The 57,671-nt window shown below is 51.4% G+C and carries 50 protein-coding genes and 1 riboswitch (2 of these 51 cut by a window edge); of the genes, 37 read left to right on the top strand and 13 right to left on the bottom strand.

Translation table 11 applies throughout. From position 1 onward, the window contains the following. Nucleotides 1-2,019, top strand: the 3' portion of a protein-coding gene (locus tag PLA01S_RS21160) for a beta-galactosidase (RefSeq protein ID WP_127593911.1). Its footprint begins 15 nt before the window's first position; only the last 2,019 of its 2,034 coding nucleotides appear in the window; its start codon lies beyond the left edge, outside the window; the stop codon is at nt 2,017-2,019. Nucleotides 2,020-2,174: 155 nt separating this feature from the next. Here PLA01S_RS21160 and PLA01S_RS21165 read toward each other — a convergent pair whose 3' ends face one another. Both PLA01S_RS21165 and PLA01S_RS21170 read right to left on the bottom strand, forming a co-directional pair. After that, nucleotides 2,175-3,830, bottom strand: a complete 1,656-nt coding sequence (locus PLA01S_RS21165) for a response regulator transcription factor (RefSeq protein WP_246059729.1) — start codon at nt 3,828-3,830, stop codon at nt 2,175-2,177. After that, nucleotides 3,790-5,634, bottom strand: a complete 1,845-nt coding sequence (locus PLA01S_RS21170; RefSeq protein WP_246059730.1) for a cache domain-containing sensor histidine kinase — start codon at nt 5,632-5,634, stop codon at nt 3,790-3,792. The genes PLA01S_RS21165 and PLA01S_RS21170 overlap by 41 nt, the downstream gene beginning before the upstream one ends. 124 nt (nt 5,635-5,758) lie before the next feature. Between PLA01S_RS21170 and PLA01S_RS21175 the strand changes: the two genes are divergently transcribed. The 5 genes from PLA01S_RS21175 to PLA01S_RS21195 all read left to right on the top strand — a co-directional run bounded on the left by PLA01S_RS21175 (nt 5,759) and on the right by PLA01S_RS21195 (nt 13,266). Then, nucleotides 5,759-6,640: a carbohydrate ABC transporter permease gene (locus PLA01S_RS21175; RefSeq protein ID WP_071219666.1), complete on the top strand. Its 882-nt coding sequence runs from the start codon at nt 5,759-5,761 to the stop codon at nt 6,638-6,640. Beyond that, complete coding sequence (locus PLA01S_RS21180) at nt 6,641-7,480, top strand: carbohydrate ABC transporter permease (RefSeq protein WP_100541451.1); 840 nt, start codon at nt 6,641-6,643, stop codon at nt 7,478-7,480. Nucleotides 7,481-7,549: 69 nt separating this feature from the next. After that, a complete protein-coding gene (locus PLA01S_RS21185; protein WP_127593914.1) occupies nt 7,550-8,836 on the top strand; it encodes an ABC transporter substrate-binding protein in 1,287 nt (428 codons plus the stop codon). A gap of 149 nt (nt 8,837-8,985) precedes the next feature. After that, nucleotides 8,986-11,028, top strand: coding sequence for a beta-galactosidase (locus tag PLA01S_RS21190; RefSeq protein WP_127593915.1), 2,043 nt, complete (start codon nt 8,986-8,988; stop codon nt 11,026-11,028). Between the two features lie 48 nt (nt 11,029-11,076). Continuing rightward, complete coding sequence (locus PLA01S_RS21195; protein WP_127593916.1) at nt 11,077-13,266, top strand: alpha-galactosidase; 2,190 nt, start codon at nt 11,077-11,079, stop codon at nt 13,264-13,266. Nucleotides 13,267-13,410: 144 nt separating this feature from the next. On the opposite strand, the gene ymzB is transcribed toward PLA01S_RS21195, so the two are convergent. Beyond that, the gene (ymzB, locus tag PLA01S_RS21200) at nt 13,411-13,749 is read right to left on the bottom strand and encodes a protein YmzB (RefSeq protein ID WP_246059732.1); all 339 of its coding nucleotides are present in this window, start codon (nt 13,747-13,749) and stop codon (nt 13,411-13,413) included. 193 nt (nt 13,750-13,942) lie between these two features. Here ymzB and PLA01S_RS21205 point away from each other — a divergent pair, with 193 nt between their 5' ends. Together PLA01S_RS21205 and PLA01S_RS21210 are read left to right on the top strand one after the other, a co-directional pair. Continuing rightward, nucleotides 13,943-14,851 carry a hypothetical protein gene (locus PLA01S_RS21205; protein WP_127593917.1) on the top strand — a complete coding sequence of 303 codons (909 nt, stop codon included), beginning with the start codon at nt 13,943-13,945 and terminating at the stop codon, nt 14,849-14,851. Beyond that, nucleotides 14,848-15,408, top strand: a complete 561-nt coding sequence (locus tag PLA01S_RS21210; protein WP_127593918.1) for a hypothetical protein — start codon at nt 14,848-14,850, stop codon at nt 15,406-15,408. The genes PLA01S_RS21205 and PLA01S_RS21210 overlap by 4 nt, the downstream gene beginning before the upstream one ends. Nucleotides 15,409-15,454: 46 nt before the next feature. Here the strand turns inward: PLA01S_RS21210 and PLA01S_RS21215 are convergent, their stop codons facing one another. Further along, nucleotides 15,455-15,634 carry a hypothetical protein gene (locus PLA01S_RS21215; protein ID WP_071219655.1) on the bottom strand — a complete coding sequence of 60 codons (180 nt, stop codon included), beginning with the start codon at nt 15,632-15,634 and terminating at the stop codon, nt 15,455-15,457. Between the two features lie 122 nt (nt 15,635-15,756). On the opposite strand from PLA01S_RS21215, the gene PLA01S_RS21220 reads away from it, so the two are divergent. The 7 genes from PLA01S_RS21220 (at nt 15,757) to PLA01S_RS21250 (ending at nt 23,329) form a co-directional block, all read left to right on the top strand. Further along, nucleotides 15,757-16,551: a sulfite exporter TauE/SafE family protein gene (locus PLA01S_RS21220; RefSeq protein WP_100541457.1), complete on the top strand. Its 795-nt coding sequence runs from the start codon at nt 15,757-15,759 to the stop codon at nt 16,549-16,551. Between the two features lie 49 nt (nt 16,552-16,600). Then, nucleotides 16,601-17,506, top strand: a complete 906-nt coding sequence (locus PLA01S_RS21225; RefSeq protein WP_127593919.1) for an aldo/keto reductase — start codon at nt 16,601-16,603, stop codon at nt 17,504-17,506. A 307-nt stretch (nt 17,507-17,813) separates the two neighbouring features. After that, the gene (locus PLA01S_RS21230) at nt 17,814-18,683 is read left to right on the top strand and encodes an ABC transporter ATP-binding protein (protein WP_127593920.1); all 870 of its coding nucleotides are present in this window, start codon (nt 17,814-17,816) and stop codon (nt 18,681-18,683) included. After that, entirely contained in the window at nt 18,676-20,877 is a 2,202-nt protein-coding gene (locus PLA01S_RS21235) for an ABC transporter permease (protein ID WP_127593921.1), read from the top strand. Before PLA01S_RS21230 ends, PLA01S_RS21235 begins: the two co-directional genes overlap by 8 nt. 89 nt (nt 20,878-20,966) lie before the next feature. Next, nucleotides 20,967-21,659, top strand: a complete 693-nt coding sequence (locus tag PLA01S_RS21240; RefSeq protein ID WP_100541461.1) for an RNA polymerase sigma factor — start codon at nt 20,967-20,969, stop codon at nt 21,657-21,659. Further along, on the top strand, nt 21,637-22,479 hold the full coding sequence (locus PLA01S_RS21245; RefSeq protein WP_127593922.1) for a hypothetical protein: 843 nt from the start codon (nt 21,637-21,639) through the stop codon (nt 22,477-22,479). The genes PLA01S_RS21240 and PLA01S_RS21245 overlap by 23 nt, the downstream gene beginning before the upstream one ends. After that, nucleotides 22,472-23,329 (top strand): ATP-binding cassette domain-containing protein, encoded by an 858-nt coding sequence (locus tag PLA01S_RS21250; RefSeq protein WP_127593923.1) that lies wholly within the window; start codon nt 22,472-22,474, stop codon nt 23,327-23,329. The genes PLA01S_RS21245 and PLA01S_RS21250 overlap by 8 nt, the downstream gene beginning before the upstream one ends. Before the next feature lie 75 nt (nt 23,330-23,404). On the opposite strand, the gene PLA01S_RS21255 is transcribed toward PLA01S_RS21250, so the two are convergent. Then, nucleotides 23,405-23,662 (bottom strand): DUF3949 domain-containing protein, encoded by a 258-nt coding sequence (locus PLA01S_RS21255; protein WP_127593924.1) that lies wholly within the window; start codon nt 23,660-23,662, stop codon nt 23,405-23,407. Nucleotides 23,663-23,898: 236 nt separating this feature from the next. Here PLA01S_RS21255 and PLA01S_RS21260 point away from each other — a divergent pair, with 236 nt between their 5' ends. Both PLA01S_RS21260 and PLA01S_RS21265 read left to right on the top strand, forming a co-directional pair. After that, nucleotides 23,899-24,726, top strand: a complete 828-nt coding sequence (locus tag PLA01S_RS21260; protein WP_127593925.1) for an SDR family NAD(P)-dependent oxidoreductase — start codon at nt 23,899-23,901, stop codon at nt 24,724-24,726. A gap of 149 nt (nt 24,727-24,875) precedes the next feature. Further along, a complete protein-coding gene (locus tag PLA01S_RS21265; RefSeq protein WP_127593926.1) occupies nt 24,876-26,168 on the top strand; it encodes a homocysteine synthase in 1,293 nt (430 codons plus the stop codon). Nucleotides 26,169-26,240: 72 nt separating this feature from the next. On the opposite strand, the gene PLA01S_RS21270 is transcribed toward PLA01S_RS21265, so the two are convergent. Beyond that, the gene (locus PLA01S_RS21270; protein ID WP_127593927.1) at nt 26,241-26,858 is read right to left on the bottom strand and encodes a nucleotidyltransferase domain-containing protein; all 618 of its coding nucleotides are present in this window, start codon (nt 26,856-26,858) and stop codon (nt 26,241-26,243) included. Nucleotides 26,859-27,124: 266 nt separating this feature from the next. Between PLA01S_RS21270 and PLA01S_RS21275 the strand changes: the two genes are divergently transcribed. The 4 genes from PLA01S_RS21275 (at nt 27,125) to PLA01S_RS21290 (ending at nt 32,312) form a co-directional block, all read left to right on the top strand. Continuing rightward, entirely contained in the window at nt 27,125-28,234 is a 1,110-nt protein-coding gene (locus tag PLA01S_RS21275; RefSeq protein WP_127593928.1) for a PEP-utilizing enzyme, TIM barrel domain protein, read from the top strand. A 336-nt stretch (nt 28,235-28,570) separates the two neighbouring features. After that, a complete protein-coding gene (locus tag PLA01S_RS21280) occupies nt 28,571-30,592 on the top strand; it encodes a heavy metal translocating P-type ATPase (RefSeq protein WP_127593929.1) in 2,022 nt (673 codons plus the stop codon). Between the two features lie 473 nt (nt 30,593-31,065). Further along, a complete protein-coding gene (trxB, locus tag PLA01S_RS21285) occupies nt 31,066-32,007 on the top strand; it encodes a thioredoxin-disulfide reductase (RefSeq protein ID WP_127593930.1) in 942 nt (313 codons plus the stop codon). A 68-nt stretch (nt 32,008-32,075) separates the two neighbouring features. Next, nucleotides 32,076-32,312, top strand: coding sequence for a glutaredoxin family protein (locus PLA01S_RS21290; protein WP_006212730.1), 237 nt, complete (start codon nt 32,076-32,078; stop codon nt 32,310-32,312). A 120-nt stretch (nt 32,313-32,432) separates the two neighbouring features. Here PLA01S_RS21290 and PLA01S_RS21295 read toward each other — a convergent pair whose 3' ends face one another. Both PLA01S_RS21295 and PLA01S_RS21300 read right to left on the bottom strand, forming a co-directional pair. Beyond that, nucleotides 32,433-32,636 carry a hypothetical protein gene (locus PLA01S_RS21295; RefSeq protein WP_127593931.1) on the bottom strand — a complete coding sequence of 68 codons (204 nt, stop codon included), beginning with the start codon at nt 32,634-32,636 and terminating at the stop codon, nt 32,433-32,435. A gap of 152 nt (nt 32,637-32,788) precedes the next feature. Next, a complete protein-coding gene (locus PLA01S_RS21300; RefSeq protein WP_127593932.1) occupies nt 32,789-33,961 on the bottom strand; it encodes an ROK family protein in 1,173 nt (390 codons plus the stop codon). 366 nt (nt 33,962-34,327) lie between these two features. On the opposite strand from PLA01S_RS21300, the gene xylA reads away from it, so the two are divergent. From xylA to PLA01S_RS21325, 5 genes are all read left to right on the top strand, one after another. Next, nucleotides 34,328-35,644, top strand: coding sequence for a xylose isomerase (xylA, locus tag PLA01S_RS21305; protein WP_015737501.1), 1,317 nt, complete (start codon nt 34,328-34,330; stop codon nt 35,642-35,644). Nucleotides 35,645-35,854: 210 nt separating this feature from the next. Beyond that, the gene (gene xylB / locus PLA01S_RS21310; RefSeq protein ID WP_127593933.1) at nt 35,855-37,351 is read left to right on the top strand and encodes a xylulokinase; all 1,497 of its coding nucleotides are present in this window, start codon (nt 35,855-35,857) and stop codon (nt 37,349-37,351) included. A 267-nt stretch (nt 37,352-37,618) separates the two neighbouring features. Beyond that, complete coding sequence (locus PLA01S_RS21315; RefSeq protein WP_127593934.1) at nt 37,619-38,248, top strand: bifunctional 4-hydroxy-2-oxoglutarate aldolase/2-dehydro-3-deoxy-phosphogluconate aldolase; 630 nt, start codon at nt 37,619-37,621, stop codon at nt 38,246-38,248. 242 nt (nt 38,249-38,490) lie between these two features. Next, nucleotides 38,491-40,842, top strand: coding sequence for a YcdB/YcdC domain-containing protein (locus PLA01S_RS21320; protein ID WP_127593935.1), 2,352 nt, complete (start codon nt 38,491-38,493; stop codon nt 40,840-40,842). 98 nt (nt 40,843-40,940) lie between these two features. Then, complete coding sequence (locus PLA01S_RS21325) at nt 40,941-42,083, top strand: transglutaminase domain-containing protein (RefSeq protein WP_127593936.1); 1,143 nt, start codon at nt 40,941-40,943, stop codon at nt 42,081-42,083. Between the two features lie 76 nt (nt 42,084-42,159). Here the strand turns inward: PLA01S_RS21325 and PLA01S_RS21330 are convergent, their stop codons facing one another. Together PLA01S_RS21330 and PLA01S_RS21335 are read right to left on the bottom strand one after the other, a co-directional pair. Continuing rightward, entirely contained in the window at nt 42,160-43,551 is a 1,392-nt protein-coding gene (locus PLA01S_RS21330) for an amino acid permease (RefSeq protein ID WP_246059737.1), read from the bottom strand. A gap of 169 nt (nt 43,552-43,720) precedes the next feature. Next, nucleotides 43,721-43,899, bottom strand: a riboswitch (Lysine riboswitch). Nucleotides 43,900-44,016: 117 nt separating this feature from the next. After that, the gene (locus PLA01S_RS21335; RefSeq protein ID WP_100541479.1) at nt 44,017-45,147 is read right to left on the bottom strand and encodes a virulence factor; all 1,131 of its coding nucleotides are present in this window, start codon (nt 45,145-45,147) and stop codon (nt 44,017-44,019) included. 359 nt (nt 45,148-45,506) lie between these two features. On the opposite strand from PLA01S_RS21335, the gene PLA01S_RS21340 reads away from it, so the two are divergent. The 5 genes from PLA01S_RS21340 (at nt 45,507) to PLA01S_RS21355 (ending at nt 51,093) form a co-directional block, all read left to right on the top strand. Further along, nucleotides 45,507-46,859 carry a cytochrome ubiquinol oxidase subunit I gene (locus PLA01S_RS21340; protein ID WP_127593938.1) on the top strand — a complete coding sequence of 451 codons (1,353 nt, stop codon included), beginning with the start codon at nt 45,507-45,509 and terminating at the stop codon, nt 46,857-46,859. Next, nucleotides 46,856-47,887 (top strand): cytochrome d ubiquinol oxidase subunit II, encoded by a 1,032-nt coding sequence (locus PLA01S_RS21345; protein WP_100541481.1) that lies wholly within the window; start codon nt 46,856-46,858, stop codon nt 47,885-47,887. The genes PLA01S_RS21340 and PLA01S_RS21345 overlap by 4 nt, the downstream gene beginning before the upstream one ends. A 5-nt stretch (nt 47,888-47,892) precedes the next feature. Next, on the top strand, nt 47,893-47,994 hold the full coding sequence (gene cydS, locus PLA01S_RS33195; RefSeq protein ID WP_015737491.1) for a cytochrome bd oxidase small subunit CydS family protein: 102 nt from the start codon (nt 47,893-47,895) through the stop codon (nt 47,992-47,994). Nucleotides 47,995-48,120: 126 nt separating this feature from the next. Further along, nucleotides 48,121-49,152: an MBL fold metallo-hydrolase gene (locus PLA01S_RS21350; RefSeq protein ID WP_127593939.1), complete on the top strand. Its 1,032-nt coding sequence runs from the start codon at nt 48,121-48,123 to the stop codon at nt 49,150-49,152. Between the two features lie 315 nt (nt 49,153-49,467). Continuing rightward, a complete protein-coding gene (locus tag PLA01S_RS21355; protein ID WP_127593940.1) occupies nt 49,468-51,093 on the top strand; it encodes an ABC-F family ATP-binding cassette domain-containing protein in 1,626 nt (541 codons plus the stop codon). A gap of 125 nt (nt 51,094-51,218) precedes the next feature. On the opposite strand, the gene PLA01S_RS21360 is transcribed toward PLA01S_RS21355, so the two are convergent. After that, complete coding sequence (locus PLA01S_RS21360; RefSeq protein WP_076325415.1) at nt 51,219-51,410, bottom strand: hypothetical protein; 192 nt, start codon at nt 51,408-51,410, stop codon at nt 51,219-51,221. A gap of 224 nt (nt 51,411-51,634) precedes the next feature. Between PLA01S_RS21360 and PLA01S_RS21365 the strand changes: the two genes are divergently transcribed. Then, a complete protein-coding gene (locus PLA01S_RS21365) occupies nt 51,635-52,507 on the top strand; it encodes a cation diffusion facilitator family transporter (protein ID WP_127593941.1) in 873 nt (290 codons plus the stop codon). Between the two features lie 106 nt (nt 52,508-52,613). Here the strand turns inward: PLA01S_RS21365 and PLA01S_RS21370 are convergent, their stop codons facing one another. Continuing rightward, entirely contained in the window at nt 52,614-52,979 is a 366-nt protein-coding gene (locus PLA01S_RS21370) for a hypothetical protein (RefSeq protein ID WP_127593942.1), read from the bottom strand. 187 nt (nt 52,980-53,166) lie between these two features. On the opposite strand from PLA01S_RS21370, the gene PLA01S_RS21375 reads away from it, so the two are divergent. The 3 genes from PLA01S_RS21375 (at nt 53,167) to PLA01S_RS21385 (ending at nt 56,010) form a co-directional block, all read left to right on the top strand. Next, on the top strand, nt 53,167-53,745 hold the full coding sequence (locus tag PLA01S_RS21375) for a hypothetical protein (RefSeq protein WP_127593943.1): 579 nt from the start codon (nt 53,167-53,169) through the stop codon (nt 53,743-53,745). Nucleotides 53,746-54,002: 257 nt separating this feature from the next. Beyond that, on the top strand, nt 54,003-54,452 hold the full coding sequence (locus PLA01S_RS21380) for a MarR family transcriptional regulator (RefSeq protein ID WP_100541488.1): 450 nt from the start codon (nt 54,003-54,005) through the stop codon (nt 54,450-54,452). A 52-nt stretch (nt 54,453-54,504) separates the two neighbouring features. Then, entirely contained in the window at nt 54,505-56,010 is a 1,506-nt protein-coding gene (locus PLA01S_RS21385) for a DHA2 family efflux MFS transporter permease subunit (protein WP_127593944.1), read from the top strand. A 120-nt stretch (nt 56,011-56,130) separates the two neighbouring features. Here the strand turns inward: PLA01S_RS21385 and PLA01S_RS21390 are convergent, their stop codons facing one another. Then, the gene (locus PLA01S_RS21390) at nt 56,131-56,295 is read right to left on the bottom strand and encodes a DUF1328 domain-containing protein (protein WP_082341766.1); all 165 of its coding nucleotides are present in this window, start codon (nt 56,293-56,295) and stop codon (nt 56,131-56,133) included. Nucleotides 56,296-56,573: 278 nt separating this feature from the next. On the opposite strand from PLA01S_RS21390, the gene PLA01S_RS21395 reads away from it, so the two are divergent. Continuing rightward, nucleotides 56,574-57,095, top strand: coding sequence for a DUF948 domain-containing protein (locus PLA01S_RS21395; protein WP_127593945.1), 522 nt, complete (start codon nt 56,574-56,576; stop codon nt 57,093-57,095). A 57-nt stretch (nt 57,096-57,152) separates the two neighbouring features. After that, nucleotides 57,153-57,671: the 5' portion of a hypothetical protein gene (locus PLA01S_RS21400; protein WP_127593946.1), read on the top strand. 15 nt of this gene lie beyond the right edge of the window; the window shows 519 of its 534 coding nt (coding positions 1-519); it begins with the start codon at nt 57,153-57,155; the stop codon falls past the right edge of the window.

Below are 57,671 nucleotides of genomic sequence, written 5' to 3' on the forward strand. Positions count from 1 at the left end.
TTACCCAAAATGTGGTATGGCGGCGACTATAATCCCGAGCAATGGGATGCGGAAGCGTGGAAGGAAGATGACCGCATGTTTAAACTGGCGGGTATCGATGTTGCCACCATTAATGTATTCTCTTGGGCTTTGAGCCAGCCGAACGAGGACACGTACGATTTTGCATGGCTGGACGAGACGATCGATCGGCTGTACCGGAACGGGGTATATATCTGTCTGGCAACCAGCACAGGGGCACATCCGGCTTGGATGGCGCGTAAATACCCGGATGTGCTGCGCGTCGACTACGAGGGCCGCAAACGCAAATTCGGCGGCCGCCATAACTCCTGCCCGAACAGTCCCACCTACCGTAAATACGCCACAATGATGGCCGGCAAGCTGGCGGAACGCTACAAGGATCATCCGGCCGTCCTGATCTGGCACGTATCGAACGAATATGGCGGGTACTGTTACTGCGATCATTGCGCCGCGGCATTCCGGACTTGGCTGAAGCAGCGCTACGGCACACTGGATGCCGTGAACAAGGCATGGAATACCCGCTTCTGGGGCCATACCTTCTATGACTGGGAGGACATTGTTGTACCTAACGCTTTAAGCGAAGAATGGTCCGGCAACCGGACCAATTTTCAAGGCATATCCCTGGATTACCGCCGTTTCCAATCGGACAGCCTGCTGGACTGCTACAAGCTGGAGCGGGATGAATTGAAGCGGATCACGCCGGATATTCCGGTGACCACGAATCTGATGGGCTTCTATCCCGAGCTGGATTACTTCAAATGGGCCAAAGAGATGGATGTCGTGTCCTGGGACAACTATCCGTCACTGGATACACCGTACAGCTATACGGCCATGGCGCATGCCTTGATGCGGGGACTTAAGGGAGGACAGCCTTTTATGCTCATGGAGCAGACGCCGAGCGTTCAGAACTGGCAGCCGTACAACTCGGCCAAGCGTCCGGGGGTTATGCGATTGTGGAGCTACCAAGCGGTCGCCCACGGCGCGGATACGGTGATGTTCTTCCAGCTGCGCCGTTCGATCGGAGCCTGCGAGAAATATCATGGTGCGGTCATCGAACATGTGGGACATGAACATACTCGCGTATTCCGCGAGTGCGCCGAGCTGGGCAAGGAGCTGCAGCAGCTGGGGGACCGAATCCTGGATGCCCGTTCCGACGCCAAAGTCGCAATCATCTACGACTGGGAGAACCGGTGGGGCATTGACCTGTCGAGCGGTCCGACCGTTGCCCTCAATTACGTGAATGAGGTCCATAAATATTACGATGCCCTGCATCAGCTGCATATTCAGACCGATATGGTCAGCGTGGAAGAGGACTTCCGGAAGTATGACGTTGTCATCGCGCCGGTGATGTATATGGTAAAGCCGGGATTCGCGGAGCGCGTGGAGGCCTTTGTATCGCAAGGCGGCACCTTTGTGACGACCTTCTTCAGCGGTATCGTCAATGAGCATGATCTTGTGACGCTGGGTGGTTATCCGGGCGAGCTGCGCAAGGTCATGGGAATTTGGGCCGAGGAGATTGATGCGCTGCTTCCGGGTCAGCAGAATCAGGTGGTGATGCGAGGCCGGAAGGGACAACTGGAGGGCACCTACGACTGCGGAATTCTGTGCGACGTGATCCATGCAGAAGGCGCGGAAGTCGTTGCCGAATATGGCTCCGATTACTATCAGGGCACGCCATCGTTAACCGTGAATTCCTTCGGGCAAGGGAAGGCATGGTACGTGGCCACAAGTCCGGAACCTAAATTCCTGAAGGACCTGATGCAAACCATATGCAACGACCATGGCATTGAGCCCGTCCTGAAGGCTCCGGAAGGCGTTGAGGTGACAAGGCGCGTGAAGGAGGGCGCGGAGTTCACCTTTGTACTTAATCACATGCCGGAGAGCAAACCCGTGCCATTGGAAGGGGAAACCTATGTTGACCTGCTGACGGGTGAGGAGTATCGAGATTCCTGCGAAGTGCCGGCCCGCGGAGTCATGATATTGGAGAAACGGCAGAAATAGAGGATCGCGTGAGGGTTTTTGCGAAGGCATCCATCACGTAAAGGGTTTGCATAAAAAAGCAGAGACAGCAGGGGATACCCATGCTCTCTCTGCTTTATTTTATATGCCCAAACCCAACACAGGCTGCATGCCTAAAAGCGGCTAATCGCCCCAGTCTACACTTCCTTCTCATGCAGCTTACGGAATTCCTTGGGCGAAATGCCCTCTTGCTTCTTAAAGACAAGACTGAAATATTTCTCGTTCTTGAAGCCGACCATTTCGGAAATCGCTGCCATTTTCAGGCCCGGATTTTGCAGCAGGATTTTGGCCTTGGAGATGCGGATCCGGTTCAGATGTTCCGGGATGTTAATGCCGTGCTTTTGCTTGAATTTACGGGAAATGTACTCACGGCTTACATGAAATCGGTTTGCAATATCATACAGCGACACGTCGTTCTGATAATTTTGCTCGATAAACGCCGTAATGTCATGGATCAGGTCCTGTCCCGTTTGCTTCTGGGACTGCAGCGCCGAGGCCAGCAGGCTCATTAAATCCATCCAATACTGCTGCCATTCTGCCAGGGAGCATACGTATTTGTCCGGCCTTGGCCGCTCGATGGCGGCGCTTTCCTCTTTGTACAATTTCAACAAAGCTTCAGACGACGGGTTAGCGGTTTCATGAATGACGTGATTGGCAAATCTTTCGATATCGCGGTCCCAACGCTCGAGAAGCTCCGGCGTGAGAACGCCGCTTCTTCGAATAGCCGCAATGAAGGATTCAACAGCTTCGGTTATGGGAGCGGGTTGGCCGCTAAGTATGGCGAGCTTCCAGGTATCCTCAAACCCGCTGAACTGTACGCCTTTATGATGGTCAACGCCCGATCGGCGCTGTTCCTCCGTATCATGGATAAAGTGATTTAGGACCGTTAAATCGCGCTGATGCAGGGCGGACGAGCTTCGGGCATACAATTCCGGTATGTCTGCCGGGTATTGACCGTCAGGACTAACGCCAAAATGCATGTGGCGCGACAAGGTGCGATGCATCCCGTTATTGATCTCTTGAAGCAGCGTTGCAAGCGTTGCAAGCTGATCCCACAGCAATATAACCAGTTGGTGAGGTGAACCGAAGTGACGGAAGGCAATCCCGATCCGGTCCTTTTGCAGAAATTCATTGCAAATATTAAGCAGGGCAAACATGAGCAAATCCTGATGATGGCCGAAGCGGCTATAAAGCGCGTGATCTGACTTGTCCATCTGCATGACGGCCAGGCGTATCGTCTGCGTTTGCTCCGGTACGATGCCTTCATCCTTGAGGCGATTGACCACCTGGAAATGGGCGCTTTTGTCATCAATAAGACTGGATAACAGCTTCTCCGAGTAGACCGGCCGGTACTCGTTCACCTGAACATGCTGCTGCCGCGCCGCAAGGCGCTCCCGTTCCTCGGCTTTCCAGGCGGCAGTCGCCTTGGCGACTGCTTGGTTGATGACGTCTTCCTCGATGGGCTTCAGGATATAATCCGTGCCGCTGTACCAGATGGTGTTGCGAACGAATTCGAAGTCGTCATGCCCGCTGATGACAATGAATTTGATATCCGGGTAATTTTTGTGAATCCATTCCATGAGATCTACGCCGTTTTTGAGCGGCATCAGCATGTCCATCAGCACGAGGTTGGGCCGGAATTCCGGAATCAACTTCATCGCCTCAAGACCATTGGCGGCTTCCTCAATATCGGTAATCCCGTGCGTCTCCCACTGGACGAGCAGTCGGATGGCTTTACGCACGCGAGACTCGTCATCCACGATCAATGCCTTCATCCGTTTCACCTTCCACATTTATAGTTAGTACAACACGAAAGCCATGCGGCTGGTTGTTTTCGATGCTGAACTTGGATTTTCCGCGATAATACAGTCTCAGCCTTGTCATGATGTTGATGAGTCCGATCCCGCTGCTGTCTTCCGTTTCCATTTCGGAAAGAACCTGAAGCTGTTCGAGATCCATCTCTTCCATCCGAAGCAAGTGCTCCTGAAGGGTTTGGAACGGCTCATCCTGCATTCCGTTACCGTTATCCTTGACCGTGATCTGCACGATGGAGGCCGACAGGCGCTTACTTTTTAACGCGATGTAATTGTTTTCCGCCAAGGGGTTCATGCCATGCTTGAAAAAGTTCTCGATCAGCGGCTGAACCAGCATTTTCGGGATCAACACCTGCAAAGTCGACTCATCCACATCGTAACGGAAGTCGAACTGATTCTCAAATCGTTCCTTCTGCAGCTCCACGTAATCCTTGATATGATCGATCTCTGTAGCCAGCGTGACCGGTTTATCGGTGTTGTACATGCTGTATCTCATCATTCGGGCAAGGGCGGAGATCAGGGAGTAGATTCTCTTCATTCCATGCTCCAGCGCAAGGGTGCCGATCGTTTGCAGCGCATTGTTCATAAAATGCGGGTTCACCTGCGCCTGCAGCGCTCGGAGCTGGTTGGTCCGGTTCGCCAGCTTCAGCTTGTATTCCTGCAAGATGAGGTTGTTGATCGTATCCATCATGCTGCCGAACCTGCGGTGTAGGGTTCCGATTTCGTCTTTGCGGTTGGAGGAGATATCCACGGTCATTCGTCCGCTTTTGACTTGGCTCATGAGGCCTACCAATTCCCGGATCGGCGCCGTAATATAGACTGAAATCCAGATCGTGGCGGCGATGATGAGAATAAGGGACACGCCGATCAGCAAAATATTGACGAAGGCTGCTTTGTCCGCGCTGCTTAGAATATAGGAGGAAGGAATCTCCTTGATCATCGTCCAGTCGCTGATCGACGTCTTGATATTGTTATATAAATAGATTTTGTTGTTATACTCGAAATGGCCTTCCTTCTTGCCGGACTGCTTGATGCTGTTGTACCATTCCGTTTGAATCTGCTGTCCAAGCATCTCGCCATGGCCGGCATACATGATATACCCGGCTTCATTCGTAATATAGAGCTGCTCATGTTCGGGCTGGAACAGCTGATTGCTGATCCGGCTCAGGAAATTCATGTCCATATCGATGGCTAGAATGCCTAATCGCTCGGTAGAAGGGACGCGTTCAATGACCCGGTACATCGTGAATACTTGTTTATTGGCCTCATAGGGATAGGCTAACTGAAAGCCATACGTGTGAAGGGGATGGGGCGGCTGTAAGACCACCGTATCGTTACCGAGATCGGGAATATCGGGATAGAGGTTGACATCACTCGTTTTTCTGGCGATATCCTGGGCGAATAACGTTGCCTCTCTTTTGCCGTCGACATAGAGATAGACCTGTCTGGAGCCGCTAATAGCTTTTTGAATGGACTGCAGCGTGGCGGACTGCCTGCCGCTGGCATTGATGTTCTCATGACTATAATAAAGGCTGCGGAAAAAATCCGGATCCGAATAAACCGTAAGGGAATTCCGGTTCATGTCTTCCAAATAGCTCTCCAAATTCAACCGTCCCTGATAGAGAAGGTTCATATTCTCAACAACGGCCCGTTCCTTGAGCGAGTTGGTTGTCATAACATAGCTGATGATCATGGAGATGGTGGTCGGAATGATGGTAGCCATGATCATAAAGGTAATCAATTTGGTGCGAATGCTGTTCCAATTCCAGTTCAATAAATTCACCGCCGATCAATTTTCTATACCATTTAGTTCACATCCTGTGGTAGTCCCAAGGTCTTCATCTTAGCATAATTAAATCATAGAGAAATGGATAGAGAAACGATAGGACAAGCGGAGGGGGATTTACATGAACAGCAAGAGAACGGCTGCCTTGACGCAGCAGTTGGTTTATATCGGACCCGCGCTGCTGTTTTTCGGTATTACGATCATTATCCCATTTGTGATGGGGATGTATTACTCGTTTACCAATTGGAATGGTGTATCGGGGAATGTCGAATGGGTAGGACTGGACAATTTCAAACAGATTTTCACAAATGACAGCGCATTCGCACAGTCCTTTTGGTTCACCACCAAGTTTACGATCGTGGGCGTGCTTCTAACGAATCTGGTCGGTTTTTTCCTGGCCTACTTCTTAACGAAAAATATTAGGGCGCGCAACTGGCTGCGGACGATCTTCTTCATGCCGAACGTGATCGGCGGATTGCTGCTCGGTTTCATCTGGCAGTTCATCTTCATAAAGGGCTTTGCCACCGTTGGTGAAGCTACGGGAATTCCGTTCTTTAATCTTCCGTGGCTGGGAGATGAAGTGACCGGCTTCTGGGGCATTGTCATGGTCTTTGTATGGCAATCGTCAGGCTATCTGATGGTTATCTACATCGCGTCCATAACGAATGTGTCCAAGGAAGTCATGGAAGCTGCCGAGATTGATGGTGCGAACCGGTTTCAAGTGCTCAAGAGCATCATCGTTCCGCTTATCATGCCGGCGGTCACCGTATGTTTATTCCTGGCGATATCCTGGTCCTTCAAAATGTTCGACCTGAACCTGTCGCTCACGAAGGGCGGACCCTACCGCTCCACGGAGTCGCTGGCCATGAACGTGTACAATGAGGCATTCCTGAACAACAGGTATGGACTCGGGACGGCCAAGTCCCTGATCTTCTTCCTGGTCGTTGCCGTCATCACGCTCATTCAAGTCCGATTAACGAAGCAGAAGGAGGTCGAAGCTTAAATGAGATCGAAGAAACCTCCTATGTCGGCTTCCACGATCGTACTGCAGATTGTGATGGTCATTATTGCGCTGATCTTCCTGGCGCCCTTTTACTTCCTGCTGGTGAACTCGGTCAAATCGCTGGGCGATATTATGGTCGACGCGGCCAACTGGCCAACCGCCTTTCACTTTGACAACTACAGCAAGGCTTGGGAAATGACCCGCTTCCCGGAAGCATTCGTCAATTCCGTCATCATTACGGTCATCAGTAATCTAATCATCGCCCTGCTGAGCGCGATGGCGGCTTACCGGATGGTTCGGTCCAATACGAGATTCAATCAAATCGTGTTCATGCTGTTCGTATCGGCCATGGTCATTCCGTTCCAATCCATTATGATTCCATTGCTGCAGGTCATTAACTTCCTGGGCGTTAATAACAGTATCGTAGGATTGATTCTCAGTTATCTGGGACTCGGCATCCCGTTGTCGGTCTTCCTGTTCCACGGGTTCGTGAAAGGCATTCCGCTTGAAATCGAAGAGGCTGCCACGGTCGACGGTGCTTCTCCGTTCCGAGTATTTGCCCGTATCGTTATGCCGATGCTAAAACCTATGATGGTTACGGTTATCATCCTGAACTGTCTGTGGGTCTGGAACGACTACCTGCTGCCGTCCCTGATCCTGCAAAGTCCGGAACTGCGGACGATTCCGCTCGCGACCTTTGCTTTCTTCGGGCAGTATTCGAAGCAGTGGGATATGGCGCTGCCGGCTCTCGTGCTGGGCATTACGCCGATTATTATCTTCTTCCTGTCATTACAGAAGTACATTGTTGAAGGCGTCGCTGCCGGCTCCGTTAAGGGGTAAAGGCAGCCTGGCTTCTCCCAAATCGGTTTTTCCATCTTTATATATAAACAATACTAGGGGGTAGTAAAGATGAACAAAATGAAATTATCACTCGTGATGCTGCTGGCTTTCTCGCTGCTGCTTGCGGCTTGCGGCGGCAAGCCGGAGGAAGGCCAGGGCGGAAGCTCGAACGGAGCTTCCGGCGAAGTTAAGACGGTTAAGATTTTCCAATTCAAAACCGAGATCGTGGACGGCCTGAATGAACTCAAGGTTGAATTCGAGAAGGAATATCCAAACATCAAGCTTGATATTCAAACCGTGGGCGGCGGTGCTGACTACGGTGCTGCACTGAAAACGAAATTTGCATCCAACGATGCGCCTGATATTTTCTCCAATGGCGGCGACGCCGAGATGGAGATGTGGATTGACCGCCTGGAGGATCTGTCCGATCAGCCTTGGGTAAACGATCTGGTGGACATGGCGAAAGAGCCGATGACTAAAGACGGTAAAGTATACGGTATGCCGATGAACCTTGAAGGATGGGGTTACATCTACAATAAAGATTTGTTTGAGCAAGCAGGCATTACCGAGCTTCCTAAAACCTATGCCCAACTGGAAGATGCTGCGAAGAAGCTGGAAGCGGCAGACATAACTCCTTTTGCGAACGCTTACCAGGAATGGTGGCTGATCGGTAACCAAGGCATTAACCCGGCGTTTGCCCAGCAGGATGATCCGAATGCCTTTATCCAAGGCTTGAACGACGGCACGCAAACATTCGCAGGCAATGCGAAGTTCGAAGAGTGGGCCAAGCTGATGCAGCTGACATTGGATCACGGGAACAAAAACCCGCTGACCACTGATTACAATACGGCCATTTCCCTCCTGGCTACGGGCAAAACAGCCATGATGCAAAACGGCAACTGGGCCCAAACCGAGATTGATGCCATTAATCCGGACCTGAATCTTGGCTACCTGCCGATGCCGCTTGGCGACAATGCGGAGCTAAATGACAAGCTGAACGTAGGCGTACCTGCGAACCTGGTCATTAACAAGGATTCCGCGTCGAAGGAAGAAGCGAAGATCTTCCTGAACTGGTTTGTCACATCCGATATCGGTAAAGAGTACATCGTCAAAAAATTCAAATTCATTCCGGCCTTAAAGACAATTGAAGCAACGCCTGAGGATATGGGCGACCTGGGTTCGTCTGTGTGGGAGTATGTACAAGCTGGAAAAGTACTGCCAAGACAATCCGCGAAGTTCCCTGACGGTGTAGCACAGGAATTCTCCGGTGCGATGCAGGCCTTCTTCGCAGGTAAATCCGATGCGAACAAGATGCTTGAGGATATGCAGACATCCTGGGATAGTCTGAAAAAGTAAGGAGCAACGCTCTAATCCAAGTTAGCTAATCGTTCATAAGAGGTATGATCCCTGTCCGATAAGACATGGGATGGTGCCTCTTTTCTTTAAGATTGAAAGTGCGCCGATAGACGGTTTTTTAGCTAAGGAACGATGAAGGAGGCAATTCGATGATTAATGAACATTTTCCTAAGATATGGTATGGCGGGGACTACAACCCCGAGCAATGGGATAAGGCAACGATGGAAGAGGACCTGCGGATGTTTGAGCTGGCCGGCGTGGACGTGGCGACCCTCAATGTATTCTCCTGGGCCAAAACGCAGCGCGATGAGGATAGCTATGATTTCACGTGGCTTGATGAAATTATGGATCGATTGGCAGAGGAGCAGGTCCATGTCTGCTTGGCAACAAGCACGGGGGCGCATCCGGCCTGGATGGCCAAGAAATACCCGGACATCCTGCGCGTTGATTACGATGGACGCAAACGCAAATTCGGCGGTCGTCATAATTCCTGTCCGAACAGCCCGACGTATCGCAAATATTCGGTGCTGATGGCGCGCAAGCTGGCTGAACGGTACAAGGATCATCCGGCACTGGTCATCTGGCACGTCTCCAATGAGTACGGGGGGTATTGCTATTGCGACAATTGCGAGTTGCAGTTCCGCGTCTGGCTGAAAGAGCGTTACGGGACGCTCGATAAGCTGAATGCCGCATGGAATACCGGATTCTGGGGCCATACCTTTTACGAGTGGGACGAGATTGTGGTACCGAACGCGCTCAGCGAAGAGTTCAACGGGAACCGGACGTTCTTCCAAGGGATATCGCTGGACTATCGCCGATTCCAATCCGACAGCCTGCTGGCATGTTACCGATTGGAGAAGGAAGAACTGAAGAAGGTTACGCCGCACATTCCGGTCACCACCAATCTGATGGGATTTTATCCGGAGCTCGATTACTTCGAGTGGGCGAAGCACATGGATGTGGTATCCTGGGACAACTATCCCGCGATTGATACGCCGGTAAGCTTTACGGCGATGTCGCATAACCTGATGCGCGGGCTGAAAAGCGGACAGCCGTTCATGCTGATGGAGCAGACCCCGAGCGTTCAAAACTGGTCGCCATACAATTCCGCTAAGCGTCCCGGCGTGATGAGATTGTGGAGTTATCAGGCCGTAGCCCATGGGGCCGATACGATCATGTTCTTCCAGCTCCGCCGTTCCGTGGGGGCATGCGAGAAGTTCCACGGCGCATTGATTGAGCATGTGGGACATGAGCACACCCGGGTCTTCCGGGAATGCGCGGAGCTGGGGCAAGAGCTGCAGCAGCTCGGAGACAAGCTGCTCGACTCCCGTTCGCACGCCAAGGTAGCGATTATGTATGATTGGGAGAATCGTTGGGCGCTGGAGCTGTCAAGCGGACCTTCCAAAGCGCTGAACTACGTGGATGAGGTTCATAAGTATTATGATGCGCTGTACCAGCTGAATATCCAGACGGATATCATCAGCGTTGAGGAGGACCTGAGCAAGTACGATGTGGTGATTGCCCCGGTGATGTATATGGTTAAGCCTGGCGTTGCCCAGCGCGTGGAGCAGTTTGTGTCCAGGGGCGGAACCTTTGTGACGACCTTCTTCAGCGGCATCGTCAACGAGAACGATCTGGTGACCCTGGGAGGTCATCCCGGCGAGCTGCGCAAGGTAACTGGCATCTGGGCCGAGGAGATCGATGCCCTTCTTCCCGGGCAGCAAAATCAGATCAACATGAAGCAGGATTGGGGATCACTGCGTGGAAGTTATCCATGTGGAATTTTGTGCGACGTCATCCATGCGGAGACGGCGGAGGTTCTGGCTGAGTACGGATCCGACTTCTATAAAGGCACGCCTGTTCTGACGAAGAATGCGTTTGGCGAAGGTCACGCTTATTATGTGGCGAGCAGTCCGGATTCGCAGTTCCTGCAGGGATTTCTTGCTAATCTGTGCGAAGAACAGGGTGTGAAGCCGCTGCTGGATACTCCAGCCGGGGTAGAGGTGGTGGAACGGGTGAAGGATGGGAACTCCTATTTGTTCATCATGAACCACAATGCCGAAGAGATGACGTTTGATGCAGGTTCTGCCAATCAATTCGATCTCCTGGGCAGCCGACAGATTTCGGGTCATGTTACGATTCCGGGAAGGGACGTCATGATTCTGGAGCGGACGGCCGCCGTAAGGTCTTAAAGAGGACCATGGAGATTTAACTCGGACCTTGGTTAGGGGGCAAAAGCAGTGAGTATACATTTTCATGAAGATCTGGGGGTATTCCATCTCCAAAGCGATCGATCAAGTTATGTGATTGAGCTTGTGCGGGGCGTTTATCCGGCGCATGCCTATTGGGGGCGCCGGATTCGCGATGACCGCGTCTTAGGATTGCTGGAACGCAGGGGAAGAGCATCCTTTTCGCCGTCGCCGTTTCGCGAGGATGCTTCCTTTTCCCTAGACAGTTTGCCTCAGGAATACCCGGGCTACGGCAGTGGCGATTTCCGGCAGCCTGCGTACCAGGTACAGCTGGCTAACGGGACCACCGTCACCGAAGCGGAATATGTCCGTCACCGGATATACAGCGGCAAACCGAAGCTGGAAGGCTTGCCTGCCGTATACGCGGAACAGGATGACGAGGCGGATACGCTGGAGCTGGAACTGCTTGATCGGGTAAGCGGATTGACGATTTATTTGTCTTATACGGTCATGAATGCGTTTGATGCTATTTCCCGTTCCGTATCCTTCCGCAATGACAGCAAAGAGAACATGACGCTGCTGCGGGCCATGAGCGCCAGCGTGGATATGAATCATAGCCGTTATGACCTTCTGCATCTTCATGGGGCATGGGCGAGAGAGCGCCATGTGCAGCGCAGAAGATTATCCCCAGGCATGCAGGGGATTGAGAGCCGCAGGGGTTCAAGCAGCCATAACCATAATCCGTTTCTTGCGCTGCTGTCCGAAGGCGCCGGCGAAGAGCACGGTGAGGTGTATGGCTTCAGCCTTGTATACAGCGGCAGCTTCTCTGCACAGATTGAGGTGGATCAATACGAAACAGCCCGGGTTACGATGGGATTGAATCCATTCGATTTTTCCTGGCTGCTGGAGCCGGGACAATCGTTCCAGACGCCGGAAGCGGTAATGGTTTTCTCTGCGGAAGGCTTGGGCGGCATGTCCAGACGCTATCATAAGATGTACCGTACAAGGCTGAGCCGGGGGCAATTCCGGGATGCCACGCGCCCAGTATTGGTTAACAACTGGGAAGCGACCTACTTTAACTTTAATGCGGATAAAATCGAGCAAATCGCCAGCGCCGGACGGGATCTCGGCATCGAGTTGTTTGTGCTGGATGACGGCTGGTTCGGCAAGCGAAATGATGATACGACTTCCCTCGGGGATTGGGTCGTTGACAAGAACAAGCTGCCGGAAGGCCTTGAGGATCTCGTGAAGCGGGTTCGCGATCTGGATATGCAGTTCGGTTTGTGGTTTGAGCCGGAGATGATTTCGCCGGACAGCGATCTGTACCGTCAGCATCCGGACTGGTGCCTGCATGTAGAAGGACGCAGGCGAACGGAAGGGAGACAGCAGCTGATCCTGGACTTCTCCCGCCAGGAAGTAGGCGATGCGGTGGCCGATATGGTTCGTAGCATCCTGAGAAGCGCGCCGATCACCTATGTGAAATGGGACATGAACCGAAATATGACGGAGATCGGGTCGGCCGCGCTGCCGCTTGAACGCCAGCGGGAAACGGCCCACCGTTATATGCTCGGGTTGTATCGGGTGATGGAGCAGCTGACGACCGAGTTCCCGCATATTTTGTTTGAGAGCTGCTCCGGCGGTGGAGGACGCTATGATCCGGGGATGCTGTATTACATGCCGCAGACGTGGACAAGCGATAACTCCGATGCCGTCAGCCGATTGAAGATTCAATACGGAACGAGCCTTGTGTATCCTCTTAGCTCCATGGGAGCCCATGTATCCGCCGTTCCGAATCATCAGGTGCACCGGAATACTTCACTGCGTACGAGAGGCCATGCGGCGATGTCGGGCAATTTCGGATATGAGCTGGATCTGACGGTCTTCAGTGAACAGGAAAAGGATGAGGTCCGCGAGCAGGTGAAACTGTATAAAGAGATACGGCATCTGGTGCAGTTCGGGGATTTCTACCGCCTTCGGAATCCGTTCGAAGGGAACGAAGCAGCCTGGACCATCGTCTCCGAGGACCGATCGGAAGCGGTGCTGTATTACTTCCGCATCTTAAGCGAGGCGAATGAGCCGATTGTGTGGCTGCGTACGGCGGGGCTGGATCCGGATGGAGATTATCGGTGCATTGAAGATGGGAACATCTACGGCGGAGACCGACTGATGAACGCCGGATTGGCCGTTCCCGCGATGCATGGCGATTTCCAGAGCTTTATGTGGAGGTTCAAACGAGTGTAAGTTGCCATACTCAAGCTTTACCATCTGCGTCCGAGCGCAGCGTTATTTATAACATCGATCCAACCTATAGCTGAATAATGCCAAAAAAGAACCGTCAGAGATGCAACAACTCTGGCGGTTCTTGCTGTTTCATCCCGGCTGCCCTCAGGTTGCCGTGATGGAATAGGTGCCCCGGTCCGTTGTGAGCACCACTTGACGGTCTTGGATGTCCGCAGCCGTTAACCCGTCCAGTCCAATGACAAAGGCATTGCTCGGCAGCGGCGCTTCATGGCCGGCTGTGATGACAACGCCGGGGCCGTGCAGCAGGAGCGCATGGCGGTCTCCGTAACCGTCGATGGACTGCTCTTGATGCTGCTGGTGTTCAAATCGTTCCAGCTGTATTTCAATCTGGTCCTGATCCTTCTCTTCTTGCTTGGATATGTGCAGAGTGTGATTGCTTTTGGATTGAAGCCAATGGGTGACCTCTTCGATCGATGGATTCATCATGAACACCTTCCTTGATTTTAGGGTGGCTTCACATAGTCTGTCCATGAAACCGCAACCTTATTTCAATTTCAAGGGGTTCCTTCGTCAGAAAGCATATGAAAAATTAACGCGGATCAAACCCTCTTCATCTATTTACGTGTTAAGATAGTTTCATAATATGGAACAATCGCATGATACATAAGGAGGGGCCATGAGCAAGAAATGGTATTATGTTCTCGCCATCCTGTTCGTAGCCTGCAGCTGGGTCGGGAATGTCTGGTATTATGAATCCAACCAACTGGGAAGAACCGTATTCCTTGAGCATCATGTGGAAACAAGGGAAGGGGGAGGCCATGTATTTGACTTGTATTATGTAGAGGACAAACGAGCAGACAAGACGCTAAGCTCCATCCGGATCGAAGGTTATCCCGGACAGATGATAACGCCATACCCCCAATATGCAGAGTATCAGAGGCAGGACCTGGGAAAAATAATGGTGAACTTAAATACACCTTCCGCCGAGGAAGAAGGGACAGGAGAGCAGCTGAAGGAGCCGGTTCTCGTTCGAGAGATTACTGCCCTATACTCCGATGGAACCTCGGAACGAGTGGATATCGGGGAGATTTACATATGGCCTGGCGTATATGATCAGGAAGATCGAGATCCGATATCGTGGACGTCCGGCGGATCCTCTTCCGATAACTTGGGCTACGAATCTGCCGTCGTGAAGCGGTCCCTTCAGTTAACGGCGTTCTCCTCGAAATGGATGGATATCGCAGAGGAAGGAGATCTCCGAATCCATGTCGACATTTCCAGACAAATACCGGGTACTAGTTACCGGTCTCAGCCTTCGGAAGCACACATCGAGTTAAGAGGTAAACCTATCGACGAGATTCAGCTTCCACTCCAGATTAATAAAGGGGATTCCATAAGAATCAGCCACCAATTTGATATGCCATCGCTTGAGAAGAGCATGAAGGTATATCAGCTGATATTGAGAACCTCCTTTATGGAGGAAGGCCGTCGCTATCGGTATGGAGATACGATGATTCCTTATCATCCAAGGCCGACGGATCAAGAAATGACGGAATTTGTTCGGGAAAGCAGGAGGAAACCATGAGAAGCGCATATTATCGCATCGTGTGGGGCCTGCTCTTTGTACTGGTCGATCTGAAGATCGAAGTTGTGGATGTATTGCCGGACATGCTGGGATACCTGCTGATGGCTTCGGGATTATGGCGGCTTCAGGCGTTGAACGGATATTTTAGGGCAGGGCATCTGTCAGCCTGGCTGCTGCTGATCTGGTCGGTTCTTTCATTATTCTGGTTTCCTGAGGTGGGGACAGGCGGCGTGCCTATGCAATCTGTGAAGGAGCTGATGGTTCAACTGCCTTCCATCTGCTTGCATATGGGATTGATGTTCGGAATCTGCCGAGGCATTCAAGCCAATTCCGCAGGTGCCGAATCCGGACTGGATCATAAGGCCCGCTTCCGGGGGCACTTGTTTATGGCCGCGCAGCTGCTATGGCTTATTGCCTACCCGTTCATACTAAATTTGGATTCGGGCGATATGATCCCTGTCATTTTTATATGCTCGCTCGCTGTGATGGCTGCCGAGATCGCGGTTCTGCTTCTCGTCAGGCTTGCCGGACGGGAATGGACAGAGGAAACGGAATAAAGTGCAAGACCTCAGTCCGTAATGGCTAACGGAGTTTAAACAAAGTTTAACTGTTATCTTTGCTGGGATGATAGACAATCGTAACGCCCAGCTGGTTATATATTTCTTCGGTGTAGTGGTGATCCGGGCAATGCTTGATCGTAGCCATGTCTTCCTGCCTGGAAATCAGCTTCTGCTCGCAATCAGGGCAACGGTCCTGGAAAAGGAATTTCAGCTTATTCAACATGCTCACCACACACCTCCTTAATTTCCGATACAAATACTTGGGTTTATTATAAATCAATAACGGGGTACATTCAATAGCAATGTGCGTGGTCACGATATTAAATTGAACGGAGATCGATCACCTTGATAGTGCAGCTTGTAGTCATGATCTTTATAGGTATCATCGGTTCTTTTTTCTCAGGATTGCTGGGAATTGGGGGGGCGATCATTAACTTTCCTTTGCTGCTATACGTTCCTTCCTGGTTTGGATTGGAGGCCTTTACCTCCAAGGAGGTGGCGTCTATCAGCATGCTGCAGGTATTTTTCGCCTCATTGTCAGGCATGATCACCAACCGGATGAGTTCGCGCGGCGGTGAGTCGTACTTTCACAAGCCATTGGTCATTCAGATGGGTATCAGCACCCTGGTTGGCAGTCTGATCGGGAGTTTGTCCTCCATGCTGATGACGAGCGGTACAATTAACGTAATTTACGGTTTTCTGGCGGTTATCGCCGTGTTATTGATGATTGTGCCGACCCGGGCAACCATGGAAAACAGGTCGGTTACCGAGGTGACTTATCATTCAGGGATTGCAATGGGAGCCGCTTTTATTGTCGGCGGCATAGCCGGGATTGTAGGCGCTGGCGGCGCATTTATCCTGATCCCCATCATGCTGACGATTCTTAAGATACCGACTCGGATAACCATCGCATCCTCACTCGCGATCGTCTTTCTGTCCGCGGTCGGGGGCGTCATCGGCAAAATCGCCTCGGGCGACATTCCGATCTGGCCGTCTTTGTTCGCAGTTGCCGGAAGCTTGATGGGTGCCCCCATCGGCGCCATCATCAGTCGCAAGCTGAACGTCCGACTGCTGCGGTATGCCTTGGCGATTCTCATTGCCGTTACGGCCGTGAAGATCTGGATCGATATTTTAGGGTAAGTAAAGAAGTAGAACCTTATTCATCATAGGGAAGAGGAGGAGATCAAGCATGAGAACCAATCCGCTAGGATCTTCGGAATTATATGTAAGCGAAATCGGGCTGGGCTGTATGTCACTGGGGACGGATGAGGGACAAGCCGTGAAGCTTATCCATGAAGCGCTGGACCGGGGCGTGAATTTTCTGGACACGGCGGATCTGTACGACGAAGGCCGTAACGAGGAACTGGTAGGCAAAGCGGTTCAAGGTCGGCGCAAGGATGTGATCATTGCCACCAAAGTCGGCAACCGTCGCGTACCCGGGCAGGATGGCTGGGTATGGGATCCTTCCAAGGACTACATCAAATCCGCCGTCAAGGATAGTCTTCGCAGACTGGGTACGGATTATATAGATCTCTATCAGCTTCATGGGGGGACGCTAGATGATCCGATTGACGAGACGATTGAAGCTTTTGAAGAGCTGAAGCGGGAAGGGTGGATTCGATACTACGGCATCTCGTCCATCCGGCCGAACGTCATCCGCGAGTATGTCGCGAAGTCCAATATCGTCAGCGTCATGAGCCAGTACAGCATCCTGGACCGGAGACCGGAGGAAGCAGTGCTCGATCAGCTTGCTGAGAACGGAATATCCGCCATTGCACGGGGTCCCGTTGCCCGCGGCATATTGTCGAAACGCGGACAAGCCAAAGCCGAGAAGGGCTATCTGGATTACAGCAAAAATGAGCTGCTTGATGTTCTCAAGGGGCTTGAAGAGGTTGGCCGTGGCGCAGATCTGTCCCATCTGGCCATTCGTTATGCTTTGGCCCATGCCGCTGTTGCCTGCACAATCCCTGGAGCAAGCTCGCTCGAACAGCTGCTGCATAACTTGGCGGCGGGAAATAAGGAAGAGTTATCGCCGCAGGACATCCAATCGATCCAGGCGATCAGTCGCGCCAACCAATATGAGGCTCACCGGTAATGATGGGTGCGATAAGCATGTGAATGATCCATCCCGTTAATCTTTTGGGACATGAAATGTTTATGTCCTGAAGGTTTAAGGATGAACCGCATCTCCGCATGTTATAATAACTGAATAAGAGCCTGACGTCAGGTGAACATAGAACATGCCCGCAATCCGCTTTAAGGATCACGGGCTTTTTTGTACCTTATAAATTAATTGGCGTCAAAAGATCGGGAATGCCAAACTTTTTGAGACGATGGTTCGTTCCAAGTAACGTAAACCGCGCGGCTTATGCCATAATCGTTAATGGTGAAAGGATTCTAGAATGATTACCATTGAGCATTTATCAAAAACCTATCACAAGGGCGCTTGGGCGCTCTTGGATGTTTCTCTACAATTGGATAAAGGCATGACAGGTCTGCTAGGACCCAATGGCGCCGGCAAAACAACGCTGATGCGCATTCTGGCGACCTTATTGACGCCGACCTCCGGCCAGGTGAGAGTGAACGGGATATCGATTGGACGGCCGGAGGAGATCCGGCAGATGATCGGGTATTTGCCGCAGCATTTTCACATTTACCCGCAGCTGACCGGCCGAGATTATCTGGATTATGTGGCAGCCATGAAAGGGATCACGGAACGGGGTGCCAGACAGAAGGAAGTCTCCAGGCTGCTCGAGATGGTTAATCTCCAGGGGAAGGCAGATAAAAAAGTGCGTACTTACTCCGGAGGAATGAAGCAGCGGCTGGGGATTGCCCAAGCGTTATTGGGATCGCCTGATATTTTGATCGTTGACGAACCGACATCCGGGCTGGATCCTCAGGAGCGTGTCCGGTTTCGTAATGTGTTAACCCGCTTTAGCATCGACCGGACGGTCCTGCTATCCACCCATATCGTTGCCGATATCGAGAGCAACTGCCGTCGTATCGCAGTCATGAACAAGGGGAGATTGGCCATGAACGGCAGTCTGGCTGAACTGCAGGCTTGCGGGAAGGGACAAGTATGGGAAGCGGTCATGAGTCCGGATGAATTTGCCTTGATTGATCCCATGTCCGTCGTGTCCACCCGTACCGTTCCGGAAGGCGTCCTGTGCAGGTTTATCGGCCAAGCGGCCCCGGTTGCAGGGGCGTTTCCCGCGGATCCAACCCTGGAGGATGGATATCTGAGCCTGCTGCGGAGGGATCGCCATGCATAAATGGTGGAGGCATAGTCTTCTAGAGCTTCGGCTTTTATTCGGCAATCCCTTGTTTGCCTCGCTTCCGATCCTGTATGCGATTCTGTTCATCATTATGATGCTGCAGGCGGCAAGCGGCAACGGACCGAACCATAATCTGTACACGGCGGCTTATTCATTCCACATGCTGGGTCATACGATGACCCTGGGTCCGGCTATGTTAATTGGCATCTTGTCCATTCGCCGGGATGTCCGCCGTCGATCCTTTGAATGGAATCACAGCTTGCCCGTATCTTTCTTTACCTTATTGTCGTCGAAATATGTGATCAGTTTGTTGTACTTTTCCCTGTTCACGTTGTCGACGTCGGTTATATTCTATATTCTGTCGGTTAGTCAGGGGATTGCCGGTGATGTTGCGATGATGCATACCATGCAATTTGCGGTGCAGTACGAAGTTTCCTATATGGTGACACTCGCGCTCGCCATGCTCCTCGGGGCAAGCATTCCGAATCGGATCGTATATTTGATCGGTTTCTGTGCATGGATGTTCGGAACGTTTTTCATGGAAATTTATATTATCAGCGAATTAAGATGGCTGCCGGCTCAAGTGTTTCACCTCAACCAATTCTTCCTTCAATCCAATCGCTTTGAATATGAGAATTGGGGGTACGGCCTGTTTAGCGAAGATTTAATGAGTTCCCGGTGGTTCGTGCTTGCCTTTACTTTCCTGTTGCTAATGGTGTGTTTGTTCTTGCTAAACCGCAAGCGCCCTACGATGCTCTTGAAAGCGGGATGGCTCGCGGTGCTGGGGGCTGCCGTATTGACGGCAGCTGCCGCCGTACCCTACGGCACGCTATGGGCGGAACGATATGCCCAAATTGATGCGAAGCTTGGAGACCCCACGGTTTCTTATATCGATGATCCGGAAGATGGTTCCTTCTATCATGTCTCTTCTTATGATATCAAGCTGAAGCGGCTGCCAAACGATGAACTTCGCGTGACGGCGAAGCTAACGATACCCGCCTCCGAATTATCAGGCACGAGGCAGCTTCCGTTAACCCTGAACCGGATGTTCAAGCTTGAGCGTGTCCAACTCCAGGGTGTTGATGCTGCCTATCGCAGACAGGGAGATTGGCTATCGGTAAGGATGAATGGCCATGCCAAGAACGGAGAGATTCAAGCCGAGCTGGAATATAGAGGCAAGGTCATGGATTTTATGGCCGGGTACTCCCGTGAGGAATTTTCGGTTTACAGCGTAGGACCCGAAGTTAAGATGGAAGGACATATCGCGTGGTATCCGCTTCCCGGTCATCAGCATGTATATTTAAAGAGTGATAACGGAGACCGTCCGCCGAAATATGTTTATCTGGGCTGGGAATTTGGCCGGATGCATTATTCTCTCGGGAAGATGAAGCTGGAGGTAGAAGGTTATCCGGTACCCTTGTATACGGGGATGCGGGAGCTGGAACGGAGGCCCGGCTACCAGCGGTTTGAGGATAGGGAGATCGAGCAGAATGTCTCCCTGTACGGAGGTCAGTTCTGGAAAGAAATCCACCAGAGTGATCTCCCGATTACCATCGTGACGACGCCATATATGGAGAAGGCATCCGTATTGATGCTGCGGGATATGAAAAAGAAGTATGACTATTTTTCCAAGTGGGTACCCGAGTTTAAGAGCAATGTCGACAAGATCTTATACTTGGGGGCAGGTTTTGACTATCCCCGGGTGGACCATCGTCTGATTCTGTCCTCGAACCAGTACACATACAACTACTCAAACTTGTCGGGCGAATGGATGAACTCGGTTCTGTTCGGCAACCAGGATGGGCTGAATTATTATTTTGAACATCCGGAACGAGACGTGCGCGGAAAGATCAGCAGCCTTTTCTGGTATGTGTATTACGTGGAAGAGAAGGGGCTTAGCGATAAACAACTGAGATCCGCTTACGGAAATCTCCGGTCGGTACAGCAACTGTTGTTCAAGAATGGGGACGGCGATGATCCTCAAAACAAAATAGGGATAAGTATGGCTCAGCAAGTCAGAAGCGCATTGGAAGAAGGCAGAGGAGATCAGGTTAAAGAGCTGCTGGTTCATTTTTACCAGCAAGGGCTGATGCTTCCCGACACCGAACGGAATGCGTACGTAAGCCCGGAGAGCCCGATTACGTACAAAGAGTGGCAGCAGAAATGGGATGCCATAATGAATGTCAAATAATGACGACTATGCACATGCACACGGTCAGTTATAATTGAGAAATAGATATAATGGGAAGATTAGAATGCACATAGAAAGGGGGGGAAGGCATGATTTCCGATCAGCAGCTGTCCGAACGCATGGCTGCCGGCGACCAGGAAGCGTTTGAAATGTTGGTGACGAGGTACCATGGTCCGCTGCTCAGTTATACGACCCAGAGGCTGGCCGATAGGCAAAAGGCCCAGGATATCGTTCAGGAAACGTTTATCCGGCTCATTCGGCATCTGAAGCAGCACGGCACGCTGGAACATGTTCGCTCCTGGCTTTATCGCGTGGCTCTGAATATGTGCAAGGATTATTGGAAAAGCGCATCTTACAGGTCCGAAGGTCTTGCGGGTGAGGAGATGCCGGATGCATACGACCCTGCGCCCGGCGCGGAGGAACTCGTGGAAAGGCAGGAAACCTCACTGGAAATTGCAGCATCGCTGGAGAACCTGCCCGATATACAACAGGAAGTCATATCTCTTCGATTCTTCCATGATTTGAAGCTGCAGGAAATCGCCGACCTGGTCGACCTCCCCTTAAGTACGGTGAAAACGCATTTATATAACGGCTTGAGAAAGCTGAAGAAAACATTGTCCATGGAGCATTCCGATTTGGTTCCCGTCCATTCGTCCCGAAGGACGCGGGAGAAGAGTCCTCAGGAACAGGTTCGGAACCGCTCCAAGTCGGAAGAGCCGGATTCGCAGTGCAAAGTAAAAGAAAGTGAGGTGTATCTCCATGGATCATCCATTCGATCATGAATTGAGAAGACTTGAAGACGAGCTTCGCGGCCCGCTTAGACGCGCTGCTCTTCCATCGCCGTCACCGGATGAGACGGCACAGCTCATTGCGTCTCTTCAGGGAGAGTTCAATCAGCTTAGGATTGAGCCCGAGTCCCCCAAGCTGGATTTTAATCCGCAGGTCGACCCACCCTCATTAAAACAGATTCTTCGGAGCCAGATCCGATTGAACCAAAGATCCATTCTGCTCACAGCAGGCGCTGTATTCTGCATGTTGGTTCTGCTGATCGATCCGGAGTATCCGCTGGATCAGTTTGCCGGATTGCCCGGCGGCATTTTTCCGTTGATTACCCCTTTGCTGCTGATTGTATCGATGCTGTTCAGCAGCCGAACCTGGGATAAAGGGATGCGGGCTGTGGAGACCCTGACCCCATACCCGCCTGCGCTGGTGTTGTATACCCGCCTGCTGCTTGTGACCGGCATCGTTGTCGGAATGGCCTTGCTGAGTACCCTCGCGCTCGGGCTGCGATCCATCCAGGCGGAAAGCTCCCGCTTTTTATTCGGCCCCTTTATTCTGGAGTGGATGGGCATTCTGCTGGTGACGGGAGGCGCTGCGATGTATATGCTGTTTCGCAAAGGCATGGTCGTCTCACTGATCTCGGCCGTCCTGGTCTACGGAATGTGGATTGTAATTCAGGGACAAATCGTGGATCACGGCGTTTCCATGAGCGGCAAAATGATGACGGACATGGCCCTGCTTGTTATCGGAGTGATTCTGCTCGTCTCTTCCTACGGACGCAGCTTGAAACTGAACGGAGCCTGGAGAATGGCGAATGATTAGGCTGGAAGGACTGGAACGCCAGGCGGGTACGTACCGGCTTGAAATCGACAAAGCGGAGATTCACTCCGGCCTGAACCTTATCGTCGGAGCGAACGGGGCCGGAAAAACCACGCTGATTGAGCTGCTGACCACGCTGCAGGCGCCCGACGCAGGCGAAATTCTGTACAGCGGGCGCAGGGCAGGAGATCATTTACCGCTGATCCGCAGTCAAATCGGTTATGTCCCGGCAGATATCGAGCTGTATGGAGATATGAAGGTCGGCAAGCTGCTGACCTATATGGCCGAATTAAAGGGTGTCTATAACCCGGAGGCCATTGACAGGCTGATGACGGACTTTCGACTGGAGCCTTTCCGCAAGAGCAAGGTCAAGAATTTATCACAAGGGGTGCAGCGGCGCATTGCCGTCGTGCAGGCGCTGCTGGCTTCACCTTCTTTTCTATTCCTCGATGAGCCTTTAAACGGCATGGACGCCGAGGAACGCAAATTCCTGATCACGTACCTGACCAAATACGCCAGGGGCCGAATGGTGATCGTGGCCGCCCACGAGCTGAACGAATGGGAAGAAGCGGCAGATACCGTGATATGGATACACCGCGGTCGCATCCGGTATATCGGTTCACCGACCCAGTGGAAACTGAATGTAGCCTCCAGCGTCTGGGAAGGCGAGATCGATCTGGAAGCCTTCGAGCGGATACCGCAGGAGCTCCTGATTCATTTTCAAATGACGGACCATCACATGAGAGTAAGGCTGATGGGGAAAAAGCAGCCGGGCCCCGAATTTGTGGAGAAGGCGCCTACGCTGGAGGATACCTTTTTCCTACATATGAACGCCTTAGCCAGACGCGGCTGAGTATAGCTTGGATCATGAAAAATCATCGCCTTCATTCGGGCGATGATTTTTGCGTTTTCATCCGTTGGAAGCCGCCTACTTGGTCGTTTTTCCGCTCTTATGCCTCCAATTATATATCCACGAAGCAACCATGGTGGAAGGCCAAAACCATCCTTGCGTATTGTAATGGAGCTGTTCTTCTTGAAACGACATGTTGTTGTAATACGTTTCCTGATCGACCCCCTGCCTCCGGGGATCTTTCTTTAACGCTGCAATATACCGGTACTGTACGGGGATCATGATCAGGAATACGGCGACCAGAACGCTCGCAATAATCCACATCGCAGAACTCATACGTACACGCTCCTTTGGTTTATCGTATATGGAAAGCCATATTGATATACACTACGTGTTTAACCTCGGTATGGATTCAACTATTTACAATAATGAACGCCCGTCATGCTGACTTTATCAAAAAAGCCAATCATCCGTTTCAGAACAGGGTAAGGAAGAGTAGGCATGGTGCGCGTATACGCTGAACAGCGGCGCAATCGTGTATGAATGGATGATGGAGAAGGGAGCGAGATATAATGGGAACCGTAAGTAATCAAGGAACGGAGAAGGTGGCGCTGGTAACGGGCGCTGGCGCCGGAATCGGGAGAGGGATTGCCAAGGTTTTGGCTGAAAAAGGATATCGGCTGGCGATGACCTACAATTCGAGCAAGGATGGAATATTGGACATAGCAGAGGATATTCGCCATATCTATGGCAAGACGCCTCTTATTATTCAAAGCGATTTGACCGTTCGCAGTGAAGCGGAGAATACGATACGAAAGACGATAGAGGAATTTGGCCGGATCGATCTGTTGGTGAACAATGCGGGGATCGGCCTATATGACGAGCTCACGGAGCTTGAAGAGGACGCGCTGGACATGACGGTTCATCTCGATTTTCGAGCGCCGATGCTGCTTAGCAAATATGCCGTCCGGGAGATGATCGCCCAGGGAATACCGGGAAATATCATTTTCATCACGTCCTCTCGAGGAGAGAGGGCTTATCCCAAGGACAGCATATACGGCGGTATGAAGGCAGCGCTTATACGTGCCGCACAATCGCTGGCGCTCGAGTGGGCGCCGCATGGCATCCGCGTAAACTGCGTCGCTCCGGGGGCGACCGTTCACAAGCCGGACCAATCGGCAGAGGACGAGCCGCTCGGCAGAAAAATTCCGCTGGGACGCTTAGGTACGCCTTCGGATATCGGGGAAGCGATTGCTTGGCTCTGCTCGGATGCGGCATCCTATATTACCGGCATTAACCTCCGCATTGACGGCGGTCTGATCCTGCCGGGCATGCCCGAGGATACATCCCCGGAAGCCGGTTATGGATGGGGTAAAGTTTATAAAGAGGAGAAGGAATAAAGCTGTTTTCAGACTGCACCACTATAAAATAATATATTCCGATGAAATTAGTTGGTTATCACTCTTTTCAAACAAAGGAAAGTATGAGAGAATGGGAGAAATTATGATACCATAATACTTTCCATATGAAGAAAAGGGAGGAAACACCCATGTCAGAAGAACGCCAATTTTCGATTGAAACCTTAGCGGTTCACGCCGGTCAGGAGCTTGATCCGACCACATTATCCCGTGCTGTCCCTCTGTATCAGACGACTTCCTACGGGTTTAAAGACAGTGAGCATGCGGCGAATCTGTTTGCGCTCAAAGAATTCGGTAACATCTACACGCGTATTATGAACCCGACCACGGATGTGTTTGAGAAGCGGATTGCAGCGCTCGAAGGCGGTGCCGGTGCACTGGCGACATCTTCCGGGCAGGCAGCCATCACCTTCTCCATTCTCAACATCGCGGGCGCAGGTGATGAAATTGTTTCTTCCTCTAGCTTGTATGGCGGCACTTATAATTTATTTTCCAATACGCTTGCGAAGCTGGGCATTAAGGTGCATTTCGTGGATTCCACGGACCCGGAAAATTTCCGCAAAGCGATCAATGACAAGACGAAGGCAGTGTTTGCCGAAACGATTGGCAATCCGCAGGGCAATGTGCTGGATGTGGAAGCGGTTGCGGCCATCGCGCACGAGAATGGCATTCCGCTTATCGTAGATAACACCTTCCCAAGTCCGTACTTGCTGCGTCCGATTGAATATGGGGCAGATATCGTCGTTCATTCTGCGACCAAATTCATCGGCGGTCACGGGACCTCCATCGGCGGGGTCATTGTGGATAGCGGTAAATTCGATTGGACGGCAAACGACAAGTTCCCGGGATTAACCCAGCCGGATCCAAGCTATCATGGCGTTGTATATACGGAGGCAGTAGGTCCGATCGCATACATTATCAAAGCGCGCGTGCAACTGCTGCGGGATATTGGCGCGTCCCTGTCCCCATTCAATTCCTGGCTGCTGCTGCAAGGGCTGGAAACGCTGCATCTTCGCGTTGAGCGCCATAGCGAGAATGCGATGAAGGTTGCCAAGTATTTGGAGAGTCACGAGGCTGTGGAATGGGTGAGCTATGCGGGGCTGCCGAGTCACCCTTCGCATGAGCTGGCGAAGAAGTACCTGCCCAAGGGCCAAGGCGCCATCCTGACCTTCGGTATCAAAGGCGGGGCAGCAGCAGGTCAGAAGGTGATCGAGAATGTGAAGCTGTTCTCCCACTTGGCCAACGTCGGCGATTCCAAGTCGCTTATCATTCATCCGGCGAGCACAACGCATCAGCAGTTGACGGAAGACGAGCAGCTTACGGCTGGCGTAAATCCGGAATTGCTGCGTTTGTCGATCGGGACCGAGTCTATCGATGATATCTTGTACGATCTGGGACAAGCTATTGAAGCCAGCCAGAAGTAAGGCAACCTTTATCATTTGAATTGGAATATCAAGGCACTTTCCTCTTTAGGGGAAGGTGCCTTTTCGTTAATTTCAATCGCTAGGACGATTCATGTAATCGATCCAGGGATGCCCATCCGGAAACTGCGTCCGCAGCGCTTGGGCAAGCCATCCTGCAGCCTGCCGATCGAGGAAGGGCAGAACCTTCCTGAAATCCCGTTCGTCTTTTTCACGGATGTTCTTGCTCCCTCCTTTATATAGGAGTTGTATCTCCGGTTTCAGATAGGGAATTCCTTGGTCTGTTTTTAAGGATATATCTTGGATCGGTCTTCGAATGGACGGTTCTCTGCGATAAACCCAGCTGTCCTGTTCCGTCTCCACCAGCATGATCTGGAATGAAAATGGGGCTTCCTCATGCCGGCTTACCCATACATCGCCAACCGAATGCAAATATTCGCCTTCCTCCCAGAGCGATAAGGTTCCTTGATCCGCTTTGTACAGCGTCCATTCGTTGGCTAATGCAGCGTAAATGGCGGCCTGCTCTTCGCGAAGGATCAGGATATCGATATCGCCGTGTTCTCTAGTCTGTTCTCCCAAATATAAATCCAAAGCCCAACCTCCGGCGATATACCAACGAGCAGGGATTTCAGCAAAAATTTTGACGGCATCCGATACGCTGATCGGTTCCCAATGATCATAATCGGTTCTCATGTTCTACTCTCCTTTTTTCCAGCATTGATCCATCCTCCATTGTAAAGGTTTTATCCTGCCCCTGAAATGATGATAAACAGATAGGGTCAGGCGTCTTGCACCTTGGTGCAGGCATCCGGCACAAGGAGAGCAGGGCGCATGGTTCGTTCCGTCCCGATATTTTTCAGCCGGTGTTTATCCGTGCGCTGTATATTTCCAATTGTTTCATAATAATCTGTAAGGAGGCGTTTATCCAATTCAAGGTGAAAGGGAGTAGAAGGATAACCATGACGGAAAGGCAATGGGGAGCAGGCAGTGAATTGGGAGAGCGTCGATTTGAAGATGAAGAGTTCATCGGAGCAGAGGAGATTACGGCAAACGAGATTTCTCCCGAGACAGATCTGCTGAAGCATTTTGCAATGGCAGGAGGAGTCACCCATGAGGAGGTATTGCTGTTACTGGCTTCGCCTGACGATATTGAAGAAGCCCTCAGGGTTTCAGGGATTCGGCATAACGGCACAGACAGACCTTCCTTGACCCGACTGCTGGGGTGGAGTGACAGGAACCGAAGACTGAAAGTCATGAGCCGATCCGCAGACCCTGAATCCATAACACGAGATATCAGGCAAGGTGCTCAGGGAATCGGGCTGATACGCGGGGAGGATGCTTTGCAGCATGGCCTGCTGCAGGAGGTTTACACAGCGTGGTTGAATTCGCGGAGCGCAGAGAAGAGCGCCCTATTAAGGCGGAGACTTATTATGCTATGGAAGACCTATTGGGTGTCGGTGTTTCAGGCGGCGGATGGAGCCCGATGTGCGGTCAGCTTGCTGCACGATGCCCGGCTTTTCAACACGATGGAGTTACGTGAAGCGCAGGATGCTCAGCTTGAGTCCTTGTTCCGGGCTATGGAGCAGTGCAGCGAGGAAGGCGTAGATTGCCAATTAGAGCTCCTGGCTGTACGCCCGGCACACGCGGATGACTTTATATCGATCCATAATTTTATCGAAGAAGTGGCAGAGCAGACCCTTATGGATCAGAGGCGTTTTGTGCGTATTCGCTATGGAGCGCTGTTCGGAGAAGGAATGAGCCCAGCGGCGGCAGCGGAGATTGCCCGTTTGGCCGATGTGATTGTATTCGATTCGGAGGGGATGGAGAATTCCGTGTCGTCGGATGAGGCAGGACACAAGATCTCGGCATTCTCAGAGATGATCCATCGTATTAGGCGAACGAAGCCGCAATTAACGCTCCGGATCAATGGGGTGGCTACCACGGATTTACGGATGGTTTACCGGCAGGGCATACACGAGGTGTGTTGCCAGGCCTCAGAGATTGCAGCTATTCGAATAACCGGTGCAAGGCTGGAGATGCGCCGCAGATGCTCGACGATTGTCGATTGATGGAATGTGAGCGCTTTACAAAATAGGTGAGTGATTAGAGAGAAGTCCTTGCGGAGAGATCGCAAGGGCTTTTTTTACGCGCAGAAGATTCATCTTCATCATAAGGAACGCCAATAGGTACGCTTCAGCATTTAAAAAATGTGAAAAATATGGTTTACAAATGAGGGTGAAGTGAGTATGATACATATAAAGTTGTACGAAGGAAAATAAATTGTATAAGTTCAAAAATGATTCTCATTCTCATTTAGCATGCTGCTCCGGCGAAGCCGGGGCAGCATGTGTCATTTTAAGGGTAGTAATAATGGATCTCATTCTCAACTAGGAAGGTGATTGGTTATGCAATGGATACAAAGTCAAACGACGACTGAACGCATATCGACAATAGAAAATGGAGCGGATCCGCGCGAGCCGCGGCAGCCTGGAAAGTGGGATATACGCAGCCTGCTGAGCAACGCGGAGGTCGTGGCTGCGCTGGGCAGCGGCCTGCTGATGCTGGTGGCTTGGCTGACCAGCCAATGGTCCGAGCCGCTCTCCGTTGTGCTGTACGTGATATCCTACGCCGTCGGCGGATGGGTGAAAGCTAAAGAAGGTGTGGAGACCCTTCTGAAGGAGCGCGATCTGGATGTGAATCTGCTGATGATTGCTGCCGCTATGGGAGCTGCAGCGATCGGGTACTGGAATGAAGGTGCGATGCTGATCTTCATCTTTGCCCTCAGCGGGGCGCTTGAGAGTTATACCATGGAGAGAAGCCGCAAGGATATCTCGTCCTTGATGGAGCTGCAGCCGGAGACGGCCCTGCGCATCGAGAAGGGGGAGATGGTATCGGTATCCATCAACAAGCTGGAGATCGGCGATCTGATTCTGGTAAAGCCGGGCGAGCTTATTCCTGCAGACGGCAAAATTTATCGCGGCAGCTCCTCCGTCAACCAGGCTTCGATTACAGGCGAATCCGTACCGGTCGATAAGGCCATTGGGGATGAAGTGTTTACCGGAACCTTGAACGGGGAAGGTGTATTGTACATTGAGGTTACTCAATCGGCGGAATCCACGTTGTTCGCCAAGATTATCAAGCTGGTGGAAGAAGCGGAGAACGAAGTTCCGGAATCGCAGCGGTTCATCAAGCGGTTCGAATCGATATATGCCCGTGTCGTTGTCATTGCGACCGCGGCCCTGATTGTTCTGGCTACTCCCGTTCTGGGATGGGATTGGGATACCACCTTCTATAAAGCGATGGTGTTCCTTGTAGTGGCCTCCCCATGCGCATTGGTGTCTTCCATCATGCCAGCGATGCTGTCGGCGATCTCCAATCGCGCCAGAAAAGGCGTATTGTTCAAAGGCGGCGCCCATATTGAGAATATGGCGCGCACGGCGGTTGTCGCTTTTGATAAGACCGGTACCTTGACGCTCGGTACGCCAGTGGTTACGGATTTTATCGCAGGCGAAGGCTGGGATCGGCATGAACTGCTTGGCATCAGTGCTTCTATCGAAAGAATGTCGAAGCATCCTCTGGCCTTGGCGATTGTCCAATCGGCTGAGAAAGAGGGGGCCGAGCTGCAGCAGGTAGAGAACGGACAGTCCATAACTGGATGGGGTATGCAGGCGGAAGTGGAAGGAATCACTTGGAAAATAGGAAAAAGCGATATTTTGGATCATCCGACTATAAATCAGCATTCAGGTGCAGCTTCCGCGCAACAGGAGTTGAGCGCGCTTGAAGAGAATCGTCAGCACTGGCTGTCCATCCGGAACACGCTGGAATCCGAAGGCAAGACGGTTTCCGTTATCCTGAAGGGCGACCGTATCGTGGGCATGATCGCTCTGCAGGATGCGGTCCGGCCTCAAGCGGCAATGGCTGTTAAGCGGCTACAGCAGCTGGGCATCAAGGTAGCGATGCTGACGGGGGACCGCAAGGCGACGGCGGACGTGATTGCGAAGGAAAGCGGCGTGGACATGGTGTTCTCCGATTTGCTGCCGGAAGATAAAGTTACACATATTAAGGAGCTTCGCGCCCGTTACGGCCATGTGGTCATGGTTGGGGACGGAGTGAACGATGCACCCGCACTGGCTACCGCGACCGTCGGCATCGGCATGGGCGTTTCGGGAAGCGGAACGGCGCTGGAGGTAGCGGACGCGGTGCTTATGAATGACAACATCGATGAAATTGCCGGCACCGTCAAGGTGGCACGCCGGGTTCAGCGCATCGTGAAGCAAAATATGATCTTTGCCATCACCATGATTTTGACGCTGATTGCAGCCAATTTCATTCAAGGCGTTGCGCTTCCGCTGGGCGTCATCGGTCATGAAGGAAGCACCATTCTGGTTATACTGAACGGGCTTCGTCTGCTCCGCAGCAGCCATTAAGTTAATGGACCGAGTATCGCCTGCAATGACAAAGGCATCCCCTTCTTTTCCTTCGTGGAGAAGAAGGGGATTTTTTATGGGCAGCGGAAATGATCTAGAATATCTTCAAGATTCAAACTGCTGCGATTCGCATTCAGTAGATCCCTTCAAGACGATCCTTATGTCTTCATCAAAAATTCATCTTCCTGCCGTCAAAAGGATGGTGGTGGCCTTTTCGTGCCCCTGATTTCTTCTAACCCAAACTGAGCGCACCCAGGACCTCGAAGTAAACGTTTTAAAATGAGGTACTCTATCGTGAACGAGGTTCGTTTTTTCAAAATAGTAAAGTACCCTCCGATTTATGAAGAATGGATTAACAATATTTTCAGATGGGGTGTGATGTGACATATTGACAGACGGCTCCGATATAACCATAATTAATATTAATTTATAATGATTATAATTAAGCGTTCCATATATAGGAGGGAAACGATATGTACAAATCCGTTATTATAGGCACAGGCCCTGCCGGCCTTACGGCTGCAATCTATCTGGCTCGCGCAAACCTGAGCCCGCTCGTCATTGAAGGTCCGCAACCTGGCGGACAGCTGACCACCACAACCGAAGTTGAGAATTTCCCGGGTTTCCCCGAAGGCATCATGGGTCCTGAGCTGATGGACAATATGCGTCAGCAGGCTGAACGTTTTGGCGCAGAATTTCGTACAGGCTGGGTGAACAGCGTGGAATTCGGAGAGCGTCCGTTCAAGTTGGACGTAGACGGTATGGGCGAGGTAGTTGCCGAAACGTTGATTATCTCTACGGGCGCAACGGCCAAATATCTCGGCATTCCGGGAGAACAGGATAATGTAGGACGCGGCGTAAGTACCTGCGCAACATGCGACGGATTCTTCTTCCGCGGCAAAGAGATCGTTGTTGTCGGCGGCGGTGATTCCGCGCTGGAAGAAGCCAACTTCCTGACTCGCTTTGCATCCAAAGTGACACTGGTTCACCGTCGGGAGGAGCTTCGTGCATCGAAAATCATGCAGGATCGCGCCCGTGCTAACGAGAAAATCGAATGGGCACTGAACCGCACGCCGCAGGAAGTTATTGCGGACGAGACAGGCGTAAAAGGCATCAAAGTGCTCAATAATGAGACTGGCGAAGAAGAGACGATTGCGGTCAGCGGCGTGTTCGTGGCGATCGGTCATCATCCGAACACCGGTTTCCTCGGCGGAAACATTACAACGGATCCGAACGGTTACATCGTAACGACTCCGGGAACATCCGAGACGAATATCCAGGGCGTATTTGCATGCGGCGACGTGCAGGATACCCGTTACAGACAAGCGATCACGGCAGCAGGAAGCGGCTGTATGGCAGCTATGGATGCAGAGAAATACATCGAGAGCTTGGAACACAACGCTGTCGTGTTGTAAACTGATAGATATAGGGATCGAACGGGCTATAAGCAGCCCAAATCATGAGTAGAGGAGACTGACCAACCGTGGAAAATGTGATTGTATACACTTCGAACAACTGCCCGCACTGCAAACAAGTAAAAGGCTTCTTGTCCGATCAAGGCATCGAATTTGAAGAGCGCAACATCGAGCAGAACGACGAATTCGCGCAGCAAGTATGGGATATGGGCGTTCGCGCAGTACCCCTCACCATCATCGGTGAGCACCGTATTCTTGGCATGAACAAGCTCCAGTTCAACAAAGCGTTGAACCCGGAAGCTTAATCTAATCAGGCATGATGGCAGGCCAATCGCTTGCTTATGATAAAAAGCTCCTTCCCGAGGTTCGGGAAGGAGCATTTTTTGTTGCCGAGCTATGCTGCCAAACGTTCGCACGAATCATGTTCACTTGTTGAAAAAAAGACTCATGATGATCTGGAATACGACGTATGCGGCCACGCCGGAGCCGAGGAGAATGAAGCCGGCTTTTTTCTTGCCTTGAAAAAAACGCATGATGGCGAGACTGAACAAAGGTGCGATAACTAGGAGAAACAGCAATACGGTCACAAACATTTCCGGAGATATTTCCGCAGTGCTTACATAGGTCATTTGAGCGTTTCCTCTCCCTTTAGTATAACGATCACACGATGCTCCTCGAGGAGAATCGTGATTTAAATTACAGGACGAGATTAATTATAGCGGAAAATCGCGAGATTTTCCTTAATATGCTGGGCGGTAATTACGACAATATATCGTCAATTTTAATGAATCGGCATGGAGACCCGCACCGGACCAAGAAACTGCGAGATGGCAGAATAGGCCGCGCCAATCATGGTAGAGCGGCTGCCCAGCTCGGCAAACCGGATCTCCATCAACTCTCGGTGATAGGGAAGCGTGCGCTGGGCAACGACCTGCTGGAGCGTTTCTTCGATCCAAGCCCGGGCGTCGGACAGCGGACCGCCGATGATGACCGATTGCGGATTGAATCCGTTGACAAGATTAGTTATGCCAATGCCGAGATAGCGTCCCAGCTCCTCAAAATGCCGGATGGTCTCCTTATGACCGAGCTCGGCATGATGAACAAGCTCGGACGTCCGTCTGGATGGAAGAACGGCATCTTTGCCGTCGTAGGATTTCTCCGAGGCGTACAGCTCCCAACAGCCGCGGTTGCCGCAGGTGCATTCCCGACCATCGGCTTCGATGGACATATGGCCGCTTTCGCCGGCATATCCGCGGGCGCCCTTATAGAGCTCGCCATTGATGATAATGCCGGAGCCGATACCGCTGCCCGCACTGATATAGAGGAGATGGCGGGCGTCCCGGCCGGCCCCGAAGCGCAGCTCGCCTTGGGCGCCCGCGTTTGCTTCATTGTCGATCGTAACCGGAAGTCCGAGCTCGTGCTCAAGCTGCTTCTGCAGCGGCACCATGTCCCATCCCAGGTTGGGGGCGAAGAGGACGGTGCCGTCGCCGTCGACCATCCCCGGGACGCCTACGCCGATCCCGATGATGCCGTATGGGGAGGGAGGGGCCTGCCGCATCAGGCCATGAATCAGGCCAACCATCAGCCGCGTCACCGATTCCACATCATGCCCTTCAAGGACGGTATCTTCTTCGGCAAGAATCCGGCCTTCCAGATCCGTAAGTACGGCGGTCATTTGCTTCACGCGCAGCTCCACGCCGACGGCATAACCGGCTTGTCCGTTAAACAACAGCAGCTGCGGCTTTCTGCCGCCGCTGGATTCACCGGGTCCGATTTCCTGGACCAGATGGTTGCTGCACAGCTCCTGTACGAGATTGGAGACGGTAGCCTTGTTCAGACCTGTGAGCTTGGACACCTTCGCTCGGGAGACCGGGGCGTGTTGACGTATCGTATCGAGAATAATCGAAGTATTTATTTTCTTGACCAGAGCCTGGTCACCGGTAATATTCGTCATGTGTATTCATCCTTTTAGTCTTGCTTCCTAATCCTGTTAGGCTCTTGAGACTTGATATGCTCATAGTCTAGGGGCAAAGTCCGGAAATTGCAACAGCCCGTAACGCTGCCCGGGTGCGAACAATCCTGTGTCCCGTGGTTTCTATCGTCGTAACATTTGAATATGGATATACAGGAATCATAGGCAGTGAGCCAAACGGAGATGTCCTGATCTTTAGCAGATAATCATCCTAACAGCGGTGGCATCGGTTTTGAAAAAGTTGTAAAACAATAACTTTGTTTAACCAATAGACAAAGTAGAAATCCTGTGTTAGGATAACCTTGTAAGCGTTAACCACACCTTAACAAGGTATAGGAGGATTTATACATGGCCTATTTTAACAACATTAGCAAAGTCGAGTACGAAGGCAGCAAATCAACTAACCCTTATGCTTTTAAATTTTATAATCCGACAGAAGTTGTAGCCGGCAAAACGATGGAAGAGCATCTCCGTTTCGCCATGGCTTACTGGCATACATTGACTGCAGGCGGTTCGGATCCGTTCGGCGCCGACACTGCGGTTCGTCCTTGGGGCAACTACTCCGGCATGGATCTTGCGAAAGCACGCGTTGAGGCAGGCTTTGAGTTCATGGAGAAAATGAATCTTCCATATTTCTGCTTCCACGATGTGGACATTGCGCCGGAAGGCAGCAGCCTGCGCGAGTTCTACAGCAACATCGATACGATCGTGGATTCGATTGAAGACCACATGAAGTCCACCGGCAAAAAATTGCTCTGGAACACAGCAAACATGTTCACGAACCCTCGCTTCATGCATGGTGCAGGTACTACGTGCAATGCTGATGTATACGCTCATGCGGCTGCGCAAATCAAGAAGGGCCTCGAAGTCGGCAAACGCCTCGGCGCCGAGAACTACGTGTTCTGGGGAGGCCGTGAAGGCTATGAGACCCTGCTGAACACGGATATGGGCCTTGAACTGGATAACCTGGCGCGCCTATTCCATATGGCGGTGGATTATGCGAAGGAAATCGGCTTTGACGCTCAGTTCCTGATCGAGCCTAAACCGAAGGAGCCAACCAAGCACCAATATGACTTCGATGCGGCTACAACGATTGCATTCCTGCAGAAATACGGTCTCGACAAGCACTTTAAATTGAATCTCGAAGCCAACCACGCCACGCTCGCCGGTCATACCTTCGAACATGAGCTTCGCGTAGCACGCATCAACGGCATGCTCGGTTCCCTCGACGCGAACCAAGGCGATATGCTCATCGGATGGGATACGGACGAATTCCCGGTTAACATCTATGACGCGACATTGACGCTGTACGAAGTGCTGATGAACGGCGGTCTCGGCCGCGGCGGCGTGAACTTCGATGCGAAGGTTCGTCGTCCATCCTTCGAGCCGGAAGATCTGTTCCATGCGCACATCGCCGGTATGGATACTTACGCAAAAGGATTGAAAGTGGCAGCGAAGCTAATCGAAGACCGCGTATTCGAGGACTTCATCGCGAAGCGCTACAGCAGCTTTAACGAAGGCATCGGCGCAGACGTCGTATCCGGCAAGGCTACACTGGCTTCCCTTGCAGAATACGCGCTGAACAACGAGTCACCGCGCAAAAACGAATCCGGACGTCAAGAAATGCTGAAAGCGATTCTGAATCAGTACATTCTTGCAAATTAATCGATACACTCTTTAGCGCTTGTACCATGAAATCCAAACCTTCACCGGCTCCCTCCAGGGAAGCCGGTGTACTTATTTCAAACAGGAAACTATAGCGAGCTATGGTCGACAGCCATCCATGGCACGCCACGGATCACGCACCGTGCGCCGGGGGGGAAGTGCCAACGATGTTTTCATGTTCGGTTCATGAGGAGACGAAGGAGGATATAGATGAGTTACGTTATCGGAGTTGATTTGGGGACCAGTGCTGTGAAGACCGTGCTGGTGGACCGCAGCGGCAAGGTTGTCGCCGAGCATTCGGAGTCGTACCCGCTGAGCCAGCCGAAGCCGGGTTACAGCGAGCAGCGACCGGAGGATTGGGTGGACAAAACGGTATTGTCGTTACGGCAATTGATGAAAGGAAACAACATCGACCCTTCCGAGGTTGAGGGTTTAAGCTTCTCCGGCCAGATGCACGGTTTAGTCTTGGTAGACGGAGAGGGTGCAGTGCTGCGACCAGCCATCCTGTGGAATGACACGCGCACAACGGCGCAATGTCGTCGCATCGAGGAGACTCTGCAGGAGAAGCTGCTTGGCATTGCACGCAACCGCGCGCTGGAAGGTTTCACCTTGCCCAAGATTCTATGGGTGCAGGAGTTTGAGCCTGAGCTGCTCGAACAGGCCGCCCTGTTCCTGCTGCCTAAGGATTATGTGCGTTTCCGCCTGACCGGGCAATACGCGATGGACTATTCCGATGCAGCCGGAACGCTGCTGCTGGATGTGGCGGGCAAGTCTTGGAGCACCGAGATTCTGGATGCCTTCCAGCTGCCGCACACCTTATGCCCTCCGCTGGTCGAATCCTTTGACGAGTGCGGCACCTTGCTGCCCGAGATCGCCGAGCAATCGGCTCTGCTGCCGGGGATGAAGGTATTTGCCGGAGGGGCGGACAATGCCTGCGGTGCCATCGGCGCCGGCATTCTCGAAGAAGGGCAGACGATGTGCAGTATTGGTACATCGGGCGTGGTACTCTCCTATGAGGAGCGACGCGAGGTGGATTTTGAAGGGAAGGTCCATTTCTTTAATCATAGCGAGAAAGATGCTTACTATATCATGGGTGTGACCCTGGCAGCGGGATACAGCCTGACCTGGTTTAAGGATACCTTTGCACCGGATGTCTCCTTTGACGCGCTGTTGAGAGATATCGGCAGCATCCCGGCTGGCAGCGGTGGGCTGCTGTTCACGCCGTATATCGTCGGTGAACGCACCCCGCATCCGGATGCAACCATTCGCGGCAGCTTCATCGGAATGGACGCCGGTCATAAGCTGCCCCACTTTGCACGTTCGGTACTCGAAGGGATCACGTTCTCTCTCCGCGAATCCATCGATATCCTCCGCGCATCCGGCAAGCGGATCGACCGCGTCATTTCCATCGGTGGCGGCGCCAAGAACGGGATCTGGCTGCAAATGCAGGCGGACGTGTTCAACGCCGAAATCGTGAAGCTGGAAAGCGAGCAAGGGCCGGCTATGGGCGCAGCGATGCTGGCAGCCTACGGCTGCGGCTGGTTTGCAAGCCTTCAGGACTGCGCAAAGGCGTTTTTGCGGCCGGCACGCTCGTATTCTCCGAATCCGCAGGCGGTTCAGGCCTATGACAAATTGTTTGGACTCTATCAAAGCGTATACGGAGCCACGCGTGAACTCGGCGCAGAGCTGTCCGAATTCCGCGGATAACCCTATAGATGTTAAAGAGCAGGTCGGGAAGACATTTTTCCCGGCCTGCTTTTTTTGCGTGAACGCTTCGGACCGCATATACTTGAGGCAGGTTGATGTCAAGCAGGTTACGTCAGGGAATGAGCGTCAACCCTCTTCGTGGGAACCGGTTTGGATATAGGTTTTTCAGGTTTCTTTCATTGGATAGCCTGTGATCATTGTGTAACATCCGCGGCCAATTCGATTAAAGGTGGTGCGGGAAGTGTAAATAGAAATGGGGGGAAGACATTGAAACTGACAGCTGAACTCAAACGCGAGAAAATCGTTGCCATCGTACGGGGCATTACGAAAGAACAGGCGGGCTTCGTAGGAGAGGGATTGAGCCAGGGCGGAATCCGGTTCATGGAAGTGACGATGAATACGAAGGGTGCTTTACATATGATACAGGATTGGCGCGCCCGCTATGACGGTGACGTGTATGTCGGCGCGGGTACCGTCCTTGATGTGGAGATGGCGAAGGAAGCGGTCTCTGCCGGGGCCCAATTCCTGATTTCGCCGAACACGGATCTTTCCGTCATCGAATTTGCCCTAGAGCAGGGAATTGATGTATGGCCCGGGGCCATGACGCCAACGGAGATCGTCGCGGCGTACGCAGCCGGGGCTGAGATCGTGAAGCTGTTTCCCATGGCCAGTCTGGGCTTGTCATTTATCCGGGAGCTTCAGGGCCCGCTGAATCACATTCCACTGCTTGCAACGGGTGGAGTTACGCTGGATAATCTTCCGGATTATTTTAATGCAGGCGCGGCAGCGGTCGGTTTGGGCAGCGCGCTGCTTCCCAAGGATGCGCTTATGTCCGGCAATATGGAGGAGATCAAGCGACGCACTGCGGCTTTTGTTGAAGCGGCGCGGCTTGGTTAAGATGTGTCGAAAGGGAATTCCCCATTCGCAAAAAACGGGATCGAAATAGTTACACTTTGTTCATCCTTAACCATGCAGGTTATGTTTTGGAAGCTTACTACATAAGGAATATATAGACAAGTTATGGTATTATTTAGGTAGCTTGGTTATGTCATTGCTACCGTGTACAGGCACTTGTTAAGGATATCATCATGTGTAAGTAAGACATGGTTAGGTTCAAGTAATGGAAGGGAGCGAATCAAGTGAATCCATCGGGTAAGAAGAAGGTAAGGGTAAAAAAGACCGTGTGCGCGGTTACGGCTACAGCCATGCTGTGTTTGGCGCAGCCGGTATGGGGTGACAATTCGGTTCCGGGCGGCGGAGTCGCTGTATCCGAAACGGTAACTGCCGTGGACAGCAGCGGTCAAGCCGGTTCCGAAAGCGTTACGGATAACGAAATACCGAAGGGCGCAAAAATTTCATCCAAGCAGGCGGAAGATATCATTAAGAAGGCTTTCCCGGAGCTCAAGAACGTGAAGGTAACGAACGTGCAGTTCCTGGAGAATGATGGCATGAGATCGAGCGCGCTTGCTTGGGATCTGCAAATGGTACTGACCAAAGGGAACTCGAGCTCCGGCTTTAATGCCCAGGTCAATGCGGTTACAGGTGAACTTCTCAACATTTATATTCCTAATTCTTTGGTGAACCATGGTAGCGACAAACCGGTGTTAACCCGGGAAGCAGCCAAGGAGAAGGCGCTGAAATGGATCGGCAGCCATGTATCGGATGTGAAGGCCAGCGAGCTTAAGGAGAATGAGGCTTATCTCGGGATGCAGGCGGCATTGTTCAGTCCGCCGCGGTTCGAGTTTTATTTCCAGACCTCGGTGAACGGGATTGAATCGGATGTGAACAGCATCTCGATCACGCTTGACGGACAGGGTAATACCATTAATTATTCCCGCAATCAAATCAATGAGGAGTTTCCTTCATCCACACCGAAATTGAACGAGGCTTCCATCCGTAAATTGTTTGAGGATCAATTCCAAGTATCCTTGGCTTATGTACCGGATCATTTATATAACAATGCCAAAGGCAATTATTTCTTAGGTTACATACCTAATGATCAATCAGGCAATTCACTGGATGCCAATACAGGCAAGTTCATTAGTTTCTCAGGGGAAGAGAGCGGGCTTATCTCGGTTGAGAACGGCGCGATTCCGGCATCCAAAGAAACCTTTAAGCCAATCACGGCTCCATTCGCTGGCGGAGAGGCAGCGGCCCGATGGGTGGAATCGCTGATCAAGCTCCCGTCTGGTTTAAAGACAGAATCCAAGAGACTGGGTACACGATGGAACAACAGCGAGGTTAAGACGTGGAACATAAGTTGGGGCGAAAATAAGCTCTCTGCCATGGGCGGAGGAGAGATGGTATCCGCAGAGGTGGACGCCAAGACCGGACAGATCTACTCGTACAACCGATATCGTTTTGATCGGACCGGGGCTCCGGAAGTGAAGAACCCGATTTCGCAGCAGGCGGCGCAGGACCTGGCATTCGAGACGGTAAGCAAGCTGGTGCCGCATGCGGCCGAAGAATGGAAGCTGACATCGGTTGATAAACTGGGCAAGGACAATCAAACGCTCCATTATCAATTTTCATTCCAGCGTTATATCGGTGATATTCGCATCATGGGCGATTCCTTGAACCTCACCATGGAGGGCGACGGACAAATCCAGGGCTTTAGCGTGAATTCCGACGCTGTCCTGTCCAAGCTGCCAACGGATGTAAAACCGGCTATCAGTGCGGAGCAGGCAAGGGCTAAATATTTGGAAGAAATCGATCTAAAGCTGAAATACGGGTACTACGGAGGTTACGCAACGACCGGTAATGAGATTATGAAGCCTTTTATTAAGCTGATTTATTATCCGACACACAAAAAGGCGGGTTATGGCGGCATTGCGGTACCGCTTGATGCCAAGAGCGGGGAATGGCGCGATATTATGCCTGAAATGAGCCGCAAGGATATTCCTGCGGTTACCGATGCGGCGGGGCATTATGCGGAAGCGTCTCTGAAGGAGCTGGTGAAATATCGGGTGCTGGTTCCGGATAAAGACGGAAAGGTATACCCGGATCGCCAGATTACCCTTGGCGAATGGTATCAACTGGTGGCCGCTTCGGTGAGCCCGTCTTACGAGCAGGTGTATGGAAGATCTACCATGGATCCATACGCAGGCTTGCAGCCGGACCATCCGTATTACCAGGCCATTCAGGTGCTGATCGGGCAGAACTGGATTCCTTATGATCCGGACAGCCCGCTGCAGCTGGACCGCAAGCTGACAAGGGATGAATTGGCAAGCTCGCTGACCCGTATTCTGAATTACGAGAAGCTGTCCAAAGCCTTTATCCTTCCAACCGACGTTCAGGGGATATCGGATGCCGACGCCGTAACTAACAAAGGCGCAGCCCTGATCGCCCTCAAGCTGGGTCTTCTCCCGGCAGTCGATGGCAAGTTCCTGCCGGAACGTGAGGTGACGCGAGCGGAAGCTGCCGAGGTTCTGGTCCGCATGTCGAAGCTGGCGGGACGCAGCGATTCCTTCCTGTCCTCATTTTATTGGTAGGTATTTGATATTCGTGCCCGGTCGACAAAACTAGAACCCTTAAGCCCTGATGTTATGTGTTACAATACGGATGAGGAAGATGAAGGGCGGGTGTACCGATGAAACGAAGCCGAGGAACGATCGTTAAATTACTGTTCATAGGGTCTTTGGCGGTAACCGTTGCAGCAGTACCTGAACCAGCTAATCTCAGTGATGTCTATGCCACCTCCAACAAAGCGGTCGTGAAGTCGGTCAATGGGATTCAGCAGAAACTGCTGACAGCGATGAGCGACAGGCAATCGACGGTGCGTTTTGTTTACCAGGGCGAGACCCAATCGCTGAAATCGCAGCTTAAAGATGCACTTGATCAGGCGATGGCCAGTGACCCCTATATTCACTACACCATCGCTAGTTATAGCTACGACTATCGTGGGACATCCAGTTCCGCCAATGTCACCGTTCGGTTGAGTTACCGCGAGACTGCGGAGCAGACGAACTATGTGAACCAGAATGCCGACAGCATTTTGAAGCAGATCATCAAGCCGGGCATGAATGATCATGAGAAGGTGAAAGCCATCCACGATTGGGTTGTCCGGAACTTGAAATACGATACCACGCTTACGAAATATACGGCCTATGACGGGCTTTACACCGGAAGCACGGTATGCCAGGGCTATTCTCTGTTAACGCATAAACTGCTGAAGGAAGCCGGGATCCAGAACAAAATCGTGGAGGGTACGGCTTATGCCTCCGACAATCCGAAGGGCCAGCTCCATGCCTGGAATCTGGTCCTTCTGGACGGCAAATGGTATCATCTGGACACGACGTGGAACGATCCCGTGCCGGATCGCGACAACGAGGTATCCTATACGTACTACCTCCGGACGGATGAACAGATGGGCCGGGATCATAGCTGGGTGAAATCCTATCCGAAGGCGAGCACCCTTTACCGCAACACGCTGGCAGGGCTAGCCGTGAAGGATCGTTCGAGGGCCGGAGTATACGAACAATTGAAACGGGATCTGGAATATCAGCTCTATGATGCCCGTTCCATCGTCAGCTCCTACAAACAGCTCCAACCATTGGTGAAAGCTGCAAAGGCTGAAGGCAGCCAGAAGCTGGTGTTCCGGTTTGACGGCAGTGAGCGAGAGCTTGTAAATGTGCTCCAGCAATTGCAGATGAAGAGCAATCTCGGCTCCATCAAATACTATCACCATGCGTTTGAGAACACCGATGATCTCAGAGTGCAGATCATCTGGTAATATGTCCGAATCACAAAAAAGCAGCTTCCGTTCCCAAGTATGGGAGGGAAGCTGCTTTTGGTATGACTGGTTATTATTATTTGACGTTTGTGCTCAAATCGCATTCGTCCAATGGCACGATGCGGCTCTTCTTCATCAAGCGGTAGCCGAACCAGATGGAGAGGAACAAGGGAATGCTGACATACGTGGCAATGATCGTTAACCAATCGATCTCCCCGCTGAAATTGCCTTGACCGATAATAGCAACAAGACAGAGCAGGAAGGCGAAGATAGGACCGAAGGGGAACCAGCGTGCACGGAACGGAAGATCCTTCAGGTCCTTGCCTTGGGCAACGTAGGCTTTGCGGAAGCGGTAATGACTCACCGCAATCGCCAGCCAGTTAATGAATCCGCACATCCCGGAGGCGTTCAGGAGCCACACGTACACGACGCCATCGCCGAAGAAAGAGGCCAGGAAGGCCAGCATACCTACGGCGGAGGTTACGATCAGAGCCGCAACCGGTACGCCGCGGCTGTTCAGGCGGCTGAGCCATTTTGGAGCCATGCCCTGCTTCGCCATGGCATACAGGACACGGGTTGAGGCATACATCCCCGAGTTGCCTGCCGACAGCACGGAGCTTAGAATTACGGCATTCATGACGGAAGCGGCAAAGGCAAGCCCGGCCTTCTCAAACACCAGCGTGAAGGGGCTGACTCCGATATTATCGACCCCGGATTGAAGCAAGCTGGGGTGGGTGTAAGGGATCAGCATGCCGATGACAAAAATAGCAAAAATATAGAAGATCAGAATGCGCCAGAACACCTGACGGATGGCTTTAGGGACATGTTTTCTCGGATTTTCGCTCTCGCCGGCCGCGACCCCGATCAGCTCGGTTCCCTGGAAGGAGAAGCCTGCAGCCATAAACACGCCGACCAGTGCGAAGAATCCGCCGTGTACCGGCCCGTCGCCTAGGTTAAAGTTGCTGAATCCAACGGCTTCACCGCCAAGAATACCGAATATCATCATGACACCGATGATAAGGAAGATAATGACGGTTGCCACCTTAATGATAGCAAACCAATATTCCGATTCGCCGTATCCTTTGGCGGAGAGAACGTTTAAGCCGAACATAATCGCCAGGAACAGAAGACTCCACAGGAATGACGGGCTGTCCGGGAACCAGAATTTAATAATAACCGTCGCTGCCGCGAGCTCGGCGGCGATGGTAACGGCCCAGTTGTACCAGAAGTTCCAGCCGACGGCAAATCCGAAGGCAGGGCTAACAAACCGGGAAGCGTAGGTGCTGAATGAGCCGGAGTCCGGAAGATACGTAGCGAGCTCGCCCAGGCTGGTCATCAGAAAGTAAACCATGAGGCCAACCGCGGCATAGGCGATAAGCGCTCCGCCTGGGCCGGCGGAGGCGATGGCCGTTCCGCTTGCCAGGAACAGGCCGGTACCGATCGATCCGCCAAGGGCGATCATGGTCATATGACGAGCTTTAAAGCTCTGCTTCAGCGAAGCAGCTGGTGCTTTTTTGCGATTCAAGATCGAACACTCCTTCTATGCATTAAGAAATGATATTTAAAATATACCCTGTTAGAACAAAAAGACCGCAGGTCTATACCTGCGGTCTTTATCGTATCCGCATCATACCCTCCATGAAGATAGCACAACACGGGGAATCCCCGTGACAGTTCCGTCTCTTTCGACAACGGCCCCAGCACAGGATACAAGAGTATACCCTGCACTTCGGCATTCATGCCTTTCACTGTGCTTCACCGGCTTCTCTTCGCCTCGGCACAACTACTAATCATGTCTGCAACCTCTACCTCATCTTGGAATGATGAGGCTATCTGTATATTCAATTCTAACAAGAGAGTCCTAGTATAAATCACATCCCATGTCAGAAGCAATGGTTAAATTTAACGGTTCTAAGTAGTCCCGCTGATGCGATTACGATTGATTCCGTTTGGCCATTTGCTGCCAGACGGTTCCGGCCGCTTCTTCGCCGGATTCGATGCGCTCCAGTGCCATTCGTGCCTGCAGACTAACCTCGAATTCCGGATCATTGGCAGCTTCCTCCAGGGCGGAGCGGGCTTCCTCGGTACCTACTTCATACAGGAAACGTGCTGCACGCCAGCGTACGATCTTGCTGCTGTCTTTGAGCGATTCGATCATGACCGGGGTAGCGGCAGCATCGCCGATATCGGACAGCGTATCGCCTGCGGTACGGCGAACGGCCGGTGTTTCGTCACGCATGGCCTCATATAGGAGCTCCATCGCTTCAGGGGTGCGAAGATCGCCCAAGTACACGACGACGAGCCGGCGGATCTGCATCTTCGGATCCCGAAGCGCTTTGCGGAGAAGCGGAATATGTTTCTCCGATGGCTCCAGTGCATCCAGCGCGGCATAACGGACGCGCCAGTCCTCATCCTGCAGCGCGGCTTCGGTTTCCTCGTCGGTCAGCTTCCGGCGCTGCTCAACGAAATCCTCGTCGCTGGCACCGTGGGCAATCGCCTGGGCAACAACCTTATCGAGGCGCTCCTGCGGGAAGGCAGCTTCAAGCTCCTGCTCTACGTCACGGGCGATGTCTTCCAGCTGGCCGTAGCGCACGCCGTACTCCTTGAGCTTGCGCTCCTTGATGAGCGTCGTGGTTCCCACCGCGGCTACCGCTTTGGCGAAGCGCTCCGACAGGCCGATGCGTTCTTCCTGATTCCCGCTTTTGACACGAATTTGCATCGGAATATTCCGGAAATATTGCACGAACACTTGAGCCTCTCCAAAAGCGATGTCATCCGCACCTTCTTGGAGCCCGGCGGCAAGCCCCTCCTGACCGAATATTTCCTGAACGGCACCTAGGATGGAAGGCCAATCGGCGTTACCTTTACGGTCGAGCGCGATGAAATCAAGGGTATGAAAGACGCTCTTTACGCCCGGGATATGGAGCAGCTGCCTGATCCAGGGGGGAGCCGACCGTTCGTTGTCTAGTGTATATGTTCTGCGAATCCCGGACTCCAGGGTTTCGTCAAGGTGAAGCATCATGGAGTTCGGGCTCGGGGTTGGTTCAATAAATGTAATTTTCATGGGTTTATCTCGCCTCCTTATCCTCTTATTGTACCTCTTTTCCATGCAGGAAAAAACATCATGGCAAGGATTCAAACAAAATGACCGGACTTTGGATAAAAAGAGGAAAGGTTTGTAAAACTGATAATGATTGGATATATGCCATTTATGTTCTTCAAAGAGTTATGTGTTGAAGGGCCGCTCCTCTGCAGAAGGGCTGAAATACATAAAGGAGGCTTGGCTAACGGATGCACAGGAAGCAGGAGCGAAAGCTTGCGATTCTATGCTTTGTTGTTGCGGCCATTATGCTATACGGCGCCGTGAAAGGGTATCTGCGCTATATGCAATATTTTGGATAAAGAAACCGAGGAGTGAATCTGATGTCTTCATTGGACCCCGTACTGATGAGCCGGATACTGACCGGTTTGACCCTGTTTGTACATATTGTTCTGGCAACCATCGGTGTTGGGATTCCGATTATGCTGGCTCTGGCGGAATGGAGGGGGATTCGGACAGGAGATAACCATTATACCTTGCTCGCCCGGCGCTGGGCGCGGGGATACGTGATTACGGTGGCCGTCGGCGTCGTGACAGGTACCGCCATCGGCCTGCAGCTCAGCTTGTTATGGCCCACCTTTATGCGCGTAGCCGGTAAAGCCATTGCGCTGCCGCTGTTCATGGAAACCTTTGCTTTTTTTGTGGAGGCGATCTTTCTTGGCATTTATCTCTATACATGGGATCGATTCAAAAATAAATGGACCCATTTACTGCTGCTGATCCCCGTAGCGATCGGCTCCTCCGCGTCAGCGTTCTTTATCACGAGCATGAATGCTTTTATGAATCAGCCCCAGGGCTTCGAGCTGGTGGATGGGGTATTTACGAATGTAAATCCGTTCGTGGCCATGTTCAATCCGGCGACGCCGACCAAGGTAAGCCATGTGCTGGCGTCTGCGTTTACGACCAGTGCCGCTGCGCTGGCCAGCATAGCCGCTTTCAGTATATTGCGGGGAAGCAGGCACATCTACTTTAAAAAAGCGCTGAAGCTCACTGTCGTGTCCACCTTTGTTTTTGCTGTGGCCACCGTGATGATCGGGGATTTCTCCGGCAAGTTTCTGGCCAAATACCAGCCCGAGAAGCTGGCGGCGGCCGAGTGGCATTTTGAGACGATGACACAAGCCCCGCTCATTTACGGCGGCTTCCTGGATGAGAACAACGAGATTAAGTATGCATTGAAGATTCCCTATGCGCTTAGCATATTGGCGGGGAACAGCCCCAGCACGGAGGTCGTTGGCCTGAATGAATTTCCGGAGAATGAGAGGCCGCCGATGTCGGTGCATTATTTTTTCGATTTGAAGGTGACCAGCGGCGCCGTGATCGTTCTGATTCCGCTTTTATATATGTTTCGCAAGAAACTTCCTGGCAAAAGGCCTTATCCAAAATGGCTGCTGCTCAGTATATTGGCTTTAGGGCCTCTATCGATGTCAGCCATATGGCTGGGCTGGTTCCTTGCCGAGATCGGAAGGCAGCCGTGGATCGTGCGGGGATACATGAAGGTATCGGATGCGGCAACCACTTCATCAAGCGTCGGCTGGATGCTGGTGTTGTTTATTATCCTGTATCTGGTGCTATCCGTATCCGCGATCCGCGTGCTGAGCCAATTGTTCCGGAATAAAAGCGCCGAAGAGGAAATCCGGCTGCTGGGACTCGAAATCGAAGGGGGAGACCGCAAATGAGCTATGCAATGGTGGCAATAACCGTGCTGTGGACATTTCTGTTTGGCTATTTGCTGGTGGCCTCGATTGATTTTGGTGCCGGATTTTTCAGCTATTACAGCGTGCTCACCGGACACGAGAACAAGATTCATAACATCATCCAGCGATATTTATCTCCCGTCTGGGAAGTGACCAACGTATTCCTGATCTTTTTTGTGGTCGGACTTGTCGGATTCTTTCCGGATGCTGCGTATTATTATGGTACCGCACTGCTTGTGCCGGGGAGCTTGGCCCTTGTGCTGCTGGCGATCCGCGGCGCTTACTACGCCTATCACACGTATGGCAGCCAGACCGGGAACAATATTGTGTATATGGGGCTCTACGGGGCAACGGGGCTGCTCATCCCTGCCGCGTTGTCGACGATATTGGCCATCTCGGAAGGCGGCATTATCTATATGGACAACGGCAAGGTGGAGCTTCATTGGTATACATTCTTCACGAACCCGTACACGTGGTCGGTCATCCTGCTTGCGCTTGTGAGCGTTCTGTACATCTCGGCGATGTTCCTGTCCTATTACGCGCAGCGTGCCGGGGATGAGGTAGCGTTCGGCGTGGTCCGGGGTTATGCGCTGGGGTGGAGCGGACCGACGATCCTGGCTTCGGTTTTTGCGTTTTTCCAGATCAACCATCAGAATCCGGTGCATTTTCAGCAGATGCTGGATATCGCATGGATGTTTATCGCGTCGTTCATCTGCTTTGTCATTGCGGTGTACCTCGTATGGAAACGAATCCGGCTCGGCATCGCTTTTATCATGGTCATGCTCCAATTTGCCTTTGCCTGGTATGGGTATGGACGCTCGCATCTGCCGTATATTCTCTATGATTACATCCACATTCACGAGAGTATTACCAACGATACGATGGCGATCGCTTTGATTACCGCATTTATCCTGGGATTCTGCGTATTGGTTCCTTCCCTGATCCTGCTGATGCGATTGTTTCTGTTCGATGCGAACTATATTCGCGGTAAATCCGCGAAGAAGGGGTGAGGCAAGTGGAGGACTTCGGTATTTTCATAGCACCGCTGCTCACCGTACTGGCTGCCGTAGCCTTTATGGCGATCTACGTCGTCAAGTATAAAGATCCATCGGATTGAGTCTGGACAAAGGCAATACGGGTTGTTTCGCCAATAATCATTCGGTGTAAAAAGAACAACAAACGCAAAGTTGAGCGGAGAGGTCAATACGGGGTAAAATACAGGGTAATGGAAGGAGGAGGCTGCATGCCAAAAATTCGCTATAACAATATCGATAACGTCAGCACGGATAAAACACTTAAACAATTCAAGCAGTGGCGCGACGAACGTCGTCAGAAGAAGAAGGATTATTCCTACTGCATTCCGAACCTGACGCCGGATCTTCAGTATTTGCATAGCAACCGGCACGAAACCTCCGTTACCTGGATCGGGCACGCTACGTTCTTCATCCAATATGAAGGCTTGAACATCGTGACTGATCCCGTATGGGCGCGGAGAATGGGGTTTAATAAGCGCCTTGGAGAGCCTGGACTTCCCATTCATGAGATCCCCCCGATCGATGTCATTTTGATTTCGCATTCCCACTATGACCATATGCATGTTGCCTCGATCCGTAGGCTGTACCGTGCGGACACCACGATCCTCGTACCGGTTGGTCTGCGTCGCAAAATGATCAACAAAGGCTTTCGCCGCGTGATCGAACTGCAGTGGTGGGAATCCGCAACCATCAAGGGCGTGAAATTCTCCTTCGTGCCGACACAGCATTGGACTCGGCGTACGCCGTTTGACACGAATACATCCCATTGGGGAGGATTCGTAATGGAGCCCGTGCTGCAGGATGCGAAGACGGATTCGGATTCTTCCGATGAATCGCCATGCATTAACGAACCTGTCGCGGAGGATGGGACCCGCCTGCTTCCGCCGAATTTGTATTTTGCCGGAGACAGCGGATATTTCGAGGGCTTTAAGCTGATCGGAGAACGCTTCAATATTCACCTTGCACTGATGCCCATCGGTGCATATGAACCGGAATGGTTCATGACATCGCAGCACGTCAATCCGGAAGAGGCGCTGCAGGCATTCCAGGATGTGAAGGCCGAGACGATGATTCCGATGCATTACGGCACCTTCAAGCTGGCAGACGATACGGCCAGAGAAGCGCTGGACCGGATGGAAGCGGAACGCCAGCGGCTGGGGATCGCCAAGGAGCGGATTCGCGTATTAAAATACGGAGAGACCTTCAAGGTTCAGCCTGAGCGGAGAAGCGTGACATCGTAACCGAAACGTACAAACGATTCCAAACACCATACACCATAGACTGCCAAAAGAGGCCCGAAAGGTCATATAACCTTTCGGGCCCTTTTCCTGTTGCTCCCGACTGGTTTCTTTCATTAATAGAAAAGCTTCTTTTTCTATTAAATCTGAAAAAGTAGTTTTGATCGTCGGCCTCCTGCGCAATTGCCTTGAGAATTGGGGGCACGAAGGAGGTTATATTTGTTTAAAACCGTTTTATATCGTCCGGATGCTTCGATAACCGTCGTACTTATGCTATAATGTGCTGAAACCAATAGTGATAAAGGATGGTAATGCTTAATGATCAGTACAAGCGGCGTAACGCTCCGCTATGGCAAACGAGCACTATTTGAAGATGTCAATATAAAATTCACCCCGGGCAACTGCTACGGCCTCATCGGCGCCAACGGGGCGGGTAAGTCTACATTTCTAAAAATCCTCTCCGGTGAGATTGAACCGAACCAAGGCGAGGTCCATATGACACCGAATGAAAGGATGGCGGTTCTGAAGCAGAACCACTATGAATACGACCAGTATCCAGTCCTGGAGACGGTAATTATGGGTCATTCCCGACTGTATACCATTATGAAAGAGAAGGATGCGCTGTATGCGAAATCCGATTTCTCCGAAGAAGACGGCATGCGTGCGGGTGAGCTGGAAGGCGAATTCGCAGAGCTGAACGGATGGGATGCAGAACCGGATGCGGCAGCGCTCCTGATCGGTCTCGGCATTCCACGCGAGCTGCACGATAAGAAAATGTCGGAGCTGAGCGGCAACGAGAAGGTACGCGTTCTCTTGGCGCAAGCATTGTTCGGCCGGCCGCATAACCTGCTGCTCGATGAGCCTACCAACCACTTGGACCTGGAATCGATTCAGTGGCTCGAGAACTTCCTCATGGATTATGAAGGCACCGTTATCGTGGTATCCCATGACCGTCACTTCCTGAACAAGGTGTGTACGCATATTGCGGATATCGACTTCGGTAAAATCCAGCTGTATGTCGGCAACTACGACTTCTGGTATGAATCCAGTAAGCTGGCGCTTGAACTTCAACGGGATGCCAACAAGAAAAAGGAAGAGAAGATCAAGGAATTGCAGGCATTTATTCAACGCTTCTCGGCGAATGCTTCCAAATCGAAGCAGGCGACTTCCCGTAAGAAACAGCTCGATAAAATTACGTTGGAGGATCTTCGTCCTTCGAACCGTAAATATCCGTTTCTCCACTTTAAGCCTGAACGCGAAGCGGGCAAGCAGCTGCTTACGGTTGATGGCATCACCAAATCGATGGATGGAGAAAAGGTTCTGGATCATATCAGCTTTGTTGTAAACAAAGGCGACAAAATCGCGTTTGTTGGACCGAACGGTATGCCGAAAACGACGCTGTTCCAGATTATAACCGGTGAAACCGAAGCGGATGCCGGTGAATACAGCTGGGGGGTAACAACCACCCAGGCGTATTTCCCGAAAGACAACTCTGCTTATTTTGACGGTGTAGATATCAATCTTGTGGAATGGCTGCGTCAATATTCCAAGGATCAAGATGAGACATTCTTGCGCGGATTCCTTGGCCGGATGCTGTTCTCGGGTGAGGAAGCGCTGAAGAAAGCAAGCGTATTGTCCGGGGGCGAGAAGGTTCGCTGCATGCTGGCCAAAATGATGCTGAACGGCGCGAACGTGCTGATCTTCGATGAGCCGACGAACCACTTGGATCTCGAATCCATTACGGCACTCAACAATGGTCTGATCGATTTCGACGGAACGATTCTGTTCACCTCGCATGACCATCAGTTCATTCAGACGATTGCCAACCGTATTATCGAGATTACGCCAAATGGCATCATCGACCGCAGCATGAGTTATGACGAGTATCTTGAGAGTGAAGAGATCAAGGGACTCCGCGAAAGCATGTACCCGGTTGAAGCTTAAGAAATTAGGATGCGGCGAAGATGATGGCGTGAGCTGTCATCTTCGCCCGATCCATTTAAAAAATGCTGCACCTTCCAAGTATAGAAGGTGCAGCATTTTTTGCGTTATGCACGAAACTGGCTCTTCTACGAACCGCCTGTACGACGACGCTGGTTGTTTGGTTTTTTATTGTTTTGGCTTTTCATTTTTTGCGCTGAACCGGCCTGGAATTGTCCGGGCTTGTTCGCGGATGAATTTTGCTGTTTCTTTTGTTCCAGCTTTTGCCGGATCGCATCGGCCAAATTCACTTTACGTGATTCATTATTATTCTCGGGCATAGTATCACCCTCCTCTTTGTGTTCGCTTGTCCTCATTTTATTCGTTTTTAAATCGTCCGGCAAGGGTAACAATGATTAATACCATTTTCTACGTCCATGGTTCTTTGACCGAAGCAATTATGTTTCTCTGGACCCACACGAATGACCTTTGCTAGGATTAAATATGGATAATGATGGATATCGCTTGACGGCTGTGAAAGACAAGCAAAGGAGAGACGTGTAAAGTGAATGCCTATGATAACATCAAACAAGGGGAACGCGGGGCTTGGATCAGCATTGCCGCCTACCTCGTGTTGTCATCTTTTAAAATATTCTGCGGTTACTTATTCGCATCCAGTGCTTTGCTTGCCGACGGTTTTAACAACCTGACGGATATCGTGGCATCGCTCGCCGTATTGATCGGACTGCGAATTTCCCAGAAACCGCCGGATTCCGACCATGCGTACGGGCATTTAAGAGCGGAGACGATTGCGGCTTTGGTTGCTTCATTTATCATGGCGGTCGTTGGTATCCAAGTGCTGGTTGAAGCCGTTCGTTCATTTTTTGAAGGTTCCAAGGAAATACCGAATTTATGGTCTGCCGGCGTAGCCGGTGTCTGTGCCGTTGCGATGCTTGGCGTGTACAGGTACAATCGGAACCTCGCGCAGCGAATCGATAACCAGGCACTCATGGCCGCAGCCAAGGATAACTTATCGGACGCACTCGTTAGTGTGGGGGCAGCTGTTGGTATTATTGGCGCACAGTTCGGCCTGCCCTGGCTGGATACCGTAGCAGCGGTAGCGGTTGGTGTCATTATTTGCAAAACGGCTTGGGAAATATTCAGGGATTGCACCTATAGTTTAACGGACGGTTTTGATGAAAATCGTTTGTCGGACTTGCGTAGTACGATTGCCCGTACGCCCGGTGTCGAGGGGATTAAGGACATGAAGGCCCGAATTCACGGCAATCATGTACTGGTGGACGTTGTCATCGAGGTAGACCCGGATATCAGTGTTCTGGAGGGGCATCAGATCAGTGACCGTATCGAAGAACAGATGGAGAAGATTCACAATATTATGAGCGTCCACATTCACGTGGAGCCTAAGGAATCGTCCTAGGGAAACCGATGGGTACAAATACAAATGGCAGGCCAAGTTCATCTTGACCTGCCATTTAACCTGCAAGGATACATGAAGAATCATGAAGTCCGGCAGTCATACATGATTAATGTACATAAATCCAAGCTTTACCGAGCCATGTATAAACTTCAACCCATTCCCCGCCAAGCACGACACCCGTTCGATTACCGGTTGTGTCGATTTTTTGCGAAGCCAAGGCACCAAGCTTCTCGCCGTTTGGAGCGTTATAGAAGTAGGTTCTTTCCGCAATCTCGATCATAGGTGTAGGCACCAACACGACTTCTTCCGGTTTGATAATAGGGTCTGTCGTCGAGATTGGAGCCGGTCCTGAAGTTTCAGTTACCGTCCCTGAAGTTTCGGATACCGTCCCGTTAATCGGGTCTGCGCTTGCGACGGCGGTCAGGGACAGGGTGAGTGCTAGGGCTGCGGTAATGCTTAGTGTTTTTTTCATGGAATAATTCCTCCTTGGGACCGAAGTATGATTTGACATTATCGTAATAACCACGATTTGGATGTTTTGAACCAAGAAAGTTGGGTACATTTCTCAAATCGTGACAAGCTTCAAGGATTCCTATATACTTTGGAGATGGGAAAAGCCTTGTTGCTGTAAGGATATCCTATGGGAGGAGGGACTTTGAATGGTGCGTCGAAAAAAAAGAGCCGGACGTTTCCTGTTGGGTATATTTGTCCTTCTGCTTGTGATTATCGGTGCGTTAGTCTGGTTTGTTTATCCTACGCAATCTCTGGACATGCGCTACCGTTCCGTTGATTTCAAGGACAAGTTGATGACCATGGTGTCAAACCGGGATACCCGTATGCTGCTGAGCACAGAAGAAGTCGGGGAACTCAGCAAGAAGAACATGGTAAAATATATGAGCACCCATGACCTGGGCGTCGATATTACAGGCGCCGATTTTTTGATGAATGGTACCACGATGACGGCCCATATGAATGGGCAATGGGGGATCCTTCCCTTTGGCGCTGTGCTGCGCTTTCAAATGTCGGCCGAGGGAAGCCATCTTCACTTGACGCATGAATCGACAACGATCCGGGGGGTTGAGATCCCTTTGAATATGTTCCGACTGGAGCCGATCCAAATTTCGCTCAAGGACTATTTACCGGATTTGGTAACTGTGAAAAATGTGAAGTTTCTGTCCGATGGCTTGGAATTGAACTTCACGATGGATTGGATGTCCATTCCGTCGCTGTTTAAGTGAAAAGCAAGGGAATCGGCTAAAGACTCAGACAAGGAAACCAAGTCTGGGTCTTTTTTTGTGTTTTTCAAGAGAAAAGTCATTATTTTCAGAAAAAAACTATGAAAAAAATATATATGTAAACATTGACACTACAATTATCCCCCACTATAATCAGTAAATGTTTAGAAATAAATGTTTTAGTACTAAAGTATATAGAGGCGAGTAGGTTGGTTTCTATTGAAGGAGTGCTGGACCTTTTAAAGGAGTGTAAAAAATACATGTCCATGCGGAATGAAATTCTGGAGTTGGAGATGCTATTTAAGAAGATGGTTCGGACAGTGCATCATGAGTGGCAGAAGGAGGGGTTTCCTAAACTAGGCAGAACCCAGTATACCGCCTTGGAGATGCTTCATGAACAGGGAGCTTTGAGATTGTCGGACCTGGCTGATTCCATTCATGTAACATGCGGGGCGGTTACTGGCATATCCGATAAATTGATCGAGGGCGGATTCGCTCGCCGAATAAGGGATACAGCCGACCGTAGGGTCATCCATCTGGAGATTACGCCGCTTGGGCGCGATCTGATCGAGCAGCTGGCCAATAAACGCGCCGAGTTGAGCCATTTGTTATACGGTTTTCTAACGGACGAAGAGGTTAAGCAGTTGAGTGTCCTGTATCGCAAAATTATGACGAATGTTGAATTTATCCAAGGTCAGATGTCCACATAGAACAAACATGCTATATGTATGATTTTACTTAGAAAGAGAGTGAAGGCTGCACATGAGTACCCATACCGTTGCTCGCCCCGGCGAGCCTGTTAAGAAAGGCCCTATCATTGCTGCACTTATGATTGGCGCTTTTGTCGCCATTCTTAATCAGACATTGATGAATGTTGCTCTGCCGAGCATCATGGAAAATTTGAGCATTAAACCGACAGTAGCCCAGTGGCTGACCACAGGCTTTATGCTGGTGAACGGGGTCTTGATCCCCGTTACCGCTTATCTGATCGCGCGTTTCTCGACAAGGCAGCTGTTCATCAGTGCGATGACGCTGTTTACGATTGGCACCTTGCTGTGTGCCATCAGCCCCAATTTCGCGTTTCTGCTTACCGGACGCCTCGTTCAGGCTGCTGGTGCAGGCATTTTGATGCCGCTTATGACCGTTGTATTTCTGAACATTTTCCCTATTGAGAACCGCGGCAAGGCGATGGGGATGATGGGGATCGCCATGATATTTGCTCCTGCTATCGGACCAACGCTTTCAGGCTATATTGTGGAGCACTATGATTGGCGTGTATTATTCTACATGATCTTGCCTTTCTCAATCATTGCTACACTAATCGGGGTTTTCTTCCTGAAAAATGTTACCGAGGTCAGCCGGCCGAAGCTGGACATGATCGCCATCATTTTGTCCACCTTGGGCTTTGGCGGTTTGCTGTACGGCTTCAGTGATGCCGGGAATGACGGTTGGTCCAGCACGCCGGTTGTTACAACCCTAGTGGTCGGAACGATTGCCCTCATCCTGTTTGTATGGCGGGAGATGAAGACTGACAATCCGATGCTGGAATTCCGGATATTCAAATACAACATGTTTACGTTGACTACCCTAATCAATGTCATTGTCACGATGGCGATGTATGCTGGCATGATCCTGCTGCCCATTTATCTGCAGCAGCTTCGTGGATTTACACCGGTGGAATCAGGGCTTCTTATGCTTCCCGGTGCTATTCTGATGGGGATCATGTCACCGATTACGGGAGCGATCTTCGATAAGGTTGGCGCAAGATGGCTGGCTGTTATCGGTCTGGCGATTACGGTCATTACGACGTGGGAGTTCAGCAATCTGACCGAAACCATGTCTTACAGCCACATCATGATCATTTATACGGCCCGGATGTTCGGTATGTCGATGCTCATGATGCCGATCCAAACGGCCGGACTAAATCAGCTGCCGCGAAGCTTGAACGCCCACGGTACGGCCATGTCGAATACACTCCGCATGGTTTCCGGCTCGATCGGAACGGCAATTCTTGTTACCGTAATGTCAACCCAGGCAGAGAGCAAAGGGGAAGCCCTGATGCAATCGGGACTATTTGATCCGAAGAATCAGGCCGACCTGCTTAAGCTGGGTAATGAAGCAACCATTTATGGCATTAACTATGCCTTTGTTATTGCCACATGGATCAGCGTTGCTTCCTTGATCCTGGCTTTCTTTATCAAGAAGACTAAGCCGGCGGAAGAGCCGAAAACCTCAGGAAATCAGGAGGCTGCAGCAACGAACGTATAACCCGATCCAATGTTGCACAGCGCAAAAAAAGGGTGTCCTATCCGTTTATCAAACGGGGGACACCCTTTTTTTCATTTCTTTTGTGTATATACAATGCATGGGCTTTAGTATGTGACAGCGTCACATACTTCGTCTGCGTCCGGTAAAGAGAGAGATTACAAACAGGACAACGAAGATGAAGAACAGCACCTTCGCGATACCGGCTGCAGCCTCAACGATGCCGAAGAAGCCAAAGATCCCTGCAATCAGTGCAACTACTAGAAAAATTACGGACCATTTTAACATCCTATTCACCCTGCTTTCTTCATCGATTTTATTGGACATAGGCATGTAGTCTCATGATGCTCCAAGAAGCGGCACATATCCAATTTGAAGCTCGGTAGGGAGCCGCTTAGCCGTTGCCAACAGCGCCCTTCGTAGTGTTCTTTAACCGGGGCGGCAGGGGATGAAACAAGCTGTAGGACAATGGCATTATTGGCAGGCATCTCTTTGTTTCGTGGACTGGGGGATAGGGTAACTATTGCGTATCCGAAACCAACATACTTGAAAGTGAGGGACAACGTATGCTAACCCAAATCAGTGTTGCCATTATTGCCGTAGCATTTGCGGTTCTGGTTTTCTTTTTAATCAAGACATTAAAGGCTGCGACACAATCGCTCGAAAAGGTAACCGAAACCCTTCAGGATGTTCAAAAGACGGTGGACGAATTGACTTATGAAGTGAAGCAGACCATCCGGAATACGAACGATATTACGGTGGACGTTCAGCATAAGATGAGACAGATCGATCCGGTACTGGATACCGTCAAGAATCTGGGAGAAGCTTTAAGCGAGGTCACCTATGCGGTGAAGCAGGTATCCTCCGGCATGGTTAGCCGCTTTAAGCAATCCCGGATGGAGCAGAAGAAAGAGCAGCCTGCCCGTATGGAAGTGCCTTTGACGGCCCAGGATCGTACGTTCCAGTCTTATGATGCGGTATATCAGAATACGGAAGCGGAAGAAAAGTCACGCGGTCGGAACTGGTTAGCCTACGTGGATACAGCGGTTGGTCTGTGGAACAGCTTCCGTCGCCAAAAAGCCAGATAAACGTAAGAAAGCTAAACCCGGGTATAGCTCTGACAGCTGAAGAAAGGAGGAGGTCGCATGTGGAATGTCGCACTGTTGATGGTAGGGCTCTTGATTTACTCCGGAGGTGGGGGTGCTGTGGCAGAGCCGCAGCCTTCTGCCGGGATGTCGCCACCGCCTATAATTCATGCCGCTTCGGATGTTGGACAAGCACAAACCAGCGACAACTCTACGGAGAGCTATGGAACTTTAAACGGGATTTCGCTAACGGATAACAAGCACGATGTCATTCGGAAGCTGGGAACGCCGGCTCGAATTGAGCATGAAGAGCTGACCGGAATTACCAAGCTGGTTTACAAAGATATGGAGGTTGGGGTCCGCAACGGCTACACGGAATATGTTCATGTGAAACCCTCTGCCGTATCCTTTCAGGTTGAAGACCAGCGTATAGGTATGACAATCGATCAAATTAGGGCATCTCTGGGAAAGCCGTATTTTAAAGCGGAGGACGGGGATGTGTACCTTGAGAACCATCAAGCGCTTAAGGTATTTATTGACCGGGACTCCGGCGAAATTGCAGGAATTGATTTATTTTTC

The sequence above is a fragment of the Paenibacillus lautus NBRC 15380 genome, from assembly GCF_004000945.1.
Classification (GTDB): Bacteria; Bacillota; Bacilli; order Paenibacillales; family Paenibacillaceae; genus Paenibacillus_AQ; species Paenibacillus_AQ lautus.

What these genes read in the sequence shown, in the direction of transcription:
- PLA01S_RS21165 (WP_246059729.1), bottom strand. Translation starts at nt 3,830, where the DNA reads ATGTGGAAGGTGAAACGGATGAAGGCATTGATCGTGGATGACGAGTCT.
- PLA01S_RS21175 (WP_071219666.1), top strand. Translation starts at nt 5,759, where the DNA reads ATGAACAGCAAGAGAACGGCTGCCTTGACGCAGCAGTTGGTTTATATC.
- PLA01S_RS21180 (WP_100541451.1), top strand. Translation starts at nt 6,641, where the DNA reads ATGAGATCGAAGAAACCTCCTATGTCGGCTTCCACGATCGTACTGCAG.
- PLA01S_RS21185 (WP_127593914.1), top strand. Translation starts at nt 7,550, where the DNA reads ATGAACAAAATGAAATTATCACTCGTGATGCTGCTGGCTTTCTCGCTG.
- PLA01S_RS21190 (WP_127593915.1), top strand. Translation starts at nt 8,986, where the DNA reads ATGATTAATGAACATTTTCCTAAGATATGGTATGGCGGGGACTACAAC.
- ymzB (WP_246059732.1), bottom strand. Translation starts at nt 13,749, where the DNA reads ATGAATCCATCGATCGAAGAGGTCACCCATTGGCTTCAATCCAAAAGC.
- PLA01S_RS21205 (WP_127593917.1), top strand. Translation starts at nt 13,943, where the DNA reads ATGAGCAAGAAATGGTATTATGTTCTCGCCATCCTGTTCGTAGCCTGC.
- PLA01S_RS21210 (WP_127593918.1), top strand. Translation starts at nt 14,848, where the DNA reads ATGAGAAGCGCATATTATCGCATCGTGTGGGGCCTGCTCTTTGTACTG.
- PLA01S_RS21215 (WP_071219655.1), bottom strand. Translation starts at nt 15,634, where the DNA reads ATGTTGAATAAGCTGAAATTCCTTTTCCAGGACCGTTGCCCTGATTGC.
- PLA01S_RS21225 (WP_127593919.1), top strand. Translation starts at nt 16,601, where the DNA reads ATGAGAACCAATCCGCTAGGATCTTCGGAATTATATGTAAGCGAAATC.
- PLA01S_RS21230 (WP_127593920.1), top strand. Translation starts at nt 17,814, where the DNA reads ATGATTACCATTGAGCATTTATCAAAAACCTATCACAAGGGCGCTTGG.
- PLA01S_RS21235 (WP_127593921.1), top strand. Translation starts at nt 18,676, where the DNA reads ATGCATAAATGGTGGAGGCATAGTCTTCTAGAGCTTCGGCTTTTATTC.
- PLA01S_RS21240 (WP_100541461.1), top strand. Translation starts at nt 20,967, where the DNA reads ATGATTTCCGATCAGCAGCTGTCCGAACGCATGGCTGCCGGCGACCAG.
- PLA01S_RS21245 (WP_127593922.1), top strand. Translation starts at nt 21,637, where the DNA reads ATGGATCATCCATTCGATCATGAATTGAGAAGACTTGAAGACGAGCTT.
- PLA01S_RS21250 (WP_127593923.1), top strand. Translation starts at nt 22,472, where the DNA reads ATGATTAGGCTGGAAGGACTGGAACGCCAGGCGGGTACGTACCGGCTT.
- PLA01S_RS21255 (WP_127593924.1), bottom strand. Translation starts at nt 23,662, where the DNA reads ATGAGTTCTGCGATGTGGATTATTGCGAGCGTTCTGGTCGCCGTATTC.
- PLA01S_RS21260 (WP_127593925.1), top strand. Translation starts at nt 23,899, where the DNA reads ATGGGAACCGTAAGTAATCAAGGAACGGAGAAGGTGGCGCTGGTAACG.
- PLA01S_RS21265 (WP_127593926.1), top strand. Translation starts at nt 24,876, where the DNA reads ATGTCAGAAGAACGCCAATTTTCGATTGAAACCTTAGCGGTTCACGCC.
- PLA01S_RS21270 (WP_127593927.1), bottom strand. Translation starts at nt 26,858, where the DNA reads ATGAGAACCGATTATGATCATTGGGAACCGATCAGCGTATCGGATGCC.
- PLA01S_RS21275 (WP_127593928.1), top strand. Translation starts at nt 27,125, where the DNA reads ATGACGGAAAGGCAATGGGGAGCAGGCAGTGAATTGGGAGAGCGTCGA.
- PLA01S_RS21280 (WP_127593929.1), top strand. Translation starts at nt 28,571, where the DNA reads ATGCAATGGATACAAAGTCAAACGACGACTGAACGCATATCGACAATA.
- trxB (WP_127593930.1), top strand. Translation starts at nt 31,066, where the DNA reads ATGTACAAATCCGTTATTATAGGCACAGGCCCTGCCGGCCTTACGGCT.
- PLA01S_RS21295 (WP_127593931.1), bottom strand. Translation starts at nt 32,636, where the DNA reads ATGACCTATGTAAGCACTGCGGAAATATCTCCGGAAATGTTTGTGACC.
- PLA01S_RS21300 (WP_127593932.1), bottom strand. Translation starts at nt 33,961, where the DNA reads ATGACGAATATTACCGGTGACCAGGCTCTGGTCAAGAAAATAAATACT.
- xylA (WP_015737501.1), top strand. Translation starts at nt 34,328, where the DNA reads ATGGCCTATTTTAACAACATTAGCAAAGTCGAGTACGAAGGCAGCAAA.
- xylB (WP_127593933.1), top strand. Translation starts at nt 35,855, where the DNA reads ATGAGTTACGTTATCGGAGTTGATTTGGGGACCAGTGCTGTGAAGACC.
- PLA01S_RS21325 (WP_127593936.1), top strand. Translation starts at nt 40,941, where the DNA reads ATGAAACGAAGCCGAGGAACGATCGTTAAATTACTGTTCATAGGGTCT.
- PLA01S_RS21330 (WP_246059737.1), bottom strand. Translation starts at nt 43,551, where the DNA reads ATGACCATGATCGCCCTTGGCGGATCGATCGGTACCGGCCTGTTCCTG.
- PLA01S_RS21335 (WP_100541479.1), bottom strand. Translation starts at nt 45,147, where the DNA reads ATGAAAATTACATTTATTGAACCAACCCCGAGCCCGAACTCCATGATG.
- PLA01S_RS21340 (WP_127593938.1), top strand. Translation starts at nt 45,507, where the DNA reads ATGTCTTCATTGGACCCCGTACTGATGAGCCGGATACTGACCGGTTTG.
- PLA01S_RS21345 (WP_100541481.1), top strand. Translation starts at nt 46,856, where the DNA reads ATGAGCTATGCAATGGTGGCAATAACCGTGCTGTGGACATTTCTGTTT.
- PLA01S_RS21350 (WP_127593939.1), top strand. Translation starts at nt 48,121, where the DNA reads ATGCCAAAAATTCGCTATAACAATATCGATAACGTCAGCACGGATAAA.
- PLA01S_RS21355 (WP_127593940.1), top strand. Translation starts at nt 49,468, where the DNA reads ATGATCAGTACAAGCGGCGTAACGCTCCGCTATGGCAAACGAGCACTA.
- PLA01S_RS21360 (WP_076325415.1), bottom strand. Translation starts at nt 51,410, where the DNA reads ATGCCCGAGAATAATAATGAATCACGTAAAGTGAATTTGGCCGATGCG.
- PLA01S_RS21370 (WP_127593942.1), bottom strand. Translation starts at nt 52,979, where the DNA reads ATGAAAAAAACACTAAGCATTACCGCAGCCCTAGCACTCACCCTGTCC.
- PLA01S_RS21375 (WP_127593943.1), top strand. Translation starts at nt 53,167, where the DNA reads ATGGTGCGTCGAAAAAAAAGAGCCGGACGTTTCCTGTTGGGTATATTT.
- PLA01S_RS21380 (WP_100541488.1), top strand. Translation starts at nt 54,003, where the DNA reads ATGTCCATGCGGAATGAAATTCTGGAGTTGGAGATGCTATTTAAGAAG.
- PLA01S_RS21385 (WP_127593944.1), top strand. Translation starts at nt 54,505, where the DNA reads ATGAGTACCCATACCGTTGCTCGCCCCGGCGAGCCTGTTAAGAAAGGC.
- PLA01S_RS21390 (WP_082341766.1), bottom strand. Translation starts at nt 56,295, where the DNA reads ATGTTAAAATGGTCCGTAATTTTTCTAGTAGTTGCACTGATTGCAGGG.
- PLA01S_RS21395 (WP_127593945.1), top strand. Translation starts at nt 56,574, where the DNA reads ATGCTAACCCAAATCAGTGTTGCCATTATTGCCGTAGCATTTGCGGTT.